The sequence below is a fragment of the Amycolatopsis sp. NPDC049691 genome (assembly GCF_040675005.1).
GTDB lineage: Bacteria > Actinomycetota > Actinomycetes > Mycobacteriales > Pseudonocardiaceae > Amycolatopsis.
In genome coordinates this window covers 1-56645 of the sequence record NZ_JBFANX010000038.1, presented here as the reverse complement: position 1 = coordinate 56645, position 56645 = coordinate 1, and the positions used below count along the sequence as shown (strand labels likewise).

Sequence of the window (56645 nt, the reverse complement as noted above, 5' to 3'; positions counted from 1 at the left end):
CGGCCCGTGGTTTTGTGGGCGTTGTGGTGTGGCGCTCCGCCGCCCCTCAGCCCCCCCACCCCCCCCCCACGACCGGTGGGTCAGCGGTAGACCTCGAACTCGTAGATCCGCGCCGCGCCGTCACCGTTGTTGGTCGGCGTGGTGAGGTTCAGCTTCACGTACCGCGCCGACCTCGTCGTGATCGGGTGGTACGTGCGGCTGGCCCGCGACCCGCTCACGGACGCGACCGTCGTCCACGTGCTGCCGTCGGTCGACGTCTGGATCGTGAACGCGCCGGTGTTCCAGCCCGTCGTCTCGCCGCCGAGGCCGGCGTGCTTGACCACGAACGACGACACGTTCTGCGCCGACCCCAGGTCGACCTGGAGGTACTTGGTCGCCGCGGTGCTGCAGAACTTGCTGTTGTTCGCCAGGCTGCCGTCGACGGCCTTGGCGGGCGTCTCGGCGGAGTTGCAGGTGGCCGAGCCTGTGGCCGCCTTGCCCTGGGCCAGGTTCGTGCCCAGGTCCGGCGCGGCCGGCGGCGGCGTGAACCCGTCGTTGTACGACGGCGGGACGTCCGTGGTGCTCGTGCCCCACGCGCTCGCCGACGACCCCATCGTGTAGTTCAGCGTCGACGCGCCCGCGATGTCGCCGTAGCGGATCCACGACCTGGTCGTCGCGGTCCCGTTGACGCTCAGGTTCTGGACGTACTGCGAGCCCTGGCCCGCACCGGTTCCGGTGATCTGGATCGTGCCGCTCGGCCGGACGATCGAGGCCGCCGGGAACAGCGGGCCGTGCAGGGCCAGGACGTCCGCACCGGGCGTCGCCGGGTACATCCCCAGCGCGGCGAAGACGTACCACGCCGAGGTGGCGCCGAGGTCGTCGTTCCCCGGCAGGCCGCCCGGGCCGGTGGTGAACGACTCGTTCATCACGCGCCGCACCGCGGAGCTCGCGCCCTGCGGGTGCGCGGCGTAGTTGTACGCCCACGGCACGCCGTGCTCGGGCTCGTTGCCGATGTAGAAGTACGGCTGGGTGAGGCCGCCGTTGAGCTGCGTGAAGTGGTGGTCCAGCCGCTGGACGGCGGTCTGGCGGCCGCCCATCAGGTTGATCAGGCCCTGGTAGTTGTAGGGCACCATCCACGTGTACTGCGAGGGGTTGCCCTCGGTGTAGCCGCTGTTGCTCGACGGCACGACCGGCCACGCCCAGTTCCCGTCGCTGCCGCGCGGCTGGATGTAGCCCGAGTCGGTGCCGAAGACGTTCTGCCACCACTGGGCGCGCTGCATGTAGGTCGCGTACTTCGTCGTGTCGCCCACGGCTTTCGCGAACTGCGCCACCGCGAAGTCCGACGCCGAGTACTCGAGCGAGTCGGACGGGTCTTCGTAGATGTAGTGCCGGCTGAGGTAGCCGCTTTCCCGGCCGCGGATCGCCTGGCCCTGCGTGGTGCCGCCGTTGGAACTCTTGTCCATCAACGTCAGTGCCGCCGCGGTGTCGAAGCCGCGGACCCCGAAGGCGTACATGCTGCCGACGATGATCGGCCCGGGGTCACCGGTCATCACGAAGTGCTCGTTGCTGTTGTGCGACCACTTGGGCAGCAGCCCGCCCTGCTGGCCGTCGAGCACCATCGACTTCGCGATGTCGCTCGCCTCGGCGGGCGCGACCAAGCCGATCAGCGCGGCCCACGACCGGTAGATGTCCCAGCCGGAGTAGTTCTGGTAGACGGTGTGCGACGCCGTGTGCACCGCTTGGTCGAACCCGCGGTACTGGCCGCCCACGTCACTGGCGATGTTCGGGTTCTGGAAGACGTGGTACAGCGCCGTGTAGAACTTCTGCAGGTCCGCCGTCGCGCCCCCGGTCACCTGGATCCGGTTGAGGACGCCGTTCCAGCTCGTGTCGGCCGCGCCGCGGATCCCGGCGAAGTCGAAGCCGGGGTTTTCGGCGGCGAGGTTCGCCTGCGCGTTGGCCAGGCTGACGAACGAGATGCCGACCTTCGCCTGCACTTCTGCGTTGCTGGAGGTGTCGAAGGTGACGTAGCCGCCGGAGTTCGTGCCGCTGGTGCTCGACGACCCGGCGCTCACCGTGCCGCCGAGCCACGTGCCGAAGCCGCTGGGCGCGCGGTCGAACTGGATCACGTAGAAGATCTGGTAGGTCTTCGAAGAACCGCAGAAACCGCCGCCGGTCACCGAACCGGTGAGCTGGCTGCCGTTGATGGCGATCGACCCGGTGCGGTTGCCGGTGGCGCTGCGGCTGGTGTTGACGAGCAGCCGCGCGGACGTCGTGTTGGGGTAGGTCAGCTTCATGAAGCCGGACCGCTTGGTCGCCGACAGCTCGACGGTCGTGTTGTAGTTGTCCAGCTTGTTCTTGTAGTAGCCGGGCGCGGCCGACTCGTTGGCTTTCGTGTAGCGGCCCGCGTACCCGGTCCAGCCGGTGCCCGGCGAAGTCCCGATCGCGCCGGTGATCGGCAGCAGGCCGAGGTCTTCGTTGTTGGCGCAGCCGGCGCCGTTGAAGTGGGTGAGGCTGAACTCTTCGATGCTGGTGTCGCTGTAGCGGTACCCGGACGGCGACGCGGTCGGGGTGTCCGGACTGAACTGCACCATCCCGAACGGCACGACGGCACCGGGGTACGTGCTGCCGCCGGCCCCGCCGGGAACGGGGTTCGGCGAGTTGCTGTTGTCGGTGCCGATGAAGGGATTCACGTACTGCGTAAGGGCGAGCGTGTCGGCCGTGGCGGCCGGCGCGACGAGCCCCGTTCCCCCGGCGACGACGGCGGCCGCGAGCACGGCCGCGCGCAGCCGGCCGGCGAATAATCCGGACATGAACCTTTCCTCTCCTTGTCGCACACGCTTTCCGCTGGGCGACAACGTTGTCGGGCGGGCGAAGCAGGTGGTGACAACGTTGTCAGCGTGGTGCACGCTTCGCTGACGACGTTCTGGTGATCGAGGTGGTGCCGGAACTGGAGTGGCACGACATGGTGCCACGACGGGACCCTCGGGTGGAAGCACCGAAAGTTCGTTGCGCGTCAAGCGGTTTGGCGGACCGGACCACTCAGCCGCGGTGGACCACCCAGTGGTCCCCGAGCTCGGTCGTCGACGCTTCGCCGTTCGTCAGCTCCGCCAGCCACCCCTCGAAAGCCGGCCCCTCCCCCGGCGCCAGCCCGATCTCGAAGCGGGCGAGATCGTCGAAGCGGGTCGCGTGCACCAAGTACGGCGACGCGCGCAGGTCGTTCTCCAGCCGGCCCGCGCGGTCGTAACCCACCGCCACCTCGACGAGGGTGAGACGCCGGTGTTCTAGTACACCAACCACTTCCAGTGCGTCCGAAACGGACTGACCGTACGCGCGGATCAACCCGCCCGCCCCGAGCAGCACTCCGCCGAAGTAGCGCGAGACGACCGCGACCGTGTCGGTCAGCTCACGCCGCCGCAGCACCTCCAGCATCGGCGCGCCCGCGGTGCCGGCCGGCTCACCGTCGTCACTGGACCGCCGGGTTCGCCCGTCAGCGCCCAAAACGAACGCGTGACAGTGGTGCCGCGCCCCCGGATCGGCCCGGCGGCGGGCCGCGATGAACTCGCGCGCGGCCTCCTCCGAGGTCACCGGAGCGACCGCGCAGAGGAACCGGGAGCGCTTGATCTCGAGCTCGCGGACCCCGGAACGAGCCACGGAGAGATAACGATCAGTCATCGGACGGGTCCGCCATGCAGCCAGCTTCTCACCCTCCGGCGGTGGCGCGACACCCGCCCCGGGCCACTTGGGACAGACGTTTCCGCAGGTCAGAGCCAACATTGACCGGTCTACGGGAGAAACAGCCCGGCATATGGGACTACCCTGGGCCTCGTCAACGCAACCGTGGCATTTCCCACCCGGGCGCAACGACGTATGTCGATAACAGCGAATTCACACTATCGTCATAAGACCCGGCGAACCCGGGAGTAACACCGCGCGCTCCGACTGGCCCCCACCACAGTGGCCGGTCTGTGCGCGCACGCAGCACCCGACATGTTCGGCTGCCCAGTGTTGTGCGGCCTCCCAGATGACCGCGTCCGGTTTCCGAGCATCGACGCTCGGCCGGTACCTCGCGGCGTCTTGCACTGTGACACCACCAACGCCGACAACAGCAACTGTTCTCGACTGACCATCGCGGTCCCGGACCACTTCGTTAACCGGTTCAGCTCGAACCACTCGATGAGGTGAGTACCGGTCGCGCCGACGCCTTGGGAGGCGGCCAGCCGTGACCCACCGTGCCCGTTCCCTGCCCCCGGCGGGGCAGCAGCTCAGCAACGCCGAGGCCGAGGGCCTCTACCGGAGCGACTACGAACACGACGCCTGTGGTGTCGCCTTCGTCGCCGACCTGACCGGCCGCCGAGATCATTCGATCGTCGCCAAGGCCCTGGTCGCGTTGCGCAACCTGGAACATCGCGGGGCGCGGGGCGCCGAACCGGACACCGGCGACGGCGCCGGCCTGCTGATCCAGATCCCGGACGAGTTCTACCGCGAGGTCGTGGACTTCGAGCTCCCCGAGCCGGGCACCTACGCCGTCGGCACGGCTTTCCTGCCGCAGGACGAAAAGCGCCGCGGCCGGGCCATGACGACCATCGAGCGCATCGCCGCCGAGGAGGACATGCGCGTCCTCGGCTGGCGCGAGCTGCCGGTGCACACCGAGCACTGCGGGCCGACCGCGGCCGAGACCATGCCGCACTTCACGCAGCTGTTCCTCACCGCGCGCCGCCCGAAGCCGGAGCACTCGGACCCGCTGCACATCGAGCGCAGCGCGTTCTGCGTCCGCAAGCGCGCCGAGCACGAGCTCGCCGAGGACGACGTGTACTTCCCGTCGCTGTCCTCGCGCACGATCGTCTACAAAGGAATGCTCACCGAGCCGCAGGTCGAACGGTTCTTCGCCGACCTCACCGACGAGCGCGTCACCAGCGCCATCGGCCTGGTGCACTCCCGCTTCTCCACCAACACCTTCCCGTCGTGGCCGCTGGCGCACCCGTACCGCTACGTGGCGCACAACGGCGAGATCAACACCCTGCGGGGCAACCGCAACTGGATGGACGCCCGCGAGGCCCTCCTCGAAACCGACCTGATCCCGGGCGACCTCAAGCGCGTCTACCCCGTGATCACGCGCGGCGCGAGCGACTCGGCCTCCTTCGACGAGGTCCTGGAACTGCTGCACCTCGGCGGCCGCTCGCTGCCCCACGCGGTGCTCATGATGATCCCGGAAGCCTGGGAGAACCACCAGGAGATGGACCCGGCGCGACGCGCCTTCTACGAGTTCCACTCGACTTTGATGGAGCCGTGGGACGGCCCCGCGCTCGTCGCGTTCACCGACGGCTCCCAGATCGGCGCGGTGCTCGACCGCAACGGCCTGCGCCCCGGCCGCTACTGGGTGACCGACGACGGTCTCGTCGTGCTCGCCTCCGAGGTCGGCGTGCTCGACATCGACCCGGCGACGATCGTCCGCAAGGGTCGCCTCGAGCCCGGCCGGATGTTCCTCGTGGACACCGCCGAGGGCCGGATCATCGAGGACGAGGAGATCAAGACCGAGCTGGCCACCGCGCACCCGTACGACGAGTGGGTCGAGGCCGGTCTCCTGCACCTGGAGGACCTGCCCGAGCGGGACCGCGAAGTGCCGCTGCACGCCGCGCTCGTGCGCCGCCAGCAGGCGTTCGGCTACACCGAGGAAGAGCTCGAAGCCATCCTCGAGCCGATGGCCCGCACCGGCGCGGAGCCGATCGGCTCGATGGGCAACGACTCGCCGATCGCGACGCTGTCCAGCCGGCCGCGGCTGCTGTTCGACTACTTCATCCAGCTCTTCGCCCAGGTGACGAACCCGCCGCTGGACGCCATCCGCGAGGAGCTCGTCACCGCGCTGGGCACGCAGATCGGCGCCGAGCCGAACCTCCTCGAAGGCGACGCGTCCAGCTGCCGCCGGATCGTGCTGCCGTTCCCGGTGCTCGACAACGACCAGCTCGCCAAGCTGGTGCACGTCAACGACGACGGCGACCTGCCGGAGTTCCAGGCCGTCACCGTGCTCGGCCGCTACAACGTCCACGGCGGCGGCGAGGCGCTGGTCAAGCGGCTCGACGAGATCCGCGCCGAGGTGTCGGAGGCGATCGAGGACGGCGCGCGGCTGATCGTGCTGTCCGACCGCGGGGTCGACGAAGACCACGCGCCCATCCCGTCGCTGCTGCTGACCGGCGCGGTGCACCACCACCTCGTCCGCGAGAAGACGCGCACGCAGGTCGGCCTCATCGTCGAGGCGGGCGACGCGCGCGAGGTGCACCACATCGCGCTGCTCATCGGCTACGGCGTCGCCGCGGTGAACCCGTACCTGGCGATGGCGACCGTCGAGGAGATGGCCCACCAGGGCCTGATCCCCGGTGTCACGCCGAAGGAAGCGACGCAGAACCTGATCAAGGCGCTCGGCAAGGGCGTCCGCAAGACGATGTCCAAGATGGGCGTCTCGACCGTCGCGTCCTACACCGGCGCGCAGATCTTCGAGGCGATCGGGCTCGGCGAAGAGGTCATCGAGACCTGCTTCACCGGCACGACGTCCCGCCTCGGCGGCGTCGGCTTCGAGACCCTCGCCGACGAGGTCGCGAAGCGGCACAAGTACGCGTTCCCGGCCGACGGCTTCCGTGCGGCGCACCGCGAGCTGGAGACCGGCGCGGACTACCAGTGGCGCCGCGAGGGCGAGCCGCACCTGTTCAACCCGCAGACGGTGTTCAAGCTCCAGCACTCCACGCGCTCCGGGAAGTACGAGATCTTCAAGGAGTACACGAAGGCCGTCGACGACCAGGCCGAGAAGCTGTTGACGCTGCGCGGGTTGTTCGACTTCAAGTACGGCAAGCGCGCGCCGGTGCCGATCGAGGAGGTCGAGCCGGTCTCGGAGATCGTCAAGCGGTTCGCCACCGGCGCCATCTCCTACGGCTCGATCTCGATGGAGATGCACCAGACCCTCGCCATCGCGATGAACCGCCTCGGCGGCAAGTCGAACACCGGTGAGGGCGGCGAGGACCCGGAACGGCTGTACGATCCGGAGCGGCGCTCCGCGGTCAAGCAGGTCGCGTCCGGCCGCTTCGGCGTCACGAGCGAGTACCTCGTCAACGCCGACGACATCCAGATCAAGATGGCGCAGGGCGCGAAGCCCGGCGAGGGCGGGCAGCTGCCCGGCGCGAAGGTGTACCCGTGGATCGCGAAGACGCGGTTCTCGACGCCGGGCGTCGGCCTCATTTCGCCGCCACCGCACCACGACATCTACTCGATCGAGGACCTGGCGCAGCTGATCCACGACCTCAAGAACGCCAACCCGAACGCGCGCATCCACGTGAAGCTCGTGTCCGAGGTCGGCGTCGGCACGGTCGCGGCGGGCGTCTCCAAGGCGCACGCCGACGTCGTGCTCATCTCGGGCCACGACGGCGGCACCGGCGCGTCGCCGCTGTCGTCGATCAAGCACGCGGGTGGCCCGTGGGAGCTGGGCCTGGCCGAGACGCAGCAGACCCTACTGGCCAACCGGCTGCGCGACCGGATCGTCGTGCAGACCGACGGCCAGCTCAAGACCGGGCGTGACGTCGTCGTCGCGGCCCTGCTCGGCGCCGAGGAGTTCGGCTTTGCGACCGCGCCGCTGGTGGTGTCGGGCTGCATCATGATGCGCGTCTGCCACCTCGACACGTGCCCGGTGGGCGTCGCGACGCAGAACCCCAAGCTGCGCGAGAAGTTCAGCGGCAAGGCCGAATACGTCGTCAACTTCTTCGAGTTCATCGCCCAGGAAGTCCGGGAGTACCTGGCGGAGCTGGGTTTCCGGTCGATCGCCGAGGCCGTCGGGCACGCCGAGTTCCTCGACAAGCGCAAGGCCATCGAGCACTGGAAGGCGGCCGGGCTCGACCTGTCGCCGATCTTCCACGTGCCCGACATGGCCCCGGCCGGGCTGCGGCTGCAGCAGACGCTGCAGGACCACGGCCTGGAGAAGGCCCTGGACAACACGCTGATCCAGCTCGCCGAAGGCGCGTTGAACTCGGGTGACAAGGTGCGGCTGGAACTGCCGGTCCGCAACGTGAACCGGACCGTCGGCACCATGCTCGGCTCCGAGCTGACCAAGCGGTGGGGCGGCGAAGGCCTGCCCGACGACACCATCGACGTCACCTTCACCGGCACCGCGGGCCAGTCGTTCGGCGCGTTCGTGCCGAAGGGCATCACGCTGCGGCTGTTCGGCGACGGCAACGACTACGTCGGCAAGGGCCTTTCCGGTGGCCGGCTGATCGTGCGGCCGCCTCGCGAAGCGAAGTACGCCGCCGAGGACCACATCATCGCGGGCAACGTGATCGCCTACGGCGCCACGAGCGGCGAGATCTTCATCCGCGGCAAGGTCGGCGAACGGTTCTGCGTGCGCAACTCGGGCGCGCTGGCCGTCGTCGAAGGCGTCGGCGACCACGGCGGCGAGTACATGACCGGCGGCCGGATGGTCGTGCTCGGCCCGATCGGGCGGAACTTCGCGGCCGGCATGTCCGGCGGCATCGCCTACGTGCTCGACCTGCCCGCGCACCGCGTCAACCCGGAGATGGTCGACCTCGACCCGCTCGACTCCGAGGACGCGGACTTCCTGCGCGAGACCCTGGAAAAGCACTACGACGAAACGGAATCCGCCGTCGCGCGGGAACTGCTGGCCGACTGGGACGCGGGCGTCGACCGCTTCGGGAAGGTCATGCCGAAGGACTACAAGCGCGTGCTCGCCGCCCAGGTGCAGGCCGAGCGCGACGGGCGCGACGTGAACGAGGCGATCATGGAGGCCGCACATGGCTGACCCCAAGGGCTTTCTGACCACCACCCGCGAAGAGCCGAAGCGCCGCCCGGTCGACCTGCGGCTGCTGGACTGGCGAGAGGTCTACGAAGACTTCGCCACGACGAAGCTGCAGAAGCAGGCCGGCCGGTGCATGGACTGCGGGATCCCCTTCTGCCACCAGGGCTGCCCGCTCGGGAACCTCATCCCCGAGTGGAACACCCTGACCTGGCGCGAGGACTGGCAGCAGGCGATCGAACGGCTGCACGCGACGAACAACTTCCCGGAGTTCACCGGCACGCTGTGCCCGGCGCCGTGCGAAACCGCGTGCGTGCTCGGCATCAACGACGACCCGGTGACGATCAAGCGCGTCGAGATCTCCATCATCGACCGCGCCTTCGACGAAGGCTGGGTGACACCGCAGCCGCCGGTTGCGAAGACGGGCAAGAAGGTCGCGGTCGTGGGCTCCGGCCCGTCGGGACTCGCCGCGGCGCAGCAGCTCACGCGCGCGGGCCACAGCGTCGTGGTCCTCGAGCGGGCCGACAAGATCGGCGGGCTGCTGCGCTACGGCATCCCCGAGTTCAAGATGGAGAAGTCCCGCCTCGACCGCCGTCTCGCGCAGATGGCGGCCGAGGGCACGGAGTTCCGGACGTCGGTGAACGTCGGCGTCGACATCTCCGCGTCGAAGCTGACTTCGTCGTACGACGCCGTGGTACTGGCCGGTGGCGCGACCGACTGGCGCGACCTGCCGATCCCCGGCCGGGAGCTGGACGGCATCCACCAGGCGATGGAGTTCCTGCCGCCGGCCAACCGGGTGGCTTCCGGGGAGCTCGAGAAGTCGCCCTTCGACGCCGCGGGCCTGGACGTCGTGGTCATCGGCGGCGGTGACACGGGCGCGGACTGCGTCGGGACGTCGCACCGCCAGGGTGCCCGTTCGGTGACGCAGCTGGAGATCATGCCCAAGCCGCCGGAGTCCCGTTCGGACGCGCACCCGTGGCCGACCTACCCGATGATCTACCGGGTGTCCTCGGCGCACGAAGAGGGCGGCGAGCGGCTGTACGCGGTGAACACGCAGGAGTTCCTGGGCGACTCCGACGGGCGCGTCCGGGCGCTGAAGCTGGTCGAGGTGCGCAACGAGGGCGGCAAGTTCGTCCCGGTGCCCGGCACGGAGCGCGAGCTGCCCGCGCAGCTCGTCCTGCTGGCGATGGGCTTTCTCGGGCCGCAGAAGAAGGGCCTGCTCGAGGACCTCGGCGTCGAGCTGGACGCGCGCGGCAACGTCGCCCGCGACAAGGCGTTCAAGACGAGCCTGGACAACGTGTTCGTGGCCGGTGACATGGGCCGCGGCCAGTCCCTGATCGTGTGGGCGATCGCGGAGGGCCGCAGCGCGGCGGCCGGCGTGGACGCCTACCTGACCGGGCGGGACGTCCTGCCCGCCCCGATCGCGCCGACGGACCGGCCGATCGCGTAGAACCCGGCGCCGGCGGGGGTGTCACTGTCGCCACCTCCGCCGGCGCTGTCCCACTTCTCAGCCGTAGTAACCCTTTTCGAGGTCGTCGAGCAGTCCCGGGTGCGTCGGCTGCCAGCCGAGCAGCGCCCGCGTCCTTTCGCTGGACGCGGGCTGGTCGATCGCCAGGAGCGGGCCCAGGAAGCCGAGTTCGCCCGCCTCGACCGACGTCGCCGGCAGGCCGAGGCGGCGGCCGGCCACTTCGGCGACATCGCGGATCGCCACGCCTTCGTCGCCCACCGCGTGCAGCACCGAGCCCGCCGGCGCCTGCTCCAGCGCGAGGCGGAACAGGTGCGCGGCATCGGCGACGTGCACCGCCGGCCAGCGCGGCGAGCCGTCGCCGACGTACGCGGCGATGCCCTTTTCCCGGCCGAGGCCGATCAGCCGTGCGATGAGCCCGTGGGCGTCCCCTTCGCCGTGCACCGACCGCGGCAGCCGTACGACCGACGCGCGAACACCGTGTTCGGCCGTCTTCAGCACCGACCGCGCGACCTCCGCGCGGCCCGCGACCGGCCCGAAGCCGGCCGGATCGTCCTGCTCGGTCGCGGTCTGCCCGGGCACGATCGGCGTTCCCGAGGCGGCGACGAACACCTTGCCGTCGAGCACCTCCCCCAGCGCCTCGACGACCGCCGCGTCGATGCGGATCGCGTCTTCCACCCGGCCGAAGTCGTGACCGAAGGCCAGGTGGACGACGCCCTCGGCTTCGGCGGCGGCCGTTCGCAGGGTGTCGAGGTCCGTGAGGTCCCCGCGGACGACGTCGGCGCCGGTTTTCGCCACCGCCTCGGCCGACGCGTCCGAGCGAGCGAGCCCGGCCACGTCGTGGCCGGCCTCGAGGAGTTCGGGGAGGAGCGATCGGCCGATCCAGCCGGACGCCCCGGTGACGAAGACACGCATGAGAACCTCCCGTGATGACACCTGGTGCCATCAACCGTAGCACGATGACGACACCCGGTGTCATCGCTTAGGCTGGAGGGCATGAGCCGGTGGGAACCGAACGCACGCGAGCGGCTGGTGCGCGCCGCGGTGGAGTCGTTCCTCGAGCGCGGCTACGACGCCGTGACGGTCGCGGAGATCACCGAGCGGGCGGGACTGACGAAGCGGACGTTCTTCCGGCACTTCGGCGACAAGCGCGAGGTCCTGTTCGCGGGCCAGGACGTCCTGAGCGGCCTCCTCGCGGACGCGATCGCCGCGGCACCCGCGTCCGCGACCCCGATCGAGGCGGTCTCGGCGGCCCTGACGGCGGTCGAGACGGCGTTCGACGCGGACCGGCGGGAGTGGGCACAGAAGGTGCGGCAGGTGGTCGCGGGCCAGCCGGACCTCCGCGAGCGCGAGCTGCTCAAGCGCGCGAAACTCCGGGGCGCGATGGCTTCCGCGTTGCGCGCTCGGGGCGTCCCGGACCCGTCGGCGAGCTTGGCCGCGGAGATCGGCGGCCTGGCGTTCACGACGGGCTTCGCGCGGTGGGTGGAGCCGTCAAACGAGCGGGGTTTCGGCGAACTGGCCCGGGAAGCCCTGGCCGAGCTGGTGCAGGCGGCCGCCGCGCTGGGCTAGGTGTCGAGGAGCGCGCTTCCCAGCGGCGTGAGCGAATGCAGGACCGTGTTCCGCTCCCGGTGGGTGGTGATCAGCCCGGCCCGCCGCAGCACCGTCGTGTGCTTGCTGACCGCCGACGGCGTGACGCCCAGCCGCGCCGCCAGCTCCGACGTCGAACAGCCCACCGCCAGTACCGCCAGCGCCGCCGCGCGGGTCGGGCCCAGCAGGTCCGCCAGCGCCCGTTCCGTCGCCTTGTGCGCGCCGCGGCCGAACCCCGCCGGCGGGGCGGCCTGGCGGACGCACGGGTAGTGCAGCCGCGGCGTGCCGCCCGGGGCCGGCTGGACCAGGCCCGCGCACACCGAGAAGTACGTCGGCACCAGCAGCAGGCCCGTGCCCCCCGAGGGGACCGTGCCGGGGATCCGGTCGTCGGTCTCCAGCACGGGCGCGTCCCAGCGGACGAGCGGGCGCAGGCCGGTCAGCACCGCGTCGACGCCGCCGTGGAGCAGCAGCTGCGTGCGCATCCCGAGGTCGGCGTCCACCTGGCCGGACACCGTCTCCCAGCCGGGGGCGATCGCGACCTCGTGGTAGTCGCGCATCGCCTGGACCAGCCGCGGCAGGCCCGCGGTGTCGCCGTCGGCGAGCGCGGCGGCCCACGACGGCAGGTCACGCGCGGCCGGCGCGGTGCGCAATGCCGTCTTCAGGCTCAGCGGATCCGTCTTCAGCACCGCCGCGAGCCCGGATTCCAGCTCGTAGCGGCCCGCCGCGGGCAGCAGGAACGCGGGGAGCGACGCGCCCGGACGGCACAGCCACATCAGCACGGCCGCCGACTCGGGCAGGCTCTGCCACACGCGGTACCGCCAGCGCGTGAACGCCGCCGAAGCCGCGGTGCGGCCGCCGTCGCGGCGCTGCAGGACCTGCAGGCTCGCGGCGAGCTCCCCCATCGGGTCGGCCGCCGCGGCGAGCCCGACGCGGACGAGGTCGGGCAACGTCAGCTCGATGCGCACGCCTCTCCCCCCGCTGTCTGCCCCTCTATCGGCGCCGGTTCCGTTCCGTTACACGCCTGACGTGCGTTTTGGCCCCTCGCGGAAATGACCTCGACGACGGCGGGACCGCACTGAATGATGGTCCGAGAGATCGCTTTCGGGGGTTTGACGGTCTCGACGAGGGGGATTCGCCGGCACGACCACGCGCCGGGTCCACGCGGGCCCGGGGGCCGCTGGCGCCCCTTTCGTCACCACGGGTGAACCGACGAAAAGGGGAAGCATGACGAAGATGAAGCGGCTGATGGTGACGGTCGCCGCGGCGGCGGGCCTGTTCGGCCTGGTCGCCGTTCCGCAGGCCGGTGCGGCGCCCGCCGACGGCAAGGGCACCGCGGTCTCGGCGCTCGCCGGCGGGATCAAGCTGCGGCCGGCGAAGGTCGGTGCCGCGCACCGGTCCACCGCCGGGGTCGCGGGCGCGCAGGTCGCCGAGGCCGACGCCTACCTGATCGAGTCCGCCGCGTTCGGCCGTTGCTGGGACGCCGACCTCGGCACGATCGGCGCCAACGGCACGAAGATGCAGCTGTGGGACTGCAACGAGTACGCCGCGAACCAGGCGTTCTACATCACCCGCATTCCGGAGGGCTACCTGCGCTTCCAGAACGTGCAGAGCGGCCGGTACCTCGACGCCGACCTCGGCACGGCCGGCGCCAACGGCACCAAGGTCCAGCTGTGGGACTACCGGGCGGGCGCCAAGAACCAGTGGTGGGCCGACACCGTGAACCCGGAGGGCTACCTGCGGCTGCAGAGCCCGCAGAACAACCGCTACCTGACCGGCGAGGGTTCGGTCGGCTCCAACGGCACGCGGCTGCAGCTGTGGGACTACATCGCGGGCGGCAAGTCGCAGTGGTGGTACTGACCGTCAGCTGACGAGAACGCGGGTCCCGGTTCCCCGGGGCCCGCGTTTTTGTTGCGCGCTAACCGATTCCGCGTTCAACTTAATCTTTCGTGTGAATGCCGGGGTTTCGGTGGCACGAGGCACTACAGCGAAGGCAACCTGGGTCGCAGGGGGCACGCACCGCACCGGCGAGGGGGATTCGGTGCGGGCGTGCGCCCGTTCAAAACGGGAGGGGAGCCCGCAAGGAGTGTCGATCTGTCCAGCACGTTGTCCTGGACCACCGCGACCGGGGATGCCGAAGTGATGCTCGGCGAACTGCAGCCGAACATCCTCAAGGCCCACGTCCGCGACCACCTTTCCGCGCTGCTGCTGGGATTCGGCGACGCGGCGGAGGCGCGGGCGTTCCTGGTGTCGCTCACCGGGAAGATGAAGTCGGCGAAGGCGCACCTCGAAGAGGTCGGCGCGTTCAAGGACGCCGGCGCGGCGGGCACGCCGTACGTCGGCGTCGGGCTGACAGCGGCGGGTTACGGCGTCCTCGGCGTCTCGGAGTTCCCGGCGGACGAAGCGTTCCGGCGCGGAATGGCGGCACCGGCGACGCGGCGGCGGCTGAACGACCCGCCGCGGTCGACGTTCGATCCGGGCTACCACGGCGAAATCCACGCGGTGGTGCTGATCGGCGACGCGACGGACAAGGCGATGACCGCGCGGCGCAACGAAATCCTCGGCCTGCTGCCGGACTCGGTCACGGTGCTGGCGGAGGAAACGGGCCTCGGCCGCGTGAACGCGCGCGGCGAGGGCATCGAGCACTTCGGGTACGTCGACGGCCGGAGCCAGCCGCTGTTCCTGACCGAGGACGTGGACGCGGAGAAGAACAACACCGACGGCATCAACGTGTGGAACCCGGCGGCGCCGCTGTCGCAGGTGCTGGTGCCGGACACCGCGGCCCCGGATCCGTCGGTCCACTTCGGCAGTTATTTCGTGTTCCGCAAGCTGGAGCAGAACGTCCGGAGGTTCAAGCAGGCGGAGTCGGACCTGGCCGACACGCTCGGGCTGACGGGCGAAGACCGCGAGCGCGCGGGCGCGATGCTGATCGGCCGGTTCGAGGACGGAACACCGCTGACAACGCAGCGCGAAGACGGCGCGGAAAGCCCGGTATCGAACAACTTCACGTACGACAGCGACCGCGCGGCGCTGAAGTGCCCGTTCCAGGCACACATCCGCAAGACGAACCCGCGCGGCTCCGGAGGAGCGGAGGACCCGGCGGCCGAGCGCCTGCACTTGATGGCGCGCCGAGGTGTGACGTACGGCGAGCGCCCGGACGACCCGAACGCGGACGTACCCCCGGCGGCGCGCCCCAGCGGCGGGGTCGGGTTGCTGTTCATGGCGTTCAATTCGGTGCTGGGCAACCAGTTCGAGTTCACCCAGGCACTGTGGGCGGACAACCCGGGCTTCCCGATCGTGGAGGGCGTGACACCGGGACTGGACCCGGTGATCGGCCAGGGTGAGCGCGGGACATCGGAGTACACGGTGGAGTGGGGAGGATCGACCCAACGGACGGCGGAGCCGGTGCCGCAGGCGGTTACTTTGCGGGGCGGGGAGTACTTCTTCATGCCGTCGTTGGCTTTCCTGCGGGGACTTTGAGAGGTAGGCGGGGGCCGGTTGGAGGGAGCCGGGGTTGGGGATGAGGGTGGCGGGATCTTGGCGGGGAGCTTGACCGATTGGCTCGCCGCCGCCTGCCACCCGCGCCCCGGCTACGCCGACCCGGCTGCGTAACCGCCGCCAGTCAGCCGATGCACTCTCGACCACCCCGACCAGCCCGCGGCGCACCGCCCCGCAACCCGGCGCCGCCGACCAGTCCGCTATGCCCGCAGCCATCCCAAACCCCGCACGGCGCACGCCGACCGCCGCCTCACCAAGCGCCGCGCGCCACTCAAACCCCGGCAATGCAGCCCGCCCCGCCGCGCAACCCCGACCACCCGCCAACCGCACCCCGGCGGCCGGCCGTGGCCTTCCGTCATGCCTCCAACAAATCCAGCGCCAGCAACCCCGCCCCCAGCCGCCCGGCCTCGTCGCCCAGCTTGGCGATCCGCAGCTCCGGCATCCGCTGGAACGTCAAGTGCGAAGCCAGCCACTCGCGGACCGGCTCCAGCACGTAATCCGCCGCCGTGAACAATCCTCCGCCCAGCACGATCACCTCCGGGCCCAGCAACGTCAGCAATGTCCGGATTCCGTGCCCCAGGCCGTCCAGTGCGTCCTGGACCACCGCCACCGCCACCTCGTCGCCGTGGCGGGCCAGCTCCACCACCTCGCGCGCCCCGTCGGCCGCGCGGCCCGTTCTCTCCGTGTACCTCCGGGCGATCGCCGCCGCCGAAGAAATCGCCTCCAGGCAGCCCGTCGCTCCGCAGCCGCACTTGCCTTGGTGTCCCACGTCGATGTGGCCGACCTCGCCCGCCTGCCCGTGCGCGCGGTGGATGCGGCCGTCGAGCAGCAGGGCCGCCGCGATGCCCGTGCCCACCGGGATGAACGCCGCGTTCGTCGCGCCCTGGCCCGCGCCCACCCGGAACTCCGCGATGCCGCCCGCCGTCACGTCGTGGCCGAACGCCACCGGCAGCCCCAGCCGTCCCTCCAGCAGCTCGCCGAACGGGACCTCGCGCCAGTCCAGGTTGGCCGAGAAGTGGCAGACGCGGGTCTCCTCGTCGACGATCCCGGGCACCACCACGCCCACCGCCGACGGCCGCCCGGTGCCCGCCTGCTCCGCCAGCGCCGTCACGATCTCGTCGACCTGCGCCGCCAGCGCCGTGCCGTCCGCGCTGCGCGCCGTCTCCGCCCGCAGCGTCGCCTGGGGCTGCAGCTGCTCGTCGAGCAACGCCGCCTTGATCGTCGTCCCGCCCACATCGAGGGCCGCCACCATTCGAGTCACCGCGGCATTGTCACATTGACGCGGCCCAAACGGCGGACCTACGCTCAACCGGCCAGACGAGGAGATTCCGGAACGCGGTGCAAGTCCGCGCGGTCGCGCCACTGTGACCCCCACCAGGGGGAAGCCAGACCCGGATCCTCGTGACCGACCCCGATGAGGCCGCGAAAGCCCGAGGAGGCCACGCTCATGTCCCACACGGCAGCTCCCGCCGTCCCGCTCCCGATCCGCATCCCGATCCGTGAGATCGTGCCGTGGGCGGTGTTCGTGGTGCTCCTCGCCCTGATCGCGCTGTACTTCGTCAGCGCCGAGCAGGGCGCCACCGCGGTGTTCGCGAACTCCTACGTCCACGAGTTCGTGCACGACGGCCGGCACCTGCTGGCCTTCCCCTGTCACTGATCGGCGGCGCGGCCTCCGATGATGAAGACCCTGCTGGTCCGCGGCATGCTCGCGGGCCTGATCGCCGGCGTGCTCGCGTTCGGATTCGCCTACGCCTTCGGCGAGCCGTCGGTCACCACCGCCATCGGCCTCGAAGACTCCGGCGGCCACTCCCATTCCCACGACGCCGGCGCCGCGCCGGCGGAAGAACACGAGGAAGAGCTCGTCCCGAGGGACATCCAGAGCACCGTCGGGCTGCTGACCGGCGTGCTCGTCTACGGCGTCGCGATCGGCGGCCTGCTGTCGCTGGCCTTCGCCTTCGCCCAGGGCCGCCTCGGCAACCTCCGCCCCCGCGTGACAGCGCTGCTGCTCACCGGCGGCGCGTTCGCCGTGGTGTTCCTGGTGCCCTTCCTGAAGTACCCGGCCAACCCGCCGGCGGTCGGCCAGCCCGGCACGATCGGCTCGCGCACCGAGCTCTACTTCGGGTTCGTCGCGGTGTCGCTGCTGGTGGGCATCCTCGCGACGGTGTTCGGCCGCAAGCTGGCCGACCGATTCGGAGCGTGGAACGGCTTCCTGCTGGCGGCGGCGGGCTACCTCGTCGTGATCGGCGTGGTGGCCTGGCTGATGCCGGTGGTCGACGAGGTCCCGGCGGACTTCCCGGCCTCGACGCTGTGGAGCTTCCGCACGGCTTCGGTCGGCACGCAGGTGACGCTCTGGCTGGCGCTCGGCCTGGCGTTCGGCGCCCTCGCGGAGAAGGCGCTGAACAAGAAGACCGCCGTCGCCGCATCGTGATCTCGGGGTCCTAGAGTCTCCCCGGCCGGGTCGGGGGATTCCGGAGGGGACCCCGTTGTTCGACGAAACACGCTCCACGCTGTCCAGCCACGACCAGACGACCGTCCGCGGACCCGTCGAGTCCCCCGGGACCGACGGGTTCGCGATCACTGCGTTCGTCCTGGGGCTGTTGGGCCTGGTCCCGCTAGCCGTCGGCTTCGGGATCCGCGCTTTGGTCCGGATCGGCCGCACCGGCCGGGACGGCACCGGCCTGGCGATCGCCGGACTGGTGCTCGGCGTGCTCTGGACCATCGGTGGCTTGGTGGCGATCACGCCGCAGCAGGCCAAGCACGCGGCGGCGGCCCCCGACTACATCGACACCATGACGATCGGCGACTGCCTGGACTCCGACGCGGACACCGCGCAGGTGATCCGGGTCGCCTGCGACCTGCCGCACGACGAGCAGATCGCCGAGCGGGTCGACGTCGGCGACGGGTACGGGACCTACCCCGGGCTCACCACGCTGCAAGAGCTGGCACAGCCGGTGTGCCGGATCGCGGCGGCCGCGTCCTTCCCCGGGGGCACCATGCCGGCCGGCATCGAGTTCGCCGCGCACGTCCCGCCCGAGTCGTCCTGGAACGCCGGGGCCCGGGAGGCGGTCTGCACCTTGCGGCAGGTCAGCGGGAAGCTCACCGCGTCCGTCCGGCCCTGACGGCTAAGGCGCGCCGGGCGGGACGAACGGCAGGTCCGGCGGCGCGCCCAGGTCCAGCAGGGTGCGCAACGCCGCCGTGTCCAGGTGCTCGTCGACCGCGTCCGCGAGCTTCTCCAGCATCTCTTCGCGCAGGTCGGCGAAGCCGGGGGCGTCCGGCACCGGCGTCCACTCGACGCCGGCCTGGGCCGCCGCTTCCGTGAGCCACGCGCGGCGGAAGGCGTCGTTCTCGAAGGCTCCGTGCCACATCGTGCCCCAGACCGCGCCGTCGCGGACTCCGTCCAGAAAGGACTCCAGGGCCGCTCGGGTCGTCACCGAGCCGTGGTGGATTTCGTACGCCTCGACGGGGGCGCCGCGCCAGGTTCCCGTCGGGCGGGCGAGCACCTTCTCCTCGGCGAACGTCACGCGGGCCGGCAGCAGGCCGAGGCCGGGCACCTCGCCCGCGCCGGACTCGACGTCGTCCACAATGGACTCGGCGAGCATCTGGTAGCCGCCGCAGATGCCGAGCACCGGCCGGCCGGCGGCGGCGCGGGCCGCGACCGCCGTGTCGAGGCCGCGGTCGCGCAGCCAGGCGAGGTCGGTGACGGTGGCGCGCGACCCGGGCAGCACGACGACGTCGGCGTCCGCGACGACGTCCGGGTCGGCGGTGAGCGTGACGGTGACACCGGGTTCGGCGGCGAGCGCGTCGACGTCGGTGGCGTTGGACGCGCGCGGGAACCGGACGACGGCCACCCGCAGGCCGCGGCCGTGGGCCTCCCGGCGCCAGCCCGCGGCGGCGAGGGCGTCTTCGGAGTCGATCCAGACGCGGTCGAGCCACGGGAGCACGCCCAGCACCGGCCGTCCGGTGACCTTCTCGAGGCTGTCGAGGCCGGGCCGCAGCAGGCCGACGTCGCCGCGGAACTTGTTGACCACCCAGCCGGCGACGAGCGCCTGGTCTTCGGCCGACAGCAGGGCGAGGGTGCCGAACATGGCCGCGAGGACACCGCCGCGATCGATGTCGCCGACGACGAGCACCGGCAGCCCGAACCGCCGCGCGAGCCCCATGTTGACGTAGTCCCCACCGCGCAGGTTGATCTCGGCGGGGCTCCCGGCGCCTTCGCAGACGACGACGTCATAGCGGTCGTGAAGGTCCCGAAAGGCATCGAAGGCGATCTCGGCCAGCCCGGCGCGCCCAGTGGCGTACTCACCGGCTTCGAGGGTGCCGAAGGGCTTCCCGAGCGCGACGACGTGACTGCGCCGATCGCTGCCGGGCTTGAGCAGGACGGGGTTCATGGCGGCTTCGGGTTCGACGCGGGCGGCCCGAGCCTGCAGCCACTGGGCGCGCCCGATTTCGGCGCCGTCGGCGCAGACCATGGAGTTGTTGGACATGTTCTGCGCTTTGAAGGGCGCGACGCGCACCCCGCGGCGGGCCAGCCACCGGCAGACGCCGGCGGTGACGAGGCTCTTGCCGGCGTCGGAGGTGGTGCCGGCGATCAGGAGGCCGCTCATCGCACGCTCCGCGCTTTGTCCACAGCCCGCACCGCGCCGGCGAAGTTGTCCACAGATCGCCGAACGGCCCTTCCCCGGCGCATCCTGCCGATAGACTGGACAGGGGCCGCCCCCCAGGGAGTGGCGGGGGCTGCGACGGCGGCGGCGATGGCTGCTGCGGATGCTCCGACCAGGCGCGACAACCGGACCGCGCGGCGGAGGTCGACCGGTTCCGGGTCTCGTCCCTCCCCCAGCCGCGCGCGGCTCTCCACTTCGCCGCCGTAGCTGTTCGTTCCGCCCAACCTGATGTCCAGTGCTCCGGCGAACGCCGCTTCGACCTGGCCCGCGTTGGGGCTCGGGTGGTGGCTGCCGTCGCGGTGCCAGATTCGCCATGCCTCGCGTGCGCGGCCGCCTGTCAGCGGGGCGCACAACCCCGTGAGTGCCGCGCCGATCCGTGACGGCAGCAGGTTGGCCACGTCGTCGGCGCGGGCCGTGGCCCAGCCGAACCGGCGGTACCGCGGTGACCGGTAGCCGACCATCGCGTCCAGTGTGTTCAGCGCCCGGTACCCGAGCAGGCCCGGCAGTCCGGCGACCGCGCCCCAGAACAACGGTGCGACCACCGCGTCCGACGTGTTCTCGGCGATCGACTCCGTCGCCGCGCGGGTGAGCTCGGCGGAGTCGAGCGCCGTCGCGTCGCGTGCGCAGAGGTGCGAAAGCCGCGTGCGCGCCGAAGGCACGTCGCCAGCTTCGAGCAGCCTGGCCATTTCGGCGCCTTCGGTGGCGAGGCCGCGTCCGCCGAGTACGACCCACGTACACACGGCCGTGAGCGAGAAGCGTGCGAAGGGGCTTCGCCGCGTCGCCGTCTGAAGGGCGACTCCGAGGCCGATGGCGCCGAAGGAGCACAGGCCCGCGTACACGGCTCCGCGCGGCTTCGAGTCCGCCCAGACGAGACGTTCCAGGCGCGCGGCCGCGGAGCCGAACAGTGCGACGGGGTGCCCCCGTCGGGGGTCGCCGAACAGGGTGTCGGCGACATATCCGGTAACGAGTCCGGCAGCGGTTGTCCCTAGACGGAGTGGCACGTGGCGCACGGTAGCGCGTGCACCACAATGCCGGGTATGACTGCGCCCACCGCCTCCGCGGGGAAGAAGACGTCGGCGAGGCTGACGGCCCGCCTCGCGGGCTACCTCGAGACCCTGGCACGCGCCCTCCGCCGGTACGGCCGCGACGAAGGCAAGGTGCTGGTCCTCGGCGGCGTCCGCTCGGGGAAGTCGCGGCACGCCGAACGGCTCGTCGCCGGCCACCCGCACCTCGTCTACGTCGCGCCCGGCCTGCCCGCCGGCGAGGACGACCCGGAATGGGCCGCGCGGGTGGCCGCGCACCAGGCGCGGCGGCCGTCGCACTGGAAGACCGTCGAGACCACCGACCTCGCGGGCACCCTCCGGAAGGCGACCGAGCCGCTGCTCATCGACTGCCTCGGCACCTGGCTGTCCCGCGTGCTGGACGACGTCGGTGCGTGGAAGCAGAAGCCGGGCTGGGAACACCGGCTGGACGACCGGCTCGAGGACTTCCTCGCCGCCTGGGCCGCGGCGCGGGTGCCGGTGGTCGCGGTCAGCAACGAGGTCGGCAGCGGTGTGGTGCCCGCAACGTCGTCCGGACGGCTGTTCCGTGATGTGCTGGGCGCACTCAACAACCGGGTGTCCGCCGACGCCGACCGGGTCGTGCTGGTCGTCGCGGGCCGGGCGCTCGACCTGTAGCCAGGAGGCGCCCGTGTTCGACGTTCCCGTTCCCGACCCCGCCGCCCGCGCCGCCGCGCAGGAGCGGCTCGACGGCCTGGTCAAGCCGCTCGGCGCGCTCGGCAGGCTGGAGGAGATCGCCGCCTGGCTGGCGGCGGCGCACGGGAGCGTGCCGCCGCGCCCGCTGGACGACGTCCGGGTGGTCGTCTTCGCGGGCGACCACGGCGTGTCGGCGCTGTCGGCGTACCCACGCGAGGTGACCGCGGCGATGGTGCGGGTGTTCCTGGCGGGCAAGAGCGGCGTCAACGTGCTGGCCGCGCAGGTCGGCGCGAAGGTGCGCGTGGCCGACCTGGGCGTCGACTGGGACGGCACGGACGTACCGCCCGAGGTCACGGCGCACAAGATCCGCCGCGGTTCGGGCTCGATCGACGTCGAGGACGCCCTGCTGCCGGGTGAGGCGCGGGCGGCGTTCGAGGCCGGCCGGGCGATCGCCCGCGAGGAAGCGGACGCGGACGTGCTGATCCCCGGCGACATGGGGATCGGCAACACGGCGATGTGCGCGGCCCTGGTGGCGGCCTCGCTGGGGCTGCCGGCCGCCGAGGTGGTCGGCACGGGCACCGGGGTCGACGCGGACGGCCTCGAGCGCAAGACAGCGGCGGTCGCGGCCGCGCTGACGCGGACGGCGGGCCGCACGGAGGACCCGTTCGACCGGCTGACGGCGCTGGGCAGCGCGTGCGTCGCGGCGACGGCCGGCTTCCTGGTCGAGGCGGCGGTGCTGGGGATCCCGGTGCTGCTGGACGGGGTGTTCTCCGGCGCTGCGGCCCTGGTCGCGCGGGACATCGCGCCGGGCGCGGAGCAGTGGTGGCTGGCCGGGCACCGGTCGACCGAGCCTTCGCAGGCGTTCGCGCTCAAGGCGCTCGGGCTGGAGCCGATCCTGGACTTCGGGCTGCGGCTCGGCGAAGGCAGTGGCGCGGTGCAGGCGGTACCGACACTTCGCGCGGCGCGCGCGATCTTGGCGGACATGGGTCTGCTGGCCGACTTGACGTGAGCCGCTGGACCGACTCCGCGCGGATGGCCGTCGGGACGTTGACCACCGTTCCCGTCCCGGCGCCCCGCGTCATCGACCGGCGCGTTGCCGGGGGTGCCATGCTGCTCGCTCCCCTGGCCGCCCTTCCGCTCGCCGTCGCCGCCGGGCTCGTCGTCGCCGCCGGGCAGGCCGCTCACCTTCCTCCTCTCGCCATTGCCGCCCTCGCCGTCGGGGCCGTCGCGCTCGGCAGCCGCGGGCTGCACCTCGACGGGCTCGCCGACACCGCCGACGGCCTCGGTGCTTCCTACGACCGCGCAAAGGCCCTCGACGTCATGCGCCGCGGGGACTCCGGGCCCACCGGGGTCGCGACGCTCGTGGTCGTCCTGCTCGTCCAGGTCGGCGCGCTGACCGCCGCCGGGCCGGTCACCGCGGCCGCCGGCGTCCTCGTCGGGCGCTGCACCCTCTCGATGTCCTGCGCGCGGGGCGTCCCGTCCGCCCGGCCCGAGGGGCTTGGTGCCACCGTCGCCGGCTCGGTTCCGAAGACGGCCGCCGTCGCCATCGGCGTCGCCGCCGCCGGGCTCGCCACCTTGCTGCCCGGGCTGCCGTGGTGGCGCGGCCCCCTTTCCGTGGTCCTCGCCTACGCCGTCGCCGGAGCGCTCCTGTGGCGGTGCACCAGGCGCCTCGGCGGTGTCACCGGCGACGTCCTCGGCGCCGGTGTCGAAGTCGCCGTCGCGGCCGCCCTGCTCGCGCTCGCCTGAAACTGTCGTACCCCCTTCCTAGAGTGCGACCCGTGAACCGAACCGATCGGCTGTACGCGCTCGTCGAAGAACTCCGTGCTGTCGCCCCTCGCCCGCGCAGCGCGCGCTGGCTCGCGTCCCGGTTCGAGGTGAGCGTCCGCACCGTCGAACGGGACATCGGCGCGCTGCAGCAGTCCGGCGTGCCCATCTACGCCGAGACCGGCCGCACCGGCGGGTACTGCCTCGACAAGGCGCACACGATGCCGCCGGTCAACCTGACGCCCGGCGAGGCCGTCGCCATGGCGCTCGCGCTGAGGCACCTCGACGGCACCCCCTTCCGGGCGGACGGGCAGTCGGCGCTGCGCAAGCTCGTCGCGGCGATGCGGCGGGAGGACGTCGAGGCCGCGCAGAACCTCGCCACCTGTGTCCACCTGCTCGGCAGTGGTCCCATCCCGCCGATGCCGCCCGTGCTCGGCGTCCGCCGCGTCCTGCGCCTGCGCTACACCGACCGCTCGGGCGCCGCCACCCGGCGGGACGTCGAGCCGCTCGGCTACGTCGGCAAGCCCGAGCACTGGTACCTCATCGCCTGGTGCCGGCTGCGCCGGGAGATCCGGGCGTTCCGCACCGACCGCATCGCCTCCTTCACCGTGCTGGCCGAGGTGCCGCCGCTGCGCCGGCTGCGGCCCGAAGACCTCAACATCCCCTACGGCGACGTCGAACAGCTCACTTTGGCGGGGTGAACACCGAGAAGTGGTTGCCGGCCGGGTCGAGCACGTGCGCGAACGTCACGCCGACCGGGTTGACCGTCGGTGGCCGCTGCACCCGCCCGCCGGCTTTCTCCACTTCGCGGCAGGTGGCGTCGACGTCCTCGACCAGGACGGTGAAGATCGCGTAGTTCTCCTTGCCCGTGAACAGGCCGCCGCGCGAGCCGCCGGTGTCGATGACGCGGTAGGCGGTGTCGGTGCTCGCCGCGTCGTCCTGCGCGACCTTCCAGCCGAAGACGTCGCCGTAGAACCGCTCGGCGGCCGCCGGGTCGTCGGTGCCGATCTCGAACCAGGCCACGTCGTTGAATCCGGGCATGTCGTTCCTTCCGCTGCCACGCCGGGCGTTTCCCGGCTGTGTCCACTTTCGGCCGCGGTAACGACAACCCCCTGTCGGTGTTTACAAAAGTTTCCGCAACGCGGTCAGGAACGCGTCCGTCGTCGCGCGATCGCGGACCGCCAGGCGCAAGTGGTCCGGGCCGAGGCCGGGGAACGTGTCCCCTCGCCGCACCGCGTAGCCCGCTTCGCGCAGACGCGCACGCAGAGAAGCTCCATCGGGGACGCGCACCAGCACGAACGGGCCGCGCGGGTCACCCAGCACCGGCACGCCCGCCGCCGACAAACCGGACACCAGGTACTCGCGGTCCGATTCCGCCGCGATCGCCAGCTTCTCCGCTTCCTCCAGGGCGGCCGGGCGGCAGCACGCCACCGTCGCCACCCCGGCCAGCGTGGACACCGACCACGGCACCTGCACCGCCCGGAGCCGCTCGACGACGTCCGCCGGAGCGAGCACGTAGCCCGCCCGCAGGCCCGCCAGTCCCCACGTCTTCGTCAGGCTGCGCAGCACGACGACGCCCGAGAAGCCGGACGCCAGGCTCTCGGCCTCGCCCGGGATCGCGTCCAGGAACGCCTCGTCGACCACGAGCAGCCGCCCGGGCCTCGCCAGGGAAAGCAGCGCGGACGCCGGGTGCAGGACCGACGTCGGGTTCGTCGGATTGCCGACGAACACCAGGTCGGCGTCGGCCGGGACCAGCGCCGGGTCCAGCACGAAACCGTCCGCTTCGGACAGGATCACCCGCGAGACCGGGTGACCCGCCGCCCGCAATGCCGCTTCGGGCTCGGTGAACTGGGGGTGCACGACGACGGCGTGCCGTGGCCGGAAAGCCGAAGCCAGCAGCGTGAACGCCTCCGCCGCACCCGAGGTGACCAGGACTTCCGAAGGCAGCCGGCCATGACGGACGGCGACAGTGGCCACGGCATCCACAGTGGACGGATAAGCCGCGAGGGAGTCCAAAGCGGACGCCAGTTCGGCCCGCAGCCAGGCGGGCGGCCGCGGCAGCCGGACGTTGACGGCGAGGTCGATCAGCCCCGGCCCGACCTCGCGATCACCGTGGTGGTGCAGGTCGTAGTCAGGCATGGGCCCGGACCCGCGCCGCGAACCGGTGGGCCAGCTCGGGATACCCCGCCCAGTGGACGTGCAGGTAGGACGCGTGCAGCGTCGGCGACGCGAAGCCGTCCAGCTGCCGGTCCCAGCCCCACGCCGCCGAAGTCCCGTGCGACGGCGTCACTTCGGTGCGGTGGAACTCGTGCCCGGTGACGCGCTGCCCGGCCGGCGCCAGGAGGTTGTCCTCGACGGCGACCGCGCGCCGGTAGCCGAGCTTGCCGCGCGCGGTCATCTTCGCGTCCGCGGGAACCGCGCCGACCATCGGCACGCCGTCCAGCGACTGGCACAGGTACAGCAGGCCCGCGCACTCCGCGCTCACCGGCATCCCGCGGGCGATGGCCGAAGCGACTTCGCGCCGCAACGGCGTGTTCGCCGACAGCTCCGCCGCGTGCACCTCGGGGAACCCGCCCCCGAAGTACAGCCCGGCGCACCCGTCGGGCAACGCCGTGTCCCGCAAGGGATCGATGTCGACCACGTCGACGCCGCAGGCCGCCAGCAGCTCGACGTTCTCGGTGTACCGGAAGGTGAACGCCGGTCCACCGGCGGCCGCGACCGTCACGCGTGGACCGTCCACACCGGACGGTTCCCAGGCCGGCGCGGAAAGCGGCGGCGCCGCGGATGCGATCCGGACGATCGCTTCCAGGTCGACCCCGTCGGAAACCCACGCGGCCAGCGCCGGCAGCACGTGCCGCGCTTCGGCCGCCCGCTCCGCCGCCGGGACGAGCCCCAGGTGCCGGCTCGGCGCGTGGATCTCCTCGTTGCGGTACAACGCTCCCAGCAGCGGGACGCCGGTGGCCTCCAGCGCGGACGCGATCTCGTCGAGGTGCCGCTGCGAGCCCAGCTTGTTGAGGATCACCCCGGCGAGCCGGACGCGGTTGTCGTAGTGGGCGAACCCGAGCACGGTCGCCGCGACGCTGCGAGAGGCCGCCGACGCGTCCACGACGAGCACCACCGGCGCGTCCAGCAGCCGGGCCACGTGCGCGGTCGAGGCATAGCCCTCGGTGCCGAGAGCGCCGTCGAACAGGCCCATCACGCCTTCGATGACGGCGATGTCCGCACCCGAGGAACCGTGGCGCAGCAACGGGATCAACGCGTCTTCGCCCTGCAGGAACGGGTCCAGGTTCCGCGCCGGCCGCCCCGTCGCGAGCGCGTGGTAGCTCGGGTCGATGAAGTCGGGGCCGACCTTGTGCCCGGAGACGCGGTGGCCGGCCGCGCGCAGCGCCGCCATCAGCCCCGCGGCGACGGTCGTCTTGCCGTGCCCGGACCCGGGCGCGGCGACGACCACGCGCGCTACCACTCGATCCCCCGCTGGCCCTTCTGGCCGGCGTCCATCGGGTGCTTGACCTTGGTCATCTCGGCGACCAGGTCGGCGGCCTCGACCAGCTCCGGCGGCGCGTACCGGCCGGTGATGACGACGTGCTGGTGCCCGGGCCTGTCGACCAAAGTGGACACGACGTCGTCGACGTCGAGCCAGCCCCACTTGAGCAGGTAGGAAAACTCGTCGAGAACGTAGAAGTCGTGCGCTTCGGCAGCGAGGCGGCGCTTGATCTCGGCCCAGCCCTCACGGGCATTCGAGGCGTGGTCCTCTTCGGAGCCGGACTTGCGTGCCCAGCTCCAGCCCTCGCCCATCTTGTGCCACTCGACCGGCCCGCCCTGGCCGGTGTCGTCGTGCAGCTTCCCCAACGCCTTGAACGCGGCTTCCTCGCCGACGCGCCACTTCGCCGACTTGACGAACTGGAACACGCCGATCGACCAGCCCTGGTTCCACGCCCGCAGCGCCATCCCGAACGCGGCGGTCGACTTGCCCTTCATCTCGCCGGTGTGGACGGCGAGCAGCGGCCGGTTGCGGCGCTGGCGCGTGGTCAGGCCGTCTGCCGGCACCACCGACGGTTTTCCCTGCGGCATCAGGCGGCCTTTCCGGTCCGGGCGCGGACGGCGCTCGCCAGCGATTCGGCGGCGACGTCGGCCAGCGGCACGTGCTCCGCGCCGAGGTGGGCGGCCAGGTCGGCGGCCAGGCCGAGCCGCATCTTGCCGCTTTCGCAGTCCATGACGACGGTCGTGACGCCGGTCAGCAGTCCGGCCGCGGCCTGGGCGCGGGCGACGGCGTCGGGCCCGCTGGTGGCGCGGCCGTCGGTGACGACGACCAGCAGCGGACGGCGCCGCGGGTCGCGGATCTCCTCGACGCGCAGCACCCGCGCGGCCTCCAGGAGCCCTTCCGCGAGCGGAGTCCGGCCGCCGGTCGGGAGGCCTTCGAGGCGGGACGCGGCCGCGTCGACGCTGATCGTCGGCGGCAACGCGAGTTCGGCCGCGTTGCCGCGAAATGTGACGAGCCCGACCTTGTCGCGCCGCTGGTAGGCGTCGAGCAGCAGCGAGAGCACCGCGGACTTGACCTCGCGCATGCGGGCCTTCGCGCCCATCGAGCCGGACGCGTCGACGCAGAACAGCACGAGGTTGCCTTCGCGGCCTTCGCGCAGCGCGTACCGCAGGTCCTCCGGGCGCAGCTTGAGCGCGGCGCCGTCGCGGCCGCGAGACTTCTGGTGCGGTGCTGCGGCTTTCACGGTCGCGACCAGGTGCGGCCGCCCGTCGCGGACGCTCGGCGGCTGGACGCCGATGGTGCGGCCGCTGTCGGTGATCGCGCGCGACCGGCGGCCGCGCTCGCCTTCGCCCATGCCCTTGACGCGGAAGACGCGGGCCTTGAACGTTTCGCCGGCGCCGACGGTCTTCTGCTGCCCGCCACCGTTCTGTTGCCGGGGCTGGGGTGCGTCTCCCTGGGGGACTTCCGGCGGGGCTTCCTCCGGCGTCGAGCCCGAACCTGGGCCGTCGTCCTCGGGGCCCGGGTCCGGTTGCGCGTCTTGGAGGGCCTGTTCCAGCTGCTCTTCGGAGATTCCCGGGGCGTCGAACGGGTTGCGGCGGCGCCGGTGCGGCAGCGCGAGCCGCGCGGCGACTCGGACGTCGTCGGTGGTCACCTCGTCGCGGCCGGCCCAGGCCGCGTGCGCGACGGCCGCGCGCGCGGTGACGATGTCCGCGCGCATGCCGTCGACCTCGAAGGACGCGCAGATCTCGGCGATCTGGCGCAAGGCGTCGTCGGGCAGTTTCACCGCCGGCAGAAGCCGTTGCGCCGCTTCGATGTCCGCGGCGAGCTTCGCGTCTTCGTCGGCGTACTGCGCGGCGAAGGCGTCAGGATCCGCTTCGTAGGCGAGGCGGCGCCGGACGACCTCGACGCGCTGCTCCGGGTCGCGGCTGGAGGCGACCTCGACGGTCAGCCCGAACCGGTCCAGCAGCTGCGGCCGCAGCTCGCCCTCCTCGGGGTTCATGGTGCCGATCAGGACGAACCGGGCCGCGTGCGACACCGAGACGCCCTCGCGTTCGACGGTCGCGCGGCCCATCGCGGCGGCGTCGAGCAGGGTGTCGACGAGGTGGTCGTGGAGCAGGTTGACCTCGTCGACGTAGAGCAGGCCGCGGTGCGCGGCGGCCAGCAGGCCGGGCTGGAAGTCCGTGACGCCTTCGGCGAGCGCGCGTTCGAGGTGCAGCGAGCCGATGACGCGGTCTTCGGCGGCGCCGACCGGCAGCTCGACCAGCTTCGCCGGCCGGCGGTGGCTCGTCGCGCCGTCGTGCGGGCCGTCCGGGCAGAGCGGGTCGGGAGCCGCGGGATCACAGGAAAAGCGGCAGCCGTCCACGACGTCCACACCCGGCAGCAGGCCCGCGAGCGCGCGGACCATGGTCGACTTCGCCGTGCCCTTCTCGCCCCGCACCAGCACGCCGCCGACCGCGGGGGAGATCGAGGAGAGGACCAGCGCCAGGCGCAGGTCCGGCAGCCCGACGACGGCGGTGAACGGGTACGGCTTCAACAGCACTCCTCCAGCTCGGCGACCGGCCGATCATCGCACAGCGCCCGGCTCGCTTAGGGTGGGAAATCGTGCGCGAAAAATCACGGTTGACGGTGGTGGGGATCGGGGCGGACGGGTGGGCCGGCCTGTCCGAGCAAGCCCAGGCCCTGGTGCTCGGCGCCGACGTCGTGATCGGGGCGCCGCGGCAGCTGGAGTACCTGCCGGAGGACGTCCCGTCCGAACCGTGGCCGTCGCCGCTGCTGCCCGGGCTCGACGCGCTCATCGCGGAGCACGAAGGACAGCGGATCTGCGTCCTCGCCAGCGGTGATCCGTTTTTGTCGGGGGTCGGCACTACCCTCGTGGCACATGGATACGAAGTCGAGGCGCTGCCCGCGCTCTCGTCGGTGACACTGGCCCGGGCCCGGCTGGGCTGGTCCGCCGAGGAGACCGAGGTGGTGACCCTCGTCGGCCGGTCGTCGGCCCGCGTCGCCCGGGTGCTGGCGCCGGGGCGGCGGGTGCTGGTCCTGGGTGCCGACGCGGCGGCGCTGCGCTCGCTGCTGACCGTGCGCGGGTACGGCGAGAGCGAGCTGTTCGCGCTGGAGAACCTGGGCGGGCCCGACGAGCGCATCTCCGACGGCTGGTCGGGCGAACCCGGCCCGCTGACGGTGTTCGCGCTGGCGTGCGCGGGTCCGGCGCTGCCGTTGATCGGCGTCCCGGACGACGTGTACTCCCACGACGGCCAGCTGACCAAGCGCGACCTGCGGGTGTCGGCGCTGGCCCGGCTCGCGCCGAGCCCCGGCGAGCTGCTGTGGGACGTCGGGGCGGGCGCGGGCAGCGTCGGCATCGAGTGGTCGCGCCTGCACGGGCTGAACCGCGCGATCGCGATCGAGCGCGACCCCACCCGGGCGGAGCGGATCGGGCGGAACGCGCTCGACCTGGGCGTACCGGAGCTGGAGGTGGTGACGGGCGAGGCACCGGACGCGCTGAGCGCGCTGCCGGCGCCGGACGCGGTGTTCATCGGCGGCGGGGTGACGGTGCCGGGCGTCCTCGACGCGTGCCTGGCGACGGAGGCGCGGGTGGTCGCGCACGGAGTGACGTTGGAGGCGGAGCAGGTGCTGGCGCGGGCGTATGCGCAGTACGGCGGTGAGCTGGTGCGGATCGGGGTGGAACGGGCCGGGACGCTCGGCGGCTTCACCGGGTGGACGCCGGCTCGCGTCGTGACGCAGTGGAGCAGCCGATGACCGTGCACTTCGTCGGGGCCGGCCCCGGTGCCGCCGACCTCATCACCGTGCGGGGCCGGGACCTGCTCGCCCGCTGCGACGTCTGCCTCTACCCGGGCAGCATGACCCCGCCCGACCTCCTCGCGTACTGCGCGCCCGGCACGGCACTGGTCGACACCGCGAACCTCAGCCTCGACCAGATCGTCGACAAGCTGGCCGAAGCGCACGAAGCCGGCCACGAGGTCGTCCGGCTGACCTCCGGCGATCCCTCGCTCTACAGCGCCGTCGCCGAGCAGATGCGCCGCCTGGACGCGCGGAACGTGCCCTACGACGTCGTCCCCGGGGTGCCCGCCTTCGCCGCGTCCGCGGCCGCGCTGAAGCGGGAGCTCACCGTGCCCGAAGTCGGGCAGAGCCTGGTGATCACGCGGGTCCAGGCGCGGTCCACCAAGATGCCACCCAAGGAAACCCTCGCCGCCTTCGCCGCGACCGAGGCCACCCTCGCGCTGCACCTCGCGGTCAACCACGTCGAGCGCGTCGCCGAAGAGCTGGTTCCCCACTACGGCGCGGACTGCCCGATCGCCGTGGTCGCGCTCGCGACCCAGCCCGGCGAGACCGTCGCGCGCGGGGTGCTCGGCGAACTGCCGAAACTCGTCCGGGAAGCCGGGATGACCCGGGCCGCCACGATCTTCGTCGGCCGGGTGCTCGCCGCGGCGAACTTCCCCGACAGCTTCCTCTATTCCAGTGCCCGTGACCGGGCGAACCAACCGGAGTCGTTGTGACCGAACTGCGTTGGGGCCTGCTGGCCGCCGGGACCATCGCCGCCCACTTCGCCGCGGGCGTCGACGAAAGCAAGCACGGCACGCTCGCCGCCGTCGCGGCCAGGGACGGCGGCCGCGCCCGCGAGTTCGCCACCCGCTTCGAAATCCCCAAGGCCTACGGCAGCTACGAAGACCTCCTCGCCGACCCGGACGTCGACGCCGTGTACGTCTCGACGCCGCACGCGCTGCACAAGCAGTGGGCCATCGCCGCGGCCGAAGCGGGCAAGCACGTGCTGTGCGAGAAGCCGCTGACGCTCACCGCCGCCGACGCCGAAGAGGTCATCACCGCCGCGCGCAAGAACGACGTCTTCCTCATGGAGGCGTTCATGTACCGCCTGCACCCGCAGACGCGGCGGCTCGTCGAGCTCATCGCGAGCGGCGCGATCGGCGAGGTCCGCGCGGTCGACACGACGTTCTCCTTCGACAGCAACCCCGAGGAGACCGCGCGCCTGTCCGACCCCGCGCTCGGCGGCGGCGGGATCCTGGACGTCGGCTGCTACTGCACGTCGCTGGCGCGACTGGTCGCCCAGGCCGCCACCGGGCGGGACGTCGTCGAGCCCACCGAGGTCAGCGGGATGGCGAAGCTCTCGGACGCCGGCGTCGACGAGTACGCCACCGGCCTGCTGCGCCTCCCCGGCGACATCCTCGCGACGATCTCCTGCGGCATCCGGCTCACCCGCGAGGACGGCATCCGCGTCTACGGCTCGCGCGGGCAGCTCTACGTGCCGCGACCCGCCTGGATCCACCCACTGCGCAAGCCCGGCGTCTCGCAGATCGTCCTCACCCCGGCCGAGGGCGAACCGGAGGTCATCGACGTCGAAGCGACGCAGGGCGTCTTCGCGCGCGAAGCCGACCACGTCGCCGCGCACGTCGGCGACCGGCAGGCACCGGAGCTGACCTGGGCGGAGACCCTGGCCAACATGCGCACCCTCGACCGGTGGCGCGAGGCCGTCGGCTACGGACGTCCGCGGTGATCCTGATCCTCGGGGGCACCGGCGAAGCGCGGAACCTCGCCGAAGAACTCGTCAAAAGCGACGTCCGGGTCGTGTCTTCTCTGGCCGGACGCGTCGCGCGGCCACGGCTTCCGGCCGGCGAAGTGCGCGTCGGCGGCTTCGGCGGCCCGGACGGGCTCGCGGCGTGGCTGCGCGAGAACGACGTGACGGCCGTCGTGGACGCGACGCACCCCTTCGCCGAACGCATCGGCGCGAACGCGGCGAAAGCGGCCGAACGCACCGGAATCCCCCTCCTCCGGCTCGCCAGGCCGGGCTGGGAACCCGGCGAAGACGACGTCTGGCACTGGGCGGACGACCTCGAAGACGCCGCGAAGAAGCTGCCCGGCCTCGGCGAGCGCGTCTTCCTCACCAGCGGCCGCCAGGGCCTGCCCGCCTTCGCGCACCTCGACGACCTGTGGTTCCTGATCCGCTGCGTCGACCCGCCGCAGCCGCCGCTGCCGCGGCACCACGAGCTGATCCTCGCCCGCGGCCCGTACGAAGTGGCCGCCGAACGCGAGCTGCTCGAGCGGGTCGACGTCCTGGTCACCAAGGACTCCGGCGGCCCGCAGACCGAAGCGAAGCTGACCGCGGCCCGTGAGCTCGGCAAGCCCGTCCTCGTGGTCCGGCGGCCGCCGAGACCGCGCACGGAGACCGCCGAAACCGTGGCCGAAGCCGTCGAATGGGTGCGCGACCGATGATCGAAGAGTTCTACGAAGTCCTCCGCAAGCGCCGGGACGTGCGCGGCGAGTTCACCGGCGAGCCGATCCCGGACGCGACGCTCACCCGGATCCTCGAGGCCGCGCACGCCGCGCCGAGCGTCGGGCTCACCCAGCCGTGGGACTTCGTGCTGGTCGACGACCCCGCGACGCGCGAGACGTTCGCGAAGCACGTCCACGAGGAGCGCGAGGTCTTCGCCGCGCAGCTCGACGACGACCGCGCGAGCACCTTCGCGAACATCAAGATCGAGGGCATCCTCGAGTCGAGCCTCGGCGTCGTCGTCACCTACGACCCGGCACGCGGCGCGCCCGACGTCCTCGGCCGGCACGCCATCGCCGACGCCGGCCTGTACTCGGTGTGCCTGGCGATCCAGAACCTCTGGCTCGCCGCGACCGCCGAGGGCCTCGGCGTCGGCTGGGTCAGCTTCTACCGCGAGCCGTTCCTGAGCGAGCTGCTCGGCATCCCCGGCGGCATCCGGCCGGTCGCGTGGCTGTGCGTCGGGCCGGTCAGCAGGCTGGAAACCGTGCCCGACCTGGAGCGCCACGGCTGGCGCAGCCGCCGTCCCCTGACCGAGGCCCTGCACCACGGCCGCTTCACACCGCGTGACCCGGGGGTTGCGTCAGCCGCCGACCTCTGACCCGTTAGCGTTGCGCCGATGCGTCTGATTGCCGTAGCGCTGGGGTTGCTCTCGGCCTTGTGCGCGCTGGCTTTCCCCTTCCTGCCGGTGGTGCAGGACACGGCGGAGGTCGTCTGGCCCACCGGCAGCGACACCCGCTCCGTCAACGCGCCCTTGACCGGGTACTGGGCCCAGGACCTGCGCGCCGAGCTGCCGTGCGCGGCCATCCGCTCGGTCGACGCCCGCACGAACGGGCCGGGCCTGCTGTTCGCCACCGTGCCGGACGGCCGCACCGACCCGAACGCCGGCAAGGGCGTCGGCCTCCAGCTGCGCGTCGACAACGGCGTGCTGTTCGCCTCCAGCCAGGGCCAGCAGATCGCCCAGCAGCCGCTGCCCGCCGAGAAGTGCGACGTCGAGCTGGACGTCGACGCGACGCAGATGACCCTGGCCGTGGCCGGGACGCCGATCTTCCACGCGAACGGCGACGTCCGGCCCCGCGTGGTCGGCATCTACTCCTCGATCAACTCGAGCAAGGACCCGATCGCCGGCCTGCACGTCTCGGTCGTGCCGGACACCCGCTACCAGACGTCGCCGACCGCGCTGAAGATCACCGTCGGCGTGCTCGCCGTGCTGTCGCTGATCGGCTGCATGATCGCGGTCTGGCGCCGCGACTCCGGCTTCGCCCGGCGCGCGCCGCGCTGGGCGCCGGTCGGCTGGTGGCGGCTGACGCTGCGGGACGTCACGGTGATCGCCGCGCTCGGCGCGTGGGTCTTCATCGGGCCGGTGACCTCGGACGACGGCTACATCCTGACGATGGCCCGGGTCACCGAGCAGACCGGGTTCCTGACGAACTACCACCGCTGGTTCGGCGTCGCCGAAGCGCCGTTCGGCTGGTTCTACCACGTCTACGAGCTGATGACGCACGTCAGCACGGTGCCGCCGTGGATCCGGCTGCCGTCGTTCCTGCTCGGCGTGCTCAGCTGGCTGCTGATCAGCCGCGAGGTGATGCCGCGGCTGGGCAGCCAGATCCGCACCAGCCGCCCGGCCAGCTGGGCCGCCGCGACGGTGTTCCTGATCTGGTGGATGCCCTACAACAACGGCGTCCGCCCGGAACCGGTGGCCGCGCTCGGCTCGCTGCTGGCGATCTGCGCGGTCGAGCGCACGCTGGTGACGCGGCGGCTGCTGCCGCTGTGCCTCGGCCTGACCGCGGCCGGGTTCACCCTCGCCGCGACGCCGACCGGGCTGATCGCCGTGGCGCCGTTCCTGGTCGCCGCGCGCCCCCTGTTCAAGCTGATCCGCCAGCGCGCGAACGAGAACGGCTGGATCCCGGTGCTCGCGCCGATCGCCGCGGCCGGGTTGCTCGTGCTGGTCGTCGTGTTCGCCGACCAGACGTTCGCGACCGTCCAGGAGGCGACCCGGATCCGCACCCAGGTGGGCCCGAACCTGTCGTGGTTCCAGGAGCTGGCCCGCTACCAGCTGCTGTTCGAAAGCCTGCCGGACGGCTCGGCGCCGCGCCGGTTCCCGGTGCTGCTGGTCGTGCTCTGCACGGCCACCTGCCTGGTGGTGCTGCTGCGCCGCGGTCGCATCCCCGGCGCGTCGCTCGGCCCCGCCCGCCGCCTGATCGGCACGACGGCGCTGTTCTTCCTGCTGCTGGCCCTGACGCCGACGAAGTGGACGCACCACTTCGGCGCGTTCGCCGCGGTCGGCGCGTCGATGGCGGCGCTGGCCGCGCTCGCGACGAGTTCGACGGTGCTGCGGTCGAAACGCAACCGCGCGGCCTTCCTCTCGGCGCTGCTGGTGGTCGCCGCGCTCGCCGCGACCGGGCCGAACACCTACTGGTTCGTCTCGCGCCTCGGCGTCCAGTGGACGAACGTGGCGCCGTCGATCGGCGGGATCCCGCTGTCGACGATCCTGCTGGTGGCGGCCGCGGTCGCCGGGATCTACGCGTTCGTCGAGAACGTCCGCGCGCACCGGCCGGGGCTGCCGGCCCAGTCCCAGGAAGGCCGGCTGCGCGCGCTGCGGCTCGGGTCGCTGTCGCTGGTGGTGGTCTGCGGCCTGGTGGCGGCGGGCGAGTTCGTCACGATGGCGTGGGCAATCCACAACCAGTCCGGCAGCTACAGCCTCGGCGCGGCCAACATCGGGCACCTGTTCGGCAAGAGCTGCAACCTGTCCGACCACGTGATGGTCGAGCGCGACGCGGCGACGAGCATCCTGCGCCCGCAGTCCGAGCAGCGGACGGTCGCGGAGAAGCCGAAGGAGACCGAGTCCCCGCTGCCGAACCCGGACCAGGACAACGGCCGCGTCCAGACCGGCTTCCACACCCGCGCGGTCGACGACAAGGACCCCCTGGCCGAGCCGCCGCACGGGTTCACCCCGGAGACCGTGCCGATGTGGTCGAGCTACCTCGACCCGGAGACGCGCGCGGGCCGCCTGCGCAGCGACTGGTACGCGCTGACGGAGAAGCCGGCGGACGGCCAGATCGTGGTGGCGACGGCGGGCGCGGCCCGCCGCCCGACGTCGGTGAGCCTCGACTACGGCGTCAACACGCCGGAGGGCGTGAAGATCCTGCGCAGCCAGTTCATGCTCCCCCCGGGCTCGGGCACGGGCGGCTGGAACGACACGCGCATCAACCTGCGCGACCTGCCGCCGGAGACGAACGCGGTCCGCATCAACATCGTCGACAACGACCTGACGGAGGACGGCTGGATCGCGGCCTCGGCCCCGCGCGTCCCGACGTTCACGACGCTGACGGACAAGATCGGCTCGAAGCCGGTGTACGTCGACTGGCCGGCGTCGTTCGTGTACCCGTGCGTCCAGCCGGTGACGTCCCACGACGGGATCTCGCAGGTCCCGGAGTACCGCATCACGGCGGGCGGCCTGGCGGACGAGGCGCAGTGGGCGTCGTCGACGAACGGCGGGCCGATCGGGTGGCTGGAGGAGCTGGCCGAGGAGCCGGAGGTGCCGAGCTACCTGATCGGGCAGCCGAGCCAGTCGTGGGGCCAGCTGCTGCAGATCGAGCCGTTCACCGAGGGCATCGCGCCGACCGTCGTGCACGGGGAGAAGACCGTGCCGGGGTGGTGGTCGCCGGGACCGGGGCCGAGCCAGCCCAACGGCAAGGACCCGACGCGCTGAGTCACGGCCTGCGCCACGCCGTCCGGCGGTGGAGGTCGAAGCCGGTCCGGCTGAGGTTGACCGCGCTCGCCGAATCGGGGCGGGCCGTGGCCACCGCCAGGGTGCAGCCCGCCGAGGCCGCCGCGTCGAGGCGTCGGTGCAGCAGCTCGCGCTGGGCGCCGTGGCCCCGGTGGGCGGGCAGGGTCGACGCGGCTCCGAGGACGGCGACGTCGCCGTGGATCGTCATGCCCGCCGCGGCGATCGGGACCTCCTCGGCCACCGCGAGGAACCGCCGGATCGCCGGGGCCCGGTGCTCCGCCGCCATGAACCGGGTGACCACCCCGTGCGCCCCGAAGCCCGCCAGCAGGACGCTCACGAACACGTCGACGTCGATCGCCTCCGGGGGCGTCGCAACGGGCCGCGGCTCCAGGCGCTTGACGGCCAGGAGGCGGTCCCGCGCCCGCACCAGCCCGGCCGCCGGCAGCTCGGCGAACTCGGCCGACACCACGATCGCCGGCTTGACGCCCGCCCAGACCGGGGCGTCGAGCAGGGCGATCGCCGCCGGGACCGTCTCGCGCGTCACGCCGGACACCGTGGCCAGGAAACCCAGTGCCGGGTCCGTCGCCACCGCCGCCAGAACCCCGGCCCGCTCCCACACGCGGAACCGACCCGGCACTCCGGCGTGTTCGGCGACGCCGCAGGCCAACGCGGTCCGACGGTGCAGTGCCCGTTCCGCTCTGGCCACTTCGGACGCCAAGGCCCCGCCTGCTCGCACGGGAGCACCGTATCGGTACCGCCGACCGGGCAAGCGCGATCACCCGGATACCGCAGGCGGCTCTACTCTCAGTGGCCCAAATCGATATTCGCGAGTTAACACGAATAATGCGTGAAAAAGGCACCGCCCGAAATATCCGATACCCGCATCGACTCGATCACGAAACTGGTCACCTCCGATTTCCGGAACTATTTTTCCCTTCGCCCCTCCACCGTCGCAGGGGCGAGGACTTCCCGAGGAGGACCAGTGATGCGCAGATCCGTGCTCCGGCTGATCGCACTGGCCGCCACGGCCGTGACGACCGCCGGTCTGCTGACCGGGGCCGCCGCGGCGAGCGAGCGGACCCCGCTGCCCGGCAGCACTCCGGCCTGGGCGAAATCGTCCGCGCGGACCGGGGCGGCGGATTCGGCGGCCGACGTGGCCTTCCGCGTCTACCTCGGCTGGACCGGCGACGCGGCCGCCGCGGCGAGCAGCGTCTCGACGCCCGGCTCCGCCGGCTACGGCCACTACCTCACGGCCGCGCAGTTCCGGCAGCGGTTCGCGCCGTCGCAGAACGACGTGAACGCGGTGCAGCAGTGGCTGCGCAGGGCCGGCTTCGACGTCGGCTACACCCCGGGCAACCGCCGGTACGTCCAAGCAGAGGGCACGGTCGCGCAGGCCGCAGCCGCGTTCGGCACGAGCTTCGGCGAGTACCGGGTCGCCGGCCAGACCCTCCGCGCTCCCGAACACGACCTGTCGCTGCCCGCCGATCTGCCGGCGAGCGTCAGCGCGGTCGTCGGGCTCGACGAGTCGTTCGCGCTGCTGCGGCCGTCCGCCGGGCCGGCCGCGACGCCGTCGCCCGCGTTCGTCAACGCACCGCCGTGCTCGGCCTACTACGGCGAGAAGACCACCGCGACCACGCTGACCCCCGACGGCGTCAAGGTGCCGGACGCCTACGGGCACCCGAACCCGTGGGCGCCGTGCGGGTACACGCCGGCGCAGCTGCGAAGCGCGTACGGCGTCCAGCAGGCCATCGCGGCCGGCACCGACGGCACGGGTCAGACCGTGGCGATCATCGACGCCTACGCGTCACCGACGATCGTCGCGGACGTCAACACCTACTCCCGCCTCCACGGCCTGCCGCAGCTGTCCGGCAACCAGTTCACCCAGGTGGTGCCGCCGGGTGTGTACCACCGGCCGCAGAACCCGAAGCAGGACCCGCAGGGCTGGTACGGCGAGGAAACGCTCGACGTCGAGGCGGTGCACGGCATCGCGCCGGGCGCGGACATCGTCTACGTCGGCGCGCCGAACAACTACCAGGACCTCGACGCGGCGATGAACCACGTCGTCGACCAGCACCTGGCCTCGATCGTGACGAACTCCTACGGGTTCTCGACCGAGCTGCTGCCGACCGGGTACGTCAAGCCGTTCAACGACACGCTCATCGAGGCCGCGGCGACCGGGATCGGCGTCTACTTCTCCAGCGGGGACAACGCCGACGAGACCGGCGGCGTCGCCGCGAACTTCCCGGCCGCCACCCCGGACTGGCCCGCGGTGAGCCCGTGGGTGACCGCGGTCGGCGGGACGTCGCTCGGCGTCGGCAAGAACGGCGAGTACCTCTTCGAGACCGGCTGGGAGACCGGGCGGTCGACGCTGACGAACGGCGCCTGGGTGCCGACGCCGCCGGGTGAGTTCTTCGGCGGCGCCGGCGGCGGGACGAGCCGGCTGTTCACCCAGCCCGCGTACCAGGCCGGGGTGGTGCCGAACGCCATCGCGACGGCGAACGGCGCCCGCCCGCGGCCGATGCGCGCGGTGCCGGACGTGGCCGCGCTGGCCGACCCGAACACCGGTTTCCTGGTCGGGCAGACGCAGGCGTTCCCGGACGGCACGGCGAAGTACAGCGAGTACCGCATCGGCGGCACGAGCCTGGCCTCGCCGCTGTTCGCGGCCTTCGTCGCGCTGGCGCAGCAGCGGGCCGGACGGACGTTCGGCTTCGCCAACCCGCTGCTGTACGCCAAGGCGGGCACGTCCGCGTTCCACGACGTGCGGCAGCCGCCGTCGCCGATGGCGGTCGCCCGGGTCAACTACAACAACTCGGTCGACGCCTCCGCCGGGTACTCGGCGGCGAGCCTGCGTTCGCTGGACGCCGACGCCGTGCTGACGATCCACGTCCGCGACGGCTACGACGACGTCACCGGCATCGGCAGCCCGAACGGCGCGGCGTTCCTGACCGCGCTCGGCTAGTAGCTGCGTGGGGTCCAGACGACCCCGTCCGCCGCCCGGGTGCGGCTGGACCCCACGATCAGCAGGCACCGCATGTCCACTGTGGACGGATCGAGGTCACCGAGCGTCGTGATCCGGACGTCCTCCTCCGGGCCGCCGACGTCCCGTGCCACCACCACCGGGGTCGCCGGGGCGCGGTGGCGGAGGAGGACGTCCCGGGCGTCGGCGAGCTGCGTCGTCCGGGACCTCGACGCCGGGTTGTACAGCGCCAGCACCAGATCCGCCGCGCCCGCCGCGTCCAGCCGCTGCTCGATGATCTCCCACGGCTTGAGCCGGTCGGACAGCGACAGCACGCAGTAGTCGTGGCCCAGCGGCGCGCCGACGCGTGCGGCCGCCGCCTGGGCCGCCGTCACGCCCGGCACGATCCGGACGCGCACGCCCGCGCCGTGGCCGGCCGCGACCTGCTCCAGCACCGCCGACGCCATCGCGAACACCCCCGGGTCGCCCGAGGACACCACCGCCACCCGGGAACCGCCGGCCGCCAGGGCCAGCGCTTCGCGAGCCCGGTCCGCCTCGACGCGGTTGCCGGACGCGTGCCGCCGCTGCCCCGCCTTCTGCGGGACGCGGGCGACGTACGGCCCGTACCCGACGACGTGCTCCGCCGCTTCCAGTTCCGCCGCGGCTTCCGGGGTCAGCCACTCCGGACCCGCCGGGCCGAGCCCGACCACGACGACCTCGCCCTGGCTCTCGGCAGCCGGCGAAGGAGCCGGTGCGGGCGAAACCCGGGACGCGTACGCCGGAGAAGGCAGCAGCGCCAGGGAAAAGTACGGCACCGAAGCGGGATCCACGTCCGCGAGCGGCTCGATCCGCTGCTGTCCCCAGGTCGCGCGCTCGACGTAGACGGCGTCGCCGAGCTTCCCGGCCTCCGCGAAGGCCTCGCGCACCGAGCCGAACGTCCGGCCGAGCTTGAGGACGGCCGCCGCGTCGGTGTCCGCGAGCCGCCGGGCCAGTTCCGGGGCCGGCAGCGTGCCGGGCAGCACCGTCAGCACCTCGTCCCGCTGGACCAGCGGCCGGCCGAGCACGGACGACGCCGCGCTCACCGACGTCACGCCGGGCACGACGACCGCCTCGAAACGGCCGGAAAGCCGTTCGTGCATGTACATGTACGAGCCGTAGAAGAACGGGTCGCCCTCGCAGAGCAGGACCACGTCGCGGCCGGCGTCGAGGTGCTCGGCGAGCCGTTTCGCGCTCAGCTCGTAGAAGTCGGCGATCGCGCCTTCGTACCCGCCGGGGTGGTCGGTCGTCTCGGTCGTGACCGGGTAGACGAGCTTCTCCTCGAGCTGCCCCTCACGAAGGTACGGCTCGGCGACCGACCGCGCGATGCTGCGCCCGTGCCGCGCGCAGTGGTAGGCGATCACCGAAGCCTCGGAGATCAGCCGCGCCGCCTTGACCGTCATCAGTTCCGGGTCGCCGGGGCCGAGCCCGACGCCGTACAGCGTCCCGGTCATTCTTCGACGCTCGCGAGTGCGTTGATCGCGGCGACGGCCATCGCGCTGCCGCCGCGGCGTCCGTGCACCACGAGGTAGGGCGCCGGGGCCCGCTTGGCGAGCTCCACTTTGGACTCCACCGCGCCGACGAACCCGACCGGCACGCCGATGATCGCCGCGGGCGCGCCGACGCCTTCGTCGAGGATCTCCAGCAGGCGGAACAGCGCGGTCGGCGCGTTGCCGATCGCGACGACCGAGCCGGGCAGCTTGTCGCGCCACAGTTCCAGCGCCGCCGCCGACCGCGTGGTGCCCATCCGTTCGGCGAGCCCGGGCACGCTCGGGTCGGACAGCGTGCAGAGGACTTCGTTGGCCGCGGGCAGGCGGCGCCGCGTGACGCCGCTGGCGATCATCTGCGCGTCGCACAGGACCGGCGCGCCCGCCTCGAGCGCGGCGCGGCCGGACTCGACGACGTCGAGCGTGTAGCGCAGGTCGTCGACCAGATCGACCATGCCGCAGGCGTGGATCATCCGGACCGCCAGGCCCGCCACGTCGTCGGGCAGGATCGCCAGGTCCGCCTCCTCGCGGATCGTGGCGAACGAGTGCCGGTAGATCTCGGCACCGTCCCGCAGGTAGTCGATCACAGCTTCCCTTCCATCTCGTCGAGCGGCACCCAGCGGCCGTCGATGCGGTAGCCCCCCGCTTCGGCGACAACGTCCACATGGGACTGCGACGGCTTTCCGCACCGCCGTTCGCAGCCCGAGAAGTGCGCGCGCAGGCCCGGCCGGAAGACGGCGTCGGCCCGCACGTCGGCGCGGGACTTCGCGCAGCCCGGCCGGCCGATGCACGCGGTGGTCCCCAAGGCGACGCCACCGAAGCCGAGCCGCTCGAAGACGTCGGCGGGGACGTCCGGCAGTACCAGCGACTTCCACGGCGTGACCAGCGCCGGCCCGAACTCCGCCAGTGCGCGGGCCTGCCCGGCGGTCAGCTGCCCGAAGCGCGGGACCACGCCCGCGGCCCAGCCGCCGTCCCGCTCGATCAGCCCGGCCGGGATTTCTTCCGGCGCCCTCGGCACCGGCGTCCCGCGCCAGGCCGGGTCGTCGAGTTCGGCGACGCGCCAGGCGGCTCCGCGCACCCGGCCGAACTCCAGGGCGACTTCGATCAGCGTCGCCACGGCGTCGGTGCGCGTCACGCGGCGTCCGGTGTCGCCGCCCGCGAGCACCAAGGTGCCTTCGGCAGGCCCGGTTGCCCGCCAGCAGACGTCGGCGCCTTCGCCGGCGACGTCACCGCGTCCGTCGTCGAAGGCGAAGAGGAACCGGCCGGGCAGCGAAGCCAGTTCGGGGGTGGCGCACAGCAGATCGTCCAGCGCCGCAGCCAGGCCGCGGACGTCGGCGAGCCCGCCGCGGATGCCGCTCAACGGCGACGCCAGGACGTTCCGGACCCGCTCGTGCGACGGCGAAGGCAGCAGGCCCGCGTCGGTCAGCCGCGCCGCGAGGCCGGGCCGGGTGACGCCGCGCAGCTGGACGTTGCCGCGCGAGGTGAGGTGGAGGTCGCCGTCGCCGCACGCCTCGGCGCAGTCGGCCAGCGCGCGCAGCTGCGCCGCGGAAACCGCACCGCCGGGCAGCCGGACACGGGCCAACGGGCCGTCGGCGGCCTCGTGGGGTGCGAAAACACCCGGGCACGCGTCGGCTCGCACACGCGCTGGGGTCGGCATGGGCTCACTGTAGCTGGCGGTTTTCCGGCTCCGGCGGGCCCGAACGGGGCCGGATCCGCGCGATCCCGGCGTCGAGGTCCACGTCACGCAGGGGTGGCGCGCCCTCGGCGTCCTGCTCGACGAGCATCGACATCGTTTCCCGGTGTTCCAGCTCACGCCGCTTGGTGCCGTAGAGGAACGCGGTGGTCTCTTCGAGGTAGGTCGCGGACAACCGCGCCTTGAAGCGTGAGCCGTTCTTGCGCGGCCGCAGTTCGATCGCGGCCATGACCAGCAGGATCACGACGCCGCCCGGAAGAGCCAGTCCCAGCCAGGTACCCATGCCCGGCGAACCGGGTGACCGCCGGTCAAGTTCCCGGCGCAGCAGAACTCTGATCGAATGTAGTAGGTGTGCTACATTCGATCGTATCAGTCCGATGGGGGTTGGCGATGAGAGATCCAGCTGTTCCCGCGGTTCGCGTGCGCGGGCTCCGGATGCGCTACGGCGCGAACGACGTGTTGCACGACGTCGGGTTCGAGGCTTTCCGGGGCGAGGTCGTCTGCCTGCTCGGGCCGAACGGCGCGGGCAAGACGACGACGATCGAGATCCTCGAGGGGTTCCGGATGCGGTCGGCGGGCGAGGTCGACGTCCTGGGCGTCGACCCGGCCCACGGCGGCGAAGACTGGCGGGCGCGGCTGGGGGTCGTGCTCCAGTCCTGGCGCGACCACGGGAAGTGGCGCGTCCGGGAGCTGCTCGCGCACCTCGGCCGGTACTACGCGCCGTACTCGACGGCGTCGCACCCCCGGCCGTGGGACGCCGACGAGCTGATCGCGGCCGTCGGGCTGACCGAGCACGCGCACAAGAAGCTCAAGCAGCTCTCCGGCGGCCAGCGGCGCCGGCTCGACGTCGCGATCGGCATCGTCGGGCGGCCCGAGCTGCTGTTCCTCGACGAGCCGACGGCGGGCTTCGACCCGGAGGCGCGGCGGGAGTTCCACGACCTGGTGCACCGGCTGTCCGACGAGCTGGACACCACGATCCTGCTGACCACGCACGACCTCGACGAGGCCGAGAAGCTGGCCGACCGGATCCTCATCCTCAACGGCGGCCGCATCATCGCCGACGGCTCGGCCGACGCGCTGTCGCGGCAGATCTCCGGCGAGGCCGAGGTCCGCTGGACGATCGACGGCCAGCGGTTCGTGCACCTGACGACCGAAGCGACCAAGTACGTCTACGACCTGTTCAAGCAGCACGGCGAGGCCGTCGCGGACCTCGAGGTCCGGCGGGCGTCGCTGGAGGACACGTACATGGCGCTGGTCCACCGCGCCGAAGCCGGCGGCGAGACGGAGCTGGGCCTCCAGGAAGCGGGTGCGCGATGAACGCCAGGACGGCTTCGCTGCGCTCCGGGCTGGCCCGGGGCTGGATCGAGTTCAAGCAGACCTGGACCAACTTCGACGACCTGGTCGGCCAGGTCGCGTTCACGCTGCTGCTCGTCGGCACGGTGTTCTTCATGCGGAACGCGACCGTGCCCGGCACGTCGATCTCGCTCGGCGCGGTGACCGTGCCCGGCATGCTCGGCGCGGGCGTCGTGTTCAACGGCCTGAGCGGCGCGGCGGGCTACCTCGCCATCGACCGCGAGGACGGCACGCTGCTGCGCGCCAAGGCCACCCCGCACGGAATGCTCGGCTACCTGGTCGGGAAGACCACCGCGGTGTCGCTCGGCCAGCTCAGCGGCGTCCTGGTGACGCTGGTGCCGTGCCTGGTCCTGTACGGCTCGACGCTCGCGCCAGACGGCGTCTGGTCGTACCTGCACCTGCTGGGCGTGCTGGCGCTCGGGCTGGTCGCGACGCTGCCGATCGGCGCGGCGCTGGGTTCGCTGACCAGCAGCCCGCGGTCCACGGGCTTGATCGTGCTGCCGGTCGTGGGCCTGGGCGCGATTTCGGGGATCTTCTACCCGATCACGGCACTGCCCGGCTGGGTGCAGGACATCGCCCAGGTGTTCCCCATGTACTGGATGGGCCTCGGCATGCGCTCGGCGCTGCTGCCGGACAGCGCGGTGGTCGTCGAGATCGGCCGGTCGTGGCGGCCGGTGCCGACCCTGGCGGTGCTGCTGGCGTGGTCCGTGATCGGATTGACGCTGGCCCCGGTGCTGCTGCGGCGCATGGCGCGGCGGGAAGCGGGTTCGTCGGTGGCACAGCGGCGGGAGAAGGCCATGCAGCGTGTGGGGTAACGATGAGTGAGGTCGTCTACAACCGGATCGCGATGCTGCGCGCGGAGCGGTCGATCTCGCGCCGCCAGCTGGCGGAGGCGCTGGGCGTGCACTACCAGACGATCGGCTACCTGGAACGCGGCGAGTACAGCCCCAGCCTGTTCGTGGCGCTGCGGATCGCGGAGTTCTTCGAGGTCCCGGTGGAGGTCCTGTTCTCGACGAAACCCTTCCCGCGGCTGGGCGAGCAGTCCGCCTAGGGCTTGGTGAAGTCGGCTTCGACCAGGGCGTCGACGACGTCGGACCGGCGCGTCTCGCGGACGGTCCGGTTCAGCTCGACGTGCAGGAACGGCGTGCCGCCGGCGGCCTGGCTCTGGACGTTCGTCGTCCCGGCCAGGCCCCGGCAGGGCTCTTCCCAGGCCCGGCAGACGCGGAACCCGGCTTCCTCCAGGCGGTCGGCCGCGCGGCGGGCCGCGTCCCCGGCTTCGGCGGCCCCGGCGGAGAGCACGACGTCCGCCGTGGCGAGGGTGGTGTCGGTGAACCCGTGCAGCTGGACCTGCGGCAGGCCGCGCCGGGCCAGCAGCGTCGTGACGACGTGGAAGACGGTCCCGGTGTCGTGCGCGGGGTCCTCCCGGCGCCGGTGGGCCCCGCCGACCGCGAGGATCGCGCCCGGCGTTCGTTCGAAGAGCGCGAGGCCGACCAGCTCGGTCCGCAGGTCGGACGAGGCGTGCGGTGCCTCGACCACCAGCGACGGCGGTGCGGACCGGTCGATGGCGTACAGGCCCCAGGCGCGTTCCGAGCCGGGCTCCTGGACGACGAGCGAGTCGTCGCGCACCGAAAACCCCAGCTCGCCGAGGTCGTGCGGGGCGCCGTCGAGGAACGCGGCGAACCCGGCTTCGGCGGCGGCCAGCTCGGCCGCGGTCGCCCGGCGGTAGGGGCCGCGGCTCGACTGGGCCGCGGTGAAGTCACGGAGGAAGGCGTCCAAGCCGCCAGGTTACCGAGCGCCGGGTCAACATCACCTTGACGCACCTCGACCGGCACCGGAGAGTGGAGCCGATACCCACGCATCGGCAGGTGGAGGAACCCGGTGAGAGTCCGGGGCGGTCCCGCCACTGTCATCGGGGAGTGCTGTGTCCGATTGCCCCTCCGAGGGAGGGAGTAGGTCGGGGCCCCGAGAGCCAGGAACTCCGGCCGGCGCGCCCGTCTACCCGGGGCGCGGACCCCGAGGAGGAACCTCGTGATCCTGCTTCTGTCCACTTCGGACACCGACCTGCTCAGCGCCCGTTCGGCCGACGCGGAGTTCCGGCTGGCCAACCCCTCGCGCATCGACGTCGCCGAGCTGCCCGCGCTCTTGGATGGCGTGCGGATCGTGGTCGTCCGCATCCTCGGCACCCCGCGGACCTGGCAGGACGGCCTGGACACGGTGCGGGCGTCGGGCGCGCACGTCGTCGTCCTGGGCGGGGAGCAGACGCCGGACGCCGAGCTGATGAAGCTCTCGACCGTCCCGGCGGGCATCGCCGCCGAAGCCCACGCCTACCTCGCGCAGGGCGGCCCGGCGAACCTCACCCAGCTGCACCGGTTCCTCTCCGACACGCTCCTGCTGACCGGCGACGGCTTCGAGCCGCCCGCGGTGCAACCCGCGTGGGGCGTCCTCGAACGTCCTTCGCGAGGTGACGGCCCGGTCATCGGGATCCTCTACTACCGGGCGCACCACCTGTCCGGGAACACCGCCTTCGTGCACGCGCTCGCCGACGAGATCGAAGCGGCGGGCGGACGCGCGTTGCCGATCTACTGCGCTTCGCTGCGAACGCGCGAGCCGGAGATGATGGCCGAGCTGGCGTCCGTGGACGCCTTGCTGGTCACCGTCCTGGCGGCGGGCGGCACGCGGCCGTCCGAGGTGGGTGCCGGGGGCGACGACGAGGCGTGGGACGTCGCCGAGATGGCCGCGCTCGACGTCCCGATCCTGCAGGCGCTGTGCCTGACCAGCGACCGCGAGACGTGGGCGGCCAACGACGACGGCCTGTCGCCGCTCGACGCCGGGAACCAGATGGCCGTCCCGGAGTTCGACGGGCGGCTGATCACGGTGCCGTTCTCGTTCAAGGAGCTGGACGAGGACGGTCTCCCCCGGTACGTGCCGGACGCCGAACGCGCGTCCCGCGTCGCCCGCATCGCGCTGGCGCACGCCCGGCTGCGGCACACGCCCCCGGCTTCTCGACGCATCGCGCTGATGCTGTCCGCGTACCCGACGAAGCACTCTCGCGTCGGCAACGCGGTCGGGCTGGACACGCCCGCGTCGGCGATCGAGCTGCTGCGGCGGATGCGGGACCTGGGCTACGACCTGGGTCCGGACGCCTTCCCCGGCGTCGACCCGACCGGCACCGACCAGCCCGACGGCGACGCGCTGATCCACGCGCTGATCGCGGCCGGCGGCCAGGACCCGGAGTGGCTGACCGAGGAACAGCTGTCCGGGAACCCGATCCGCGTGCCCGCCGCGCGCTACCGAGAGTGGTTCTCCCAGCTGCCGGCCGAGCTGCGTTCGGCGATGGAGGAGCACTGGGGCACGGCGCCGGGGCAGCTGTACGTCGACAACGGCGACATCGTGCTGGCGTCGCTGCAGAGCGGCAACGTGATCATCATGATCCAGCCGCCGCGCGGGTTCGGCGAGAACCCCGTCGCGATCTACCACAACCCGGACCTGCCGCCGAGCCACCACTACCTGGCCGCCTACCGGTGGCTGGAGGAGGAGTTCGGCGCGCACGCCGTCGTCCACCTCGGCAAGCACGGGTCCCTCGAATGGCTGCCGGGCAAGACCGCCGGGCTCTCGGCGTCGTGTGCGCCGGACGCCGTCCTCGGGAACCTGCCGCTGGTCTACCCGTTCCTGATCAACGACCCGGGCGAGGGCGCGCAGGCGAAGCGGCGGGCGCACGCGACGATCGTCGACCACCTGATCCCGCCGATGGCCCGGGCGGAGTCCTACGGCGACCTGGCGCGGCTGGAGCAGCTGCTGGACGAGCACGCGAACATCGCGGCGATGGACCCGGCGAAGCTGCCGGCGATCCGCGCCCAGATCTGGACGCTGATCCAGGCGGCGAAGCTGGACCACGACCTCGGCGTCGACGAGCGCCCGCACGACGCGGAGTTCGACGACTTCCTGCTGCACATCGACGGCTGGCTGTGCGAGGTCAAGGACGCCCAGATCCGCGACGGGCTCCACGTCCTGGGTTCGGCGCCCACCGGCGAAGCGCGCGTCAACCTGGTGCTGGCGATGCTGCGGGCGCAGCAGATGTGGGGCGGCAAGCAGGGCGCGGTGCCGGGCCTGCGGTCGGCCCTGGGACTGAAGGAAGAGGCGTCACTGTCCGAAGTGGACGCCGTCGAGACGACCGCGCGCGAGCTGGTCCAGGCGATGGAGATGCGGGGCTGGGACGCCACCGCGGTCGCTTCGGTGGCGCCGGACCCCGACGTCGCGCGCGTTCTTTCGTTCGCGGCTTCGGAGATCGTGCCCCGGCTGGCGGGGACGACGGCCGAGCTGGACGCGGTGCTGCACGCCCTGGACGGCGGCTACATCCCGGCGGGGCCGAGCGGGTCGCCGTTGCGCGGGCTGGTGAACGTCCTGCCGACGGGCCGCAACTTCTACACCGTCGACCCGAAGGCCATCCCGAGCCGCCTGGCGTGGGAGACGGGCCAGGCGCTGGCGGAGTCGCTGCTTCGCCGCTATCGCGAGGACACCGGCGATTGGCCGCGCTCGGTCGGGCTGTCGGTGTGGGGCACGTCGGCGATGCGCACGTCCGGCGACGACGCCGCGGAAGTCCTGGCACTGCTGGGCGTCCAGCCGGTGTGGGACGAGGCTTCGCGGCGGGTGACGGGCATCGAGGCCATTCCGCTGCCGGAGCTGGGCCGTCCTCGCATCGACGTGACGATCCGGATCAGCGGCTTCTTCCGGGACGCGTTCCCGCACGTGATCACGCTTCTCGACGACGCGGTGCGCCTGGTGGCCTCTTTGGACGAACCGTCGTCGGAGAACTTCGTCCGGGCGCACGTTTCCGCGGACCTGGCTTCGCACGGCGACGCCCGCCGCGCGACCACGCGGATCTTCGGCTCGAAGCCGGGCGCGTACGGCGCGGGTCTGCTGCCCCTGATGGACAGCGGGAACTGGCGCGACGACAAGGATCTGGCGGAGGTGTACGCGGTCTGGGGCGGTTTCGCGTACGGCCGCGACCTGGACGGCCGCCCGGCGCGCGAGGACATGGAGAACTCGTACAAGCGCATCGTGGTGGCGGCGAAGAACACGGACACGCGCGAGCACGACATCGCCGATTCCGACGACTACTTCCAGTACCACGGCGGGATGATCGCGACGGTCCGCGCGCTGACGGGGACGGCCCCGGTGTCCTACGTGGGCGACAGCACGTCACCGGACGCGGTCCGCACGCGAACGCTGGGCGAGGAGACGGCCCGGGTGTTCCGCGCCAGGGTGGTCAACCCGCGCTGGCTGGCGGCGATGCGACGGCACGGCTACAAGGGGGCGTTCGAGCTCGCGGCCACAGTGGACTACCTGTTCGGCTTCGACGCCACGGCGGGCGTGGTCGGCGACTGGATGTACGAGAAGCTGACCGAGTCGTACGTGCTGGACGAGGTGAACCAGGAGTTCCTGCGGCAGGCGAACCCGTGGGCGTTGCGGGGGATCGTGGAGCGGCTGAACGAGGCCGCGGACCGCGGGCTGTGGGAGGAGCCGGACCCGTCGCTGCTGGAGAAGATGCGCGAGGTGTACCTGTCGTTGGAAGGTGACCTCGAGGCGGAGTAGAAACGCCCGGGAAACGCGGGCCGGAGTTGGGTGGCGGTCATGATCACCGCCGCTCCCCCGAAGACCCGCTCCTGGGCGCTTCCCCTCGTCTGCCTCGGCGCCGCCGTGCTCTACGCCTGGAAGATCGGCGACGGCCAGCTCGGCAACACCTACTACTCCGCCGCCGCCAAGTCGATGACGGGAAGCTTCACCAACTTCCTCTTCGGCTCCTTCGACCCCTACGGCGTCGTCACCGTCGACAAACCGCCTCTCGCGTTGTGGCCGCAAGCGCTTTCAGTGCTGATCTTCGGCTACCACGGCTGGGCCCTGCTGCTGCCCCAGGTCCTCGAAGGCGTCGCGGCGGTGTTCCTGCTGCACCGGACCGTCCGGATCTGGGCCGGCGAGAACGTCGCCCTGCTGGCCGCCGCCATCCTCGCGCTGACGCCGGTCACCGTCGTCATCAACCGCGACAACAACCCGGACACGCTGCTCGTGCTCTTCCTCGTCGCCGCCGCGTACGCGCTCACCCGCGCGCTCCGCGGCGGCCGGCACTGGCTGTGGTGGTGCGCCTTCTTCGTCGGCTGCGGCTTCCTCACCAAGATGCTGCAGGCGTGGATCATCGTCCCCGCGCTGGTCGCCGCCTACCTCGCCGGGACGAACGGGCCGCTCAAGCGCAGGCTGCTCGACGTCCTCGGCGCGGGCCCCGTGCTCGTCGTCTCGTCGTTCTGGTGGATCGCCCTGTACGACTGGTGGCCCGGTGCCAAGCCCTACATGGGCGGCAGCGAGGACGGCTCCGCGTGGGACCTCGTCTTCGGCTACAACGGCTTCGGCCGTCTCTCCGGCGACGGCGAGGGCGGCGGCATGATGATCATGCGCAACGGGCAGCAGACCATGAGCTCCTTCGGCGGCGACCCCGGACCCGGCCGGATGTTCAACGACCTGGTCGGCGGGCAGATCTCGTGGCTGCTGCCCCTCGCGCTCGTCGTCCTGGCCGTCCTCGGCCGCCGGTGGCGTGACGCCGGCTGGCTGCTCTGGGGCGGCTGGCTGCTCGTGACGGGCGTGGTCTTCAGCTTCGCCGGCGGCATCTGGCACCCGTACTACACGACGGCGATGGCCCCCGCCGTCGCCGCGGTCTCCGCCGCCGGACTGGCGCTGCTGTGGCGCCGGCACCGGCGGACCGTGCTCCCCCTGGTCGTCGCGCTGACCGCGGCCTGGGCGTTCGTCCTGACCTCGCGCGACACGTCGTTCCACGGCTGGACGCGCTGGGCGGTGGCCGGCACCGCCGTGGCGGCGATCGCGGGCCTGCTCGTCGCGCGCGACCGCTGGACGCTCGCCGCCGCGCTGGTGCCGCTGCTGCTCACGCCCGCCGTGTGGTCCTACGCCGCCGCGCAGAGCACGTCGGCCGGGACGCTGCCCGCCGCCGGGCCCGCCGCGCCCGGGAGCCCGAGCGCTCCCGGCGGCCCGGTCGTCTCCGGTGGACCGGGCGGGCCCGGTGGACCCGGCGGGCCGGGACCGCGGCCCCGGCTGATGATCGGCGGTGGCGCCGACGGCACCGCCACGCTGTCCGACGAGCAACGCCGCATCCTCGACTACGCCCGCCGCGACGGCACCGAGATCACCCTCGCGGTGAACGCCGAGGCGAGCGCGGTCGCGCCGTTCCTCATCGACTCCGACGCGACCGTCATCGGCATGGGCGGCTTCGGCGGCCGCGACAACGCACCTTCGGTCGCGCAGCTCGACCGCTGGCTCGCCGAAGGCAAGCTGCGGTACGTGCTGAGCGGCGCCGGCACCGCGCAGGGCATGCCGCCGCGCAGCGCCGCCCAGAGCGAACGCCAACGGTGGATCGAGCGGCACTGCACGACCGTCGACGCGGGCGCGTACGGCGGCCGGAAGGCGCCCGCGCAGGACGGCGGCCCGGTGCGGATCGGCGGCGCGGACACCCTCTACCGGTGCCGCTAACGGCGAGGAAACACCGGCGCGGCGATCATCGGGGCATGCGGGTGCTGGTGGTGGAGGACGAGCCGATGCTCGCGGAGGCGATCGCGGAGTGGCTGCGCGACGAGTCGCACGCGGTCGACATCGCCCACGACGGCGGTGCCGCGCTCGACCGGATCGCCGTCCACGACTACGACGTCGTCGTGCTCGACCGGGACCTGCCGGTCGTGCACGGCGACGACGTCTGCCGTCAGGTCGTCGCGTCCGAGGCGGCGACGCGGGTGCTGATGCTCACCGCCGCCGTCGAGGTCACCGACCGCGTCGCGGGGCTGTCCCTCGGCGCCGACGACTACCTGACGAAGCCGTTCGCCTTCCCCGAGCTGGCCGCGCGCATCCAGTCGCTGGGGCGGCGCTGCCGTCCGGCCGCGCCGCCGGTGCTGTGCCGCTCCGGCGTCACGCTCGACCCGGCGCGGCACGAGGTCTTCCGCGACGGGCGTTACCTCCCGCTGTCCAAAAAGGAGTTCGCCGTGCTCGCCGAGCTGCTGCGCGCGGACGGCGCCGCCGTGTCCGCCGAACACCTGCTGGAGAAGGCGTGGGACGAGCACGCGGACCCGTTCACCGGCGCGGTCCGGCTCACCATCCTCAAGCTGCGGCGCAAGCTCGGCGACCCGCCGCTGGTGGAGACGGTCACCGGCGTCGGCTACCGCCTCCGGTGAGCCTCCGGCTGCGGCTGACCGTGCTGTACGGCAGCCTGTTCCTGCTGGCGGGCGGCGTGCTGCTGGGCGTGACGTACCTGCTGTTCACCCAGCAGGTCGGCCGGCGCGTCACGTTAATCACGGGCGTCGCGCCGGCGGGCCTGCCGATGCTGCCGTCCCCGGAATCCCTCGACGAGCAGGCGCGGCAGGTGCGCGCCGCGGCGGCGACGTCGCTGCTGACGCAAGGGGCGATCGCGCTCGGCGCGGTGGCGGTGCTGGCGGCCGGGCTGGGCTGGCTGGTGGCGGGCCGCGCGCTGGCGCCGTTGCGGCAGGTGACGGACACCGCGCGCGGCATCGCGGCGGCGGCCGACCCCGGCGGCCACGCGCGGATCGCGTTGCGCGGCCCGGACGACGAGGTGAAGGACCTCGCCGACGCGTTCGACGTGATGGTCGAGCGCCTCGACCGCTCGTTCGACGCGCAACGCAGGTTCGTCGCGAACGCGTCGCACGAGCTGCGCACGCCGTTGACGCTGAACCGGTCGCTGGTCGAGGTGGCGATGCACCGCCGCACGGCCTCCGACGACGTCCGGCAGCTCGGCGGCAAGCTGCTGGAGATCAACGCGCGGCACGAGAAGCTGATCAGCGGGTTGCTGCTGCTGGCCCGGTCGGAGAGCGCGCTGACCGAGCGGTGCCCGGTGGACCTGGCGGCGGTGGTCGCGCACGTGGTCCCGCCGGAGGTTCTCACGGATCTCGGCGAGGCGACGGCGCTCGGCGATGCGCTGATGCTGGAACGGCTGGCGCACAACCTGGTGGAGAACGGGATCCGCCACAACGTGCCGGACGGCTGGGTGCGCGTGGCGACGCGGTCGCTGCCCGGGCGGGTGGAGCTGGCGGTGGCGAACAGCGGACCGGTGATCCCGCCGGCGGAGGTGCCGGCGCTGTTCGACCCGTTCCACCGGCGGGCCCGGGTGGCCGCGGAGGGCGCGGGGCTGGGGTTGTCGATCGTGCGGTCCGTCGCGCACGCGCACGGCGGCGAGGTCGCGGCGACAGCGCGGCCGGAAGGCGGCCTGGTGGTGGTCGTGTCGCTCCCGCGAGGGTGACTTTCTCACCTGATGCTCGGACGAATATCGGATATTCCGGCGCTTTTCGCCCGTCATTCGACAGTCTCCGACGATCGCGTCTTGACTTCGTCAATGGTCTAGTCCAATAGTTTGTCCACCCTCGATCCCCACCGGGAGGACAGATCATGCGCAGGAGCAGACTGGCCGCCATCGGGCTCGCCGCCGCCACTTTCGCCGCCACCGCCGTGAGCCTCGTGCTCGGTGCGCCGTCGGCCACCGCGGCGTTGAGCAACAACTGGTACGCCGCCGCGCCCTACCTCATGCCCGTGAGCAACAACCCGCCGGACCCGATCACCGTGATGAACGCGACCGGGCTCAAGGCGTTCCAGCTGGCGTTCATCCTGGCGCCCAACGGCGGCGGCTGCAGCCCGACCTGGGACGGCACCAACGCGGTCTCCTCCGACACCACGGTCGCGAACGTGATTTCGCGGATCCGGTCCAACGGCGGTGACGTCTCGGTGTCCGTCGGCGGCTACGGCGGCACGAAGCTGGGCCAGACCTGCGGCACCGTCGCGGCGACCGCCGCCGCGTACCAGCAGGTCATCACGAAGTACTCGCTCAAGGCCATCGACTTCGACCTCGAAGAGCCCGAGTACGAGAACACCGCGGCCATCGCGAACGAGCTCGGCGCGGCGAAGACGTTGCAGGCCAACAACCCCGGCCTGTTCGTGTCGGTGACCATGCCGGGCACCGCGGCCGGCACCGGCTGGTTCGGCACGCAGCTGCTCGACCAGGCGAAGTCGATCGGCTTCGCGCCCAACAACTTCTCGATCATGCCGTTCGACGGCGGCTTCAACGGCGGCTCGTCGCAGGTGTCGGCGCTGGAAGCGTTCCACGGCCTGCTGACGTCGCACATGGGCTGGGACAGCGCGACCGCGTACTCGCACGAAGGCTTTTCCGGCATGAACGGCAAGTCGGACGCGGCCGAGATGTTCTACACCGCGGACTTCCAGACGGTCTACGACTACGCGACCAGCCACGGCCTCGGCCGCTTCACGTTCTGGTCGGTCAACCGCGACCGCGCCTGCGTCGGCACGACCGACAACGGCGTCTGCAGCAACGTCCCGCAGAACGACTGGGACTTCACGAAGTTCAGCGTCCGGTTCGCCGGGGCGACCCCGCCGCAGACGACCCCGACCGCGACGACGACCCCGACCACCCCCGGCGGCGGCTCGTGCACCGCGGCGGAGTGGGACCGGACGAAGGTCTACGTCAAGGACAACGTCGTCTCGCACAACGGCCACAAGTGGACGGCCAAGTGGTGGACGCAGGGCGAAGAGCCCGGCACCACCGGCGAGTGGGGCGTCTGGGCGGACAACGGCGCCTGCTAGCGCTCTCAGAATTCGAGGTGGGTGTTCTCGCGCTGGACCTCCGGGGTCAGCGCGGGCACCTCGACGACGTGCCGCCCGGCTTCGCGCAACAGCTCGGTTCCCCGGGCGTCGACGAAGACGGGCGGCTCGCGCCACGCGAAGACGACCCGCGGGATCCCGGCGTCGAGGATGAGCTGCGTGCAGCTGCGCGGGTGGGAGCTGCGGTGGCTGCACGGCTCCAGCGAGCTGTACATCGTGGCGCCGGCCAGTCGCGGGTCTCCGTCGCATTTGGCGAGCGCGGCTTCCTCGGCGTGGTTGAGCGGATCACCCTCCCCGGAATGCCCGGTCGCGACGACTTCGCCGTCGGCGTCGGTGATGACGGCCCCGACCCGGAAGGTGTGGCTGGGCGGGCACTCGGCGGCGAGGGCGATGGCTTCCCGCAGGCGCGCGATGTCCCGGCCGGTCGGCTCGGGCGCCGCGCGGTACCGGAGGATGGCCATTCCCTGCAGTTCTTCGACGCCGGTGAGCGTCAGCGGACGCGGGTAGAGCCCGGGCCCGACGAACCGCGGCGCGTCCGGCTGCCCGACGAAGAACGGCGCGATCGCGAGCCGCAGCTCGTCAGCGAGGCCTTCGGTGAGGAACCGGGTGTGGATCCCGCCGCCGCCTTCGACCAGCAGGTTTTCGATACCGCGCGCGCCGAGGTCGTCGAGGATCCGGCCGAATTCGGGCGGATTCCCGGCGTCGACGACGGTGGCGACGTCCTTCAGCGCGTCGGCGGCCCCGGGCGGGGCGTAGACGATCTTTTCGGTGTCCCCGACGGTGAAGAACTGCGCGTGGGGGTCGAGGCCGCGCGTGGTCACGGTGACCTTGACGGGTTGTTCGGGTTTTCCGCTTTCGAGACGTTGTCGCCGCAGCTCCGGGGACCGCACGAGCAGCCGCGGGTTGTCGGCCCGCACGGTCCCGGCGCCGACGAAGATCGCATCGGCCTCGGCCCGCAACCGGTCCACGACGGCAAAGTCGTCCTCAGTGGACAGCACGAGCCGGTCGGGCGAGGTGTCGTCGAGGAAGCCGTCGAGCGACTGCGCGGCGGACAGCAGGACGTGCGGCCGGGTGATCACGCGGCCCAGTATGCCGTAACGCCTTCGGTGATCCGGGCGTCTCACGACGTATCCCTGTCGAGCCCATCCCCCGGAGCTTTCTGAACATGACAACGCGAGGCTGGTACAAGGAGCGGACGCTGACCACGGTCGACACGGTCGGCCGCGAGGTGTCGGTGACGACGGGGCTCACCCGCGACCCGGAGGGCCGCCTGGTGGCGGCCATAGCGATCAGCGACGGCCCGACGGCGATCTACCGCTACGCGGGCGACGTGGGAGAAGACACGGAGCTGGTACTGAACGCGACGGACACGGTGAAGGAACTCCGCCGGCTGGCGAGCATGGGACCGACGATCTAGCTGTACTGACCACGGTGGTTGGGTACGGGACGACACGTGATCGGATGATCTTGGTGTAAGGGAGGGCCTCCGGGTTCGGTGTGGATTGCGACATCT

General features: G+C 72.2%; 47 protein-coding genes and 1 riboswitch. Of the genes, 28 read left to right on the top strand and 19 right to left on the bottom strand.

The window, feature by feature from the left end:
• Nucleotides 1-80: 80 nt before the first annotated feature.
• Together AB0J40_RS46120 and AB0J40_RS46115 are read right to left on the bottom strand one after the other, a co-directional pair.
• The gene (locus AB0J40_RS46120) at nt 81-2789 is read right to left on the bottom strand and encodes a GH92 family glycosyl hydrolase (protein ID WP_364466791.1); all 2709 of its coding nucleotides are present in this window, start codon (nt 2787-2789) and stop codon (nt 81-83) included.
• Nucleotides 2790-3018: 229 nt separating this feature from the next.
• Nucleotides 3019-3651, bottom strand: coding sequence for a YigZ family protein (locus tag AB0J40_RS46115; protein ID WP_364466789.1), 633 nt, complete (start codon nt 3649-3651; stop codon nt 3019-3021).
• Nucleotides 3652-4198: 547 nt separating this feature from the next.
• Between AB0J40_RS46115 and gltB the strand changes: the two genes are divergently transcribed.
• Both gltB and AB0J40_RS46105 read left to right on the top strand, forming a co-directional pair.
• Complete coding sequence (gene gltB, locus AB0J40_RS46110; protein ID WP_364466787.1) at nt 4199-8770, top strand: glutamate synthase large subunit; 4572 nt, start codon at nt 4199-4201, stop codon at nt 8768-8770.
• Entirely contained in the window at nt 8763-10214 is a 1452-nt protein-coding gene (locus tag AB0J40_RS46105; protein ID WP_364466785.1) for a glutamate synthase subunit beta, read from the top strand. Before gltB ends, AB0J40_RS46105 begins: the two co-directional genes overlap by 8 nt.
• A gap of 57 nt (nt 10215-10271) precedes the next feature.
• Here the strand turns inward: AB0J40_RS46105 and AB0J40_RS46100 are convergent, their stop codons facing one another.
• Nucleotides 10272-11144: an SDR family oxidoreductase gene (locus AB0J40_RS46100; RefSeq protein ID WP_364466784.1), complete on the bottom strand. Its 873-nt coding sequence runs from the start codon at nt 11142-11144 to the stop codon at nt 10272-10274.
• Between the two features lie 81 nt (nt 11145-11225).
• On the opposite strand from AB0J40_RS46100, the gene AB0J40_RS46095 reads away from it, so the two are divergent.
• Nucleotides 11226-11798 (top strand): TetR/AcrR family transcriptional regulator, encoded by a 573-nt coding sequence (locus tag AB0J40_RS46095; RefSeq protein WP_364466782.1) that lies wholly within the window; start codon nt 11226-11228, stop codon nt 11796-11798.
• Here the strand turns inward: AB0J40_RS46095 and AB0J40_RS46090 are convergent.
• On the bottom strand, nt 11795-12781 hold the full coding sequence (locus tag AB0J40_RS46090; RefSeq protein WP_364466780.1) for a helix-turn-helix domain-containing protein: 987 nt from the start codon (nt 12779-12781) through the stop codon (nt 11795-11797). The two genes, AB0J40_RS46095 and AB0J40_RS46090, sit on opposite strands and share 4 nt — an antisense overlap.
• 259 nt (nt 12782-13040) lie before the next feature.
• Between AB0J40_RS46090 and AB0J40_RS46085 the strand changes: the two genes are divergently transcribed.
• Both AB0J40_RS46085 and AB0J40_RS46080 read left to right on the top strand, forming a co-directional pair.
• Nucleotides 13041-13673: an RICIN domain-containing protein gene (locus AB0J40_RS46085; RefSeq protein ID WP_364466778.1), complete on the top strand. Its 633-nt coding sequence runs from the start codon at nt 13041-13043 to the stop codon at nt 13671-13673.
• Between the two features lie 282 nt (nt 13674-13955).
• The gene (locus AB0J40_RS46080; protein ID WP_364466798.1) at nt 13956-15293 is read left to right on the top strand and encodes a Dyp-type peroxidase; all 1338 of its coding nucleotides are present in this window, start codon (nt 13956-13958) and stop codon (nt 15291-15293) included.
• Nucleotides 15294-15666: 373 nt separating this feature from the next.
• Here AB0J40_RS46080 and AB0J40_RS46075 read toward each other — a convergent pair whose 3' ends face one another.
• A complete protein-coding gene (locus AB0J40_RS46075) occupies nt 15667-16563 on the bottom strand; it encodes an ROK family protein (protein WP_364466796.1) in 897 nt (298 codons plus the stop codon).
• A gap of 195 nt (nt 16564-16758) precedes the next feature.
• Between AB0J40_RS46075 and AB0J40_RS46070 the strand changes: the two genes are divergently transcribed.
• Genes AB0J40_RS46070 through AB0J40_RS46060 form a run of 3 tightly spaced genes read left to right on the top strand, consistent with a single transcriptional unit; the run spans nt 16759 to nt 18430 of the window.
• The gene (locus tag AB0J40_RS46070) at nt 16759-16968 is read left to right on the top strand and encodes a CbtB-domain containing protein (protein ID WP_290052629.1); all 210 of its coding nucleotides are present in this window, start codon (nt 16759-16761) and stop codon (nt 16966-16968) included.
• Between the two features lie 18 nt (nt 16969-16986).
• Nucleotides 16987-17739 carry a CbtA family protein gene (locus tag AB0J40_RS46065; protein ID WP_364466776.1) on the top strand — a complete coding sequence of 251 codons (753 nt, stop codon included), beginning with the start codon at nt 16987-16989 and terminating at the stop codon, nt 17737-17739.
• 55 nt (nt 17740-17794) lie between these two features.
• Entirely contained in the window at nt 17795-18430 is a 636-nt protein-coding gene (locus tag AB0J40_RS46060) for a DUF4190 domain-containing protein (RefSeq protein WP_364466774.1), read from the top strand.
• Nucleotides 18431-18433: 3 nt separating this feature from the next.
• On the opposite strand, the gene AB0J40_RS46055 is transcribed toward AB0J40_RS46060, so the two are convergent.
• Both AB0J40_RS46055 and AB0J40_RS46050 read right to left on the bottom strand, forming a co-directional pair.
• On the bottom strand, nt 18434-19915 hold the full coding sequence (locus tag AB0J40_RS46055; RefSeq protein WP_364466772.1) for a cobyric acid synthase: 1482 nt from the start codon (nt 19913-19915) through the stop codon (nt 18434-18436).
• A complete protein-coding gene (locus AB0J40_RS46050; RefSeq protein ID WP_364466794.1) occupies nt 19912-20973 on the bottom strand; it encodes a cobalamin biosynthesis protein in 1062 nt (353 codons plus the stop codon). Before AB0J40_RS46050 ends, AB0J40_RS46055 begins: the two co-directional genes overlap by 4 nt.
• A 36-nt stretch (nt 20974-21009) precedes the next feature.
• Here AB0J40_RS46050 and AB0J40_RS46045 point away from each other — a divergent pair, with 36 nt between their 5' ends.
• The 4 genes from AB0J40_RS46045 to AB0J40_RS46030 are packed head-to-tail and all read left to right on the top strand — an operon-like array spanning nt 21010 to nt 24131.
• Complete coding sequence (locus AB0J40_RS46045; protein WP_364466770.1) at nt 21010-21648, top strand: bifunctional adenosylcobinamide kinase/adenosylcobinamide-phosphate guanylyltransferase; 639 nt, start codon at nt 21010-21012, stop codon at nt 21646-21648.
• A 13-nt stretch (nt 21649-21661) separates the two neighbouring features.
• Nucleotides 21662-22675, top strand: a complete 1014-nt coding sequence (gene cobT, locus AB0J40_RS46040) for a nicotinate-nucleotide--dimethylbenzimidazole phosphoribosyltransferase (protein ID WP_364466768.1) — start codon at nt 21662-21664, stop codon at nt 22673-22675.
• Nucleotides 22676-22698: 23 nt separating this feature from the next.
• A complete protein-coding gene (locus AB0J40_RS46035) occupies nt 22699-23412 on the top strand; it encodes an adenosylcobinamide-GDP ribazoletransferase (RefSeq protein WP_364466792.1) in 714 nt (237 codons plus the stop codon).
• Nucleotides 23413-23444: 32 nt separating this feature from the next.
• Nucleotides 23445-24131 (top strand): YafY family protein, encoded by a 687-nt coding sequence (locus tag AB0J40_RS46030; protein ID WP_364466766.1) that lies wholly within the window; start codon nt 23445-23447, stop codon nt 24129-24131.
• On the opposite strand, the gene AB0J40_RS46025 is transcribed toward AB0J40_RS46030, so the two are convergent.
• The 5 genes from AB0J40_RS46025 to AB0J40_RS46005 form a co-directional block, all read right to left on the bottom strand.
• On the bottom strand, nt 24115-24471 hold the full coding sequence (locus AB0J40_RS46025) for a VOC family protein (RefSeq protein WP_364466764.1): 357 nt from the start codon (nt 24469-24471) through the stop codon (nt 24115-24117). The two genes, AB0J40_RS46030 and AB0J40_RS46025, sit on opposite strands and share 17 nt — an antisense overlap.
• Before the next feature lie 81 nt (nt 24472-24552).
• Nucleotides 24553-25569, bottom strand: a complete 1017-nt coding sequence (gene cobC, locus AB0J40_RS46020) for an Rv2231c family pyridoxal phosphate-dependent protein CobC (RefSeq protein ID WP_364466762.1) — start codon at nt 25567-25569, stop codon at nt 24553-24555.
• Nucleotides 25562-26893 (bottom strand): cobyrinate a,c-diamide synthase, encoded by a 1332-nt coding sequence (locus AB0J40_RS46015; protein WP_364466760.1) that lies wholly within the window; start codon nt 26891-26893, stop codon nt 25562-25564. The genes cobC and AB0J40_RS46015 overlap by 8 nt, the downstream gene beginning before the upstream one ends.
• The gene (cobO, locus tag AB0J40_RS46010) at nt 26887-27501 is read right to left on the bottom strand and encodes a cob(I)yrinic acid a,c-diamide adenosyltransferase (RefSeq protein WP_364466758.1); all 615 of its coding nucleotides are present in this window, start codon (nt 27499-27501) and stop codon (nt 26887-26889) included. The genes AB0J40_RS46015 and cobO overlap by 7 nt, the downstream gene beginning before the upstream one ends.
• Nucleotides 27501-29444: a putative cobaltochelatase gene (locus tag AB0J40_RS46005; protein ID WP_364466756.1), complete on the bottom strand. Its 1944-nt coding sequence runs from the start codon at nt 29442-29444 to the stop codon at nt 27501-27503. The genes cobO and AB0J40_RS46005 overlap by 1 nt, the downstream gene beginning before the upstream one ends.
• A 68-nt stretch (nt 29445-29512) precedes the next feature.
• Between AB0J40_RS46005 and cbiE the strand changes: the two genes are divergently transcribed.
• From cbiE to AB0J40_RS45975, 6 genes are read left to right on the top strand one after another with little or no spacing between them, the layout of a single operon-like run.
• Nucleotides 29513-30664 carry a precorrin-6y C5,15-methyltransferase (decarboxylating) subunit CbiE gene (gene cbiE, locus AB0J40_RS46000; RefSeq protein ID WP_364466754.1) on the top strand — a complete coding sequence of 384 codons (1152 nt, stop codon included), beginning with the start codon at nt 29513-29515 and terminating at the stop codon, nt 30662-30664.
• Nucleotides 30661-31422: a precorrin-4 C(11)-methyltransferase gene (cobM, locus tag AB0J40_RS45995; RefSeq protein WP_364466752.1), complete on the top strand. Its 762-nt coding sequence runs from the start codon at nt 30661-30663 to the stop codon at nt 31420-31422. Before cbiE ends, cobM begins: the two co-directional genes overlap by 4 nt.
• Complete coding sequence (locus AB0J40_RS45990; protein ID WP_364466750.1) at nt 31419-32435, top strand: Gfo/Idh/MocA family oxidoreductase; 1017 nt, start codon at nt 31419-31421, stop codon at nt 32433-32435. The genes cobM and AB0J40_RS45990 overlap by 4 nt, the downstream gene beginning before the upstream one ends.
• Nucleotides 32432-33151, top strand: a complete 720-nt coding sequence (locus AB0J40_RS45985) for a cobalt-precorrin-6A reductase (RefSeq protein WP_364466749.1) — start codon at nt 32432-32434, stop codon at nt 33149-33151. The genes AB0J40_RS45990 and AB0J40_RS45985 overlap by 4 nt, the downstream gene beginning before the upstream one ends.
• Nucleotides 33148-33807 carry a 5,6-dimethylbenzimidazole synthase gene (gene bluB, locus AB0J40_RS45980; RefSeq protein WP_364466747.1) on the top strand — a complete coding sequence of 220 codons (660 nt, stop codon included), beginning with the start codon at nt 33148-33150 and terminating at the stop codon, nt 33805-33807. The genes AB0J40_RS45985 and bluB overlap by 4 nt, the downstream gene beginning before the upstream one ends.
• Before the next feature lie 18 nt (nt 33808-33825).
• A complete protein-coding gene (locus AB0J40_RS45975; protein WP_364466745.1) occupies nt 33826-36918 on the top strand; it encodes an arabinosyltransferase domain-containing protein in 3093 nt (1030 codons plus the stop codon).
• A gap of 1 nt (nt 36919) precedes the next feature.
• Here AB0J40_RS45975 and AB0J40_RS45970 read toward each other — a convergent pair whose 3' ends face one another.
• Complete coding sequence (locus AB0J40_RS45970) at nt 36920-37672, bottom strand: GNAT family N-acetyltransferase (protein ID WP_364466743.1); 753 nt, start codon at nt 37670-37672, stop codon at nt 36920-36922.
• 249 nt (nt 37673-37921) lie between these two features.
• On the opposite strand from AB0J40_RS45970, the gene AB0J40_RS45965 reads away from it, so the two are divergent.
• Nucleotides 37922-39895 carry a S53 family peptidase gene (locus AB0J40_RS45965; RefSeq protein ID WP_364466741.1) on the top strand — a complete coding sequence of 658 codons (1974 nt, stop codon included), beginning with the start codon at nt 37922-37924 and terminating at the stop codon, nt 39893-39895.
• Here the strand turns inward: AB0J40_RS45965 and AB0J40_RS45960 are convergent.
• From AB0J40_RS45960 to AB0J40_RS45945, 4 genes are read right to left on the bottom strand one after another with little or no spacing between them, the layout of a single operon-like run.
• A complete protein-coding gene (locus tag AB0J40_RS45960; protein WP_364466739.1) occupies nt 39892-41382 on the bottom strand; it encodes a precorrin-2 C(20)-methyltransferase in 1491 nt (496 codons plus the stop codon). The two genes, AB0J40_RS45965 and AB0J40_RS45960, sit on opposite strands and share 4 nt — an antisense overlap.
• Entirely contained in the window at nt 41379-42002 is a 624-nt protein-coding gene (locus AB0J40_RS45955; RefSeq protein ID WP_364466737.1) for a precorrin-8X methylmutase, read from the bottom strand. The genes AB0J40_RS45960 and AB0J40_RS45955 overlap by 4 nt, the downstream gene beginning before the upstream one ends.
• A complete protein-coding gene (locus tag AB0J40_RS45950; RefSeq protein ID WP_364466735.1) occupies nt 41999-43072 on the bottom strand; it encodes a precorrin-3B synthase in 1074 nt (357 codons plus the stop codon). Before AB0J40_RS45950 ends, AB0J40_RS45955 begins: the two co-directional genes overlap by 4 nt.
• A 4-nt stretch (nt 43073-43076) precedes the next feature.
• Entirely contained in the window at nt 43077-43391 is a 315-nt protein-coding gene (locus tag AB0J40_RS45945; RefSeq protein WP_364466733.1) for a DUF6191 domain-containing protein, read from the bottom strand.
• A 107-nt stretch (nt 43392-43498) separates the two neighbouring features.
• Between AB0J40_RS45945 and AB0J40_RS45940 the strand changes: the two genes are divergently transcribed.
• The 3 genes from AB0J40_RS45940 to AB0J40_RS45930 are packed head-to-tail and all read left to right on the top strand — an operon-like array spanning nt 43499 to nt 45512.
• Nucleotides 43499-44425, top strand: coding sequence for an ABC transporter ATP-binding protein (locus AB0J40_RS45940; protein ID WP_364466731.1), 927 nt, complete (start codon nt 43499-43501; stop codon nt 44423-44425).
• Nucleotides 44422-45276: an ABC transporter permease gene (locus AB0J40_RS45935; RefSeq protein ID WP_364466729.1), complete on the top strand. Its 855-nt coding sequence runs from the start codon at nt 44422-44424 to the stop codon at nt 45274-45276. Before AB0J40_RS45940 ends, AB0J40_RS45935 begins: the two co-directional genes overlap by 4 nt.
• A gap of 2 nt (nt 45277-45278) precedes the next feature.
• Nucleotides 45279-45512, top strand: coding sequence for a helix-turn-helix transcriptional regulator (locus tag AB0J40_RS45930; RefSeq protein ID WP_086676495.1), 234 nt, complete (start codon nt 45279-45281; stop codon nt 45510-45512).
• Here the strand turns inward: AB0J40_RS45930 and AB0J40_RS45925 are convergent.
• On the bottom strand, nt 45509-46237 hold the full coding sequence (locus AB0J40_RS45925) for a hypothetical protein (RefSeq protein ID WP_364466727.1): 729 nt from the start codon (nt 46235-46237) through the stop codon (nt 45509-45511). The genes AB0J40_RS45930 and AB0J40_RS45925 overlap by 4 nt on opposite strands.
• 92 nt (nt 46238-46329) lie before the next feature.
• Nucleotides 46330-46440: riboswitch (cobalamin riboswitch) on the top strand.
• A gap of 49 nt (nt 46441-46489) precedes the next feature.
• Here AB0J40_RS45925 and cobN point away from each other — a divergent pair.
• From cobN to AB0J40_RS45900, 5 genes are all read left to right on the top strand, one after another.
• On the top strand, nt 46490-50053 hold the full coding sequence (gene cobN, locus AB0J40_RS45920; protein ID WP_364466725.1) for a cobaltochelatase subunit CobN: 3564 nt from the start codon (nt 46490-46492) through the stop codon (nt 50051-50053).
• A 39-nt stretch (nt 50054-50092) separates the two neighbouring features.
• Nucleotides 50093-51991, top strand: coding sequence for a glycosyltransferase family 39 protein (locus AB0J40_RS45915; protein WP_364466723.1), 1899 nt, complete (start codon nt 50093-50095; stop codon nt 51989-51991).
• Nucleotides 51992-52026: 35 nt separating this feature from the next.
• Nucleotides 52027-52683 (top strand): response regulator transcription factor, encoded by a 657-nt coding sequence (locus AB0J40_RS45910; protein WP_364466721.1) that lies wholly within the window; start codon nt 52027-52029, stop codon nt 52681-52683.
• Nucleotides 52680-53762 carry an ATP-binding protein gene (locus tag AB0J40_RS45905; protein ID WP_364466719.1) on the top strand — a complete coding sequence of 361 codons (1083 nt, stop codon included), beginning with the start codon at nt 52680-52682 and terminating at the stop codon, nt 53760-53762. Before AB0J40_RS45910 ends, AB0J40_RS45905 begins: the two co-directional genes overlap by 4 nt.
• 146 nt (nt 53763-53908) lie before the next feature.
• Nucleotides 53909-55114 carry a chitinase gene (locus tag AB0J40_RS45900; protein WP_364466717.1) on the top strand — a complete coding sequence of 402 codons (1206 nt, stop codon included), beginning with the start codon at nt 53909-53911 and terminating at the stop codon, nt 55112-55114.
• 5 nt (nt 55115-55119) lie between these two features.
• On the opposite strand, the gene AB0J40_RS45895 is transcribed toward AB0J40_RS45900, so the two are convergent.
• Nucleotides 55120-56211, bottom strand: coding sequence for a dihydrofolate reductase family protein (locus AB0J40_RS45895; RefSeq protein WP_364466715.1), 1092 nt, complete (start codon nt 56209-56211; stop codon nt 55120-55122).
• Between the two features lie 86 nt (nt 56212-56297).
• Between AB0J40_RS45895 and AB0J40_RS45890 the strand changes: the two genes are divergently transcribed.
• The gene (locus tag AB0J40_RS45890) at nt 56298-56549 is read left to right on the top strand and encodes a hypothetical protein (RefSeq protein ID WP_364466713.1); all 252 of its coding nucleotides are present in this window, start codon (nt 56298-56300) and stop codon (nt 56547-56549) included.
• Nucleotides 56550-56645: the final 96 nt, after the last annotated feature.

Coding starts and splice junctions, on each gene's coding strand:
- AB0J40_RS46120 (WP_364466791.1), bottom strand. CDS start 2,789: ATGTCCGGATTATTCGCCGGCCGGCTGCGCGCGGCCGTGCTCGCGGCC.
- AB0J40_RS46115 (WP_364466789.1), bottom strand. CDS start 3,651: ATGACTGATCGTTATCTCTCCGTGGCTCGTTCCGGGGTCCGCGAGCTC.
- AB0J40_RS46105 (WP_364466785.1), top strand. CDS start 8,763: ATGGCTGACCCCAAGGGCTTTCTGACCACCACCCGCGAAGAGCCGAAG.
- AB0J40_RS46100 (WP_364466784.1), bottom strand. CDS start 11,144: ATGCGTGTCTTCGTCACCGGGGCGTCCGGCTGGATCGGCCGATCGCTC.
- AB0J40_RS46095 (WP_364466782.1), top strand. CDS start 11,226: ATGAGCCGGTGGGAACCGAACGCACGCGAGCGGCTGGTGCGCGCCGCG.
- AB0J40_RS46085 (WP_364466778.1), top strand. CDS start 13,041: ATGACGAAGATGAAGCGGCTGATGGTGACGGTCGCCGCGGCGGCGGGC.
- AB0J40_RS46080 (WP_364466798.1), top strand. CDS start 13,956: ATGCTCGGCGAACTGCAGCCGAACATCCTCAAGGCCCACGTCCGCGAC.
- AB0J40_RS46075 (WP_364466796.1), bottom strand. CDS start 16,563: ATGGTGGCGGCCCTCGATGTGGGCGGGACGACGATCAAGGCGGCGTTG.
- AB0J40_RS46070 (WP_290052629.1), top strand. CDS start 16,759: ATGTCCCACACGGCAGCTCCCGCCGTCCCGCTCCCGATCCGCATCCCG.
- AB0J40_RS46065 (WP_364466776.1), top strand. CDS start 16,987: ATGATGAAGACCCTGCTGGTCCGCGGCATGCTCGCGGGCCTGATCGCC.
- AB0J40_RS46055 (WP_364466772.1), bottom strand. CDS start 19,915: ATGAGCGGCCTCCTGATCGCCGGCACCACCTCCGACGCCGGCAAGAGC.
- AB0J40_RS46045 (WP_364466770.1), top strand. CDS start 21,010: ATGACTGCGCCCACCGCCTCCGCGGGGAAGAAGACGTCGGCGAGGCTG.
- AB0J40_RS46035 (WP_364466792.1), top strand. CDS start 22,699: ATGGCCGTCGGGACGTTGACCACCGTTCCCGTCCCGGCGCCCCGCGTC.
- AB0J40_RS46025 (WP_364466764.1), bottom strand. CDS start 24,471: ATGCCCGGATTCAACGACGTGGCCTGGTTCGAGATCGGCACCGACGAC.
- cobC (WP_364466762.1), bottom strand. CDS start 25,569: ATGCCTGACTACGACCTGCACCACCACGGTGATCGCGAGGTCGGGCCG.
- cobO (WP_364466758.1), bottom strand. CDS start 27,501: ATGCCGCAGGGAAAACCGTCGGTGGTGCCGGCAGACGGCCTGACCACG.
- cobM (WP_364466752.1), top strand. CDS start 30,661: ATGACCGTGCACTTCGTCGGGGCCGGCCCCGGTGCCGCCGACCTCATC.
- bluB (WP_364466747.1), top strand. CDS start 33,148: ATGATCGAAGAGTTCTACGAAGTCCTCCGCAAGCGCCGGGACGTGCGC.
- AB0J40_RS45975 (WP_364466745.1), top strand. CDS start 33,826: ATGCGTCTGATTGCCGTAGCGCTGGGGTTGCTCTCGGCCTTGTGCGCG.
- AB0J40_RS45965 (WP_364466741.1), top strand. CDS start 37,922: ATGCGCAGATCCGTGCTCCGGCTGATCGCACTGGCCGCCACGGCCGTG.
- AB0J40_RS45960 (WP_364466739.1), bottom strand. CDS start 41,382: ATGACCGGGACGCTGTACGGCGTCGGGCTCGGCCCCGGCGACCCGGAA.
- AB0J40_RS45950 (WP_364466735.1), bottom strand. CDS start 43,072: ATGCCGACCCCAGCGCGTGTGCGAGCCGACGCGTGCCCGGGTGTTTTC.
- AB0J40_RS45945 (WP_364466733.1), bottom strand. CDS start 43,391: ATGGGTACCTGGCTGGGACTGGCTCTTCCGGGCGGCGTCGTGATCCTG.
- AB0J40_RS45940 (WP_364466731.1), top strand. CDS start 43,499: ATGAGAGATCCAGCTGTTCCCGCGGTTCGCGTGCGCGGGCTCCGGATG.
- AB0J40_RS45935 (WP_364466729.1), top strand. CDS start 44,422: ATGAACGCCAGGACGGCTTCGCTGCGCTCCGGGCTGGCCCGGGGCTGG.
- AB0J40_RS45930 (WP_086676495.1), top strand. CDS start 45,279: ATGAGTGAGGTCGTCTACAACCGGATCGCGATGCTGCGCGCGGAGCGG.
- AB0J40_RS45915 (WP_364466723.1), top strand. CDS start 50,093: ATGATCACCGCCGCTCCCCCGAAGACCCGCTCCTGGGCGCTTCCCCTC.
- AB0J40_RS45910 (WP_364466721.1), top strand. CDS start 52,027: ATGCGGGTGCTGGTGGTGGAGGACGAGCCGATGCTCGCGGAGGCGATC.
- AB0J40_RS45900 (WP_364466717.1), top strand. CDS start 53,909: ATGCGCAGGAGCAGACTGGCCGCCATCGGGCTCGCCGCCGCCACTTTC.
- AB0J40_RS45890 (WP_364466713.1), top strand. CDS start 56,298: ATGACAACGCGAGGCTGGTACAAGGAGCGGACGCTGACCACGGTCGAC.